This window comes from Paenibacillus sp. NRS-1782 (assembly GCF_050467685.1).
Classification (GTDB): domain Bacteria; phylum Bacillota; class Bacilli; order Paenibacillales; family Paenibacillaceae; genus Paenibacillus; species Paenibacillus terrae_A.
Genome location: NZ_JBITPH010000023.1, coordinates 1 through 57,671, shown reverse-complemented (window position 1 = coordinate 57,671; position 57,671 = coordinate 1). Strand labels below are relative to the sequence as shown.

The 57,671-nt window shown below is 45.4% G+C and carries 57 protein-coding genes and 2 pseudogenes (1 of these 59 running past the window's edge); 20 read left to right on the top strand and 39 right to left on the bottom strand.

Going from position 1 to position 57,671, the window contains the following annotated elements:
• Positions 1 to 578 carry the 3' portion of a BclA C-terminal domain-containing protein gene (locus tag ACIFQM_RS10425; protein ID WP_430043168.1) on the top strand. It extends 499 nt beyond the left edge of the window, so only the last 578 of its 1,077 coding nucleotides appear in the window; its start codon lies off the left edge, out of view; the stop codon is at positions 576 to 578.
• 230 nt (positions 579 to 808) lie between these two features.
• On the opposite strand, the gene ACIFQM_RS10420 is transcribed toward ACIFQM_RS10425, so the two are convergent.
• From ACIFQM_RS10420 to ACIFQM_RS10390, 7 genes are all read right to left on the bottom strand, one after another.
• Positions 809 to 1,378, bottom strand: a complete 570-nt coding sequence (locus ACIFQM_RS10420) for a manganese catalase family protein (RefSeq protein ID WP_137062409.1) — start codon at positions 1,376 to 1,378, stop codon at positions 809 to 811.
• A gap of 33 nt (positions 1,379 to 1,411) precedes the next feature.
• Positions 1,412 to 1,846, bottom strand: a complete 435-nt coding sequence (locus tag ACIFQM_RS10415) for a spore coat protein CotJB (protein ID WP_430043170.1) — start codon at positions 1,844 to 1,846, stop codon at positions 1,412 to 1,414.
• A gap of 1 nt (position 1,847) precedes the next feature.
• On the bottom strand, positions 1,848 to 2,072 hold the full coding sequence (locus tag ACIFQM_RS10410) for a spore coat associated protein CotJA (protein ID WP_430043172.1): 225 nt from the start codon (positions 2,070 to 2,072) through the stop codon (positions 1,848 to 1,850).
• 190 nt (positions 2,073 to 2,262) lie between these two features.
• Positions 2,263 to 3,618, bottom strand: coding sequence for a hemolysin family protein (locus ACIFQM_RS10405; protein ID WP_430043221.1), 1,356 nt, complete (start codon positions 3,616 to 3,618; stop codon positions 2,263 to 2,265).
• A 98-nt stretch (positions 3,619 to 3,716) separates the two neighbouring features.
• Entirely contained in the window at positions 3,717 to 4,847 is a 1,131-nt protein-coding gene (gene yfkAB, locus ACIFQM_RS10400) for a radical SAM/CxCxxxxC motif protein YfkAB (RefSeq protein ID WP_430043174.1), read from the bottom strand.
• Positions 4,848 to 4,943: 96 nt separating this feature from the next.
• On the bottom strand, positions 4,944 to 6,104 hold the full coding sequence (locus tag ACIFQM_RS10395) for an HD-GYP domain-containing protein (RefSeq protein ID WP_430043176.1): 1,161 nt from the start codon (positions 6,102 to 6,104) through the stop codon (positions 4,944 to 4,946).
• Positions 6,058 to 7,512, bottom strand: a complete 1,455-nt coding sequence (locus ACIFQM_RS10390; protein WP_430043179.1) for a bifunctional metallophosphatase/5'-nucleotidase — start codon at positions 7,510 to 7,512, stop codon at positions 6,058 to 6,060. Before ACIFQM_RS10390 ends, ACIFQM_RS10395 begins: the two co-directional genes overlap by 47 nt.
• A gap of 317 nt (positions 7,513 to 7,829) precedes the next feature.
• Here ACIFQM_RS10390 and ACIFQM_RS10385 point away from each other — a divergent pair, with 317 nt between their 5' ends.
• Positions 7,830 to 8,894: an HD-GYP domain-containing protein gene (locus tag ACIFQM_RS10385; protein ID WP_430043181.1), complete on the top strand. Its 1,065-nt coding sequence runs from the start codon at positions 7,830 to 7,832 to the stop codon at positions 8,892 to 8,894.
• Positions 8,895 to 9,064: 170 nt separating this feature from the next.
• Here the strand turns inward: ACIFQM_RS10385 and sufB are convergent, their stop codons facing one another.
• The 6 genes from sufB to ACIFQM_RS10355 form a co-directional block, all read right to left on the bottom strand.
• On the bottom strand, positions 9,065 to 10,462 hold the full coding sequence (gene sufB / locus ACIFQM_RS10380) for a Fe-S cluster assembly protein SufB (RefSeq protein ID WP_430043182.1): 1,398 nt from the start codon (positions 10,460 to 10,462) through the stop codon (positions 9,065 to 9,067).
• 33 nt (positions 10,463 to 10,495) lie between these two features.
• A complete protein-coding gene (gene sufU / locus ACIFQM_RS10375; RefSeq protein WP_342417271.1) occupies positions 10,496 to 10,915 on the bottom strand; it encodes a Fe-S cluster assembly sulfur transfer protein SufU in 420 nt (139 codons plus the stop codon).
• Positions 10,905 to 12,128 (bottom strand): cysteine desulfurase, encoded by a 1,224-nt coding sequence (locus tag ACIFQM_RS10370; RefSeq protein ID WP_137062400.1) that lies wholly within the window; start codon positions 12,126 to 12,128, stop codon positions 10,905 to 10,907. Before ACIFQM_RS10370 ends, sufU begins: the two co-directional genes overlap by 11 nt.
• Positions 12,125 to 13,429, bottom strand: coding sequence for a Fe-S cluster assembly protein SufD (gene sufD / locus ACIFQM_RS10365; RefSeq protein ID WP_137062399.1), 1,305 nt, complete (start codon positions 13,427 to 13,429; stop codon positions 12,125 to 12,127). Before sufD ends, ACIFQM_RS10370 begins: the two co-directional genes overlap by 4 nt.
• Positions 13,430 to 13,452: 23 nt before the next feature.
• Positions 13,453 to 14,235 carry a Fe-S cluster assembly ATPase SufC gene (sufC, locus tag ACIFQM_RS10360; protein WP_014280665.1) on the bottom strand — a complete coding sequence of 261 codons (783 nt, stop codon included), beginning with the start codon at positions 14,233 to 14,235 and terminating at the stop codon, positions 13,453 to 13,455.
• A gap of 508 nt (positions 14,236 to 14,743) precedes the next feature.
• Entirely contained in the window at positions 14,744 to 15,214 is a 471-nt protein-coding gene (locus ACIFQM_RS10355; RefSeq protein WP_283655328.1) for a Dps family protein, read from the bottom strand.
• Positions 15,215 to 15,526: 312 nt separating this feature from the next.
• On the opposite strand from ACIFQM_RS10355, the gene mtnK reads away from it, so the two are divergent.
• Complete coding sequence (gene mtnK, locus ACIFQM_RS10350; RefSeq protein WP_430065419.1) at positions 15,527 to 16,759, top strand: S-methyl-5-thioribose kinase; 1,233 nt, start codon at positions 15,527 to 15,529, stop codon at positions 16,757 to 16,759.
• The gene (gene mtnA / locus ACIFQM_RS10345) at positions 16,756 to 17,865 is read left to right on the top strand and encodes an S-methyl-5-thioribose-1-phosphate isomerase (protein ID WP_430065417.1); all 1,110 of its coding nucleotides are present in this window, start codon (positions 16,756 to 16,758) and stop codon (positions 17,863 to 17,865) included. Before mtnK ends, mtnA begins: the two co-directional genes overlap by 4 nt.
• 140 nt (positions 17,866 to 18,005) lie before the next feature.
• On the opposite strand, the gene ACIFQM_RS10340 is transcribed toward mtnA, so the two are convergent.
• Positions 18,006 to 18,308: a YunC family protein gene (locus ACIFQM_RS10340; protein WP_134914362.1), complete on the bottom strand. Its 303-nt coding sequence runs from the start codon at positions 18,306 to 18,308 to the stop codon at positions 18,006 to 18,008.
• A 170-nt stretch (positions 18,309 to 18,478) separates the two neighbouring features.
• Between ACIFQM_RS10340 and ACIFQM_RS10335 the strand changes: the two genes are divergently transcribed.
• The 4 genes from ACIFQM_RS10335 (at position 18,479) to ACIFQM_RS10320 (ending at position 21,522) form a co-directional block, all read left to right on the top strand.
• A complete protein-coding gene (locus tag ACIFQM_RS10335) occupies positions 18,479 to 18,883 on the top strand; it encodes an Rrf2 family transcriptional regulator (RefSeq protein WP_430043191.1) in 405 nt (134 codons plus the stop codon).
• A 291-nt stretch (positions 18,884 to 19,174) separates the two neighbouring features.
• The gene (locus tag ACIFQM_RS10330; RefSeq protein WP_430043193.1) at positions 19,175 to 19,297 is read left to right on the top strand and encodes a hypothetical protein; all 123 of its coding nucleotides are present in this window, start codon (positions 19,175 to 19,177) and stop codon (positions 19,295 to 19,297) included.
• 596 nt (positions 19,298 to 19,893) lie between these two features.
• Complete coding sequence (locus ACIFQM_RS10325; RefSeq protein ID WP_430043195.1) at positions 19,894 to 20,259, top strand: hypothetical protein; 366 nt, start codon at positions 19,894 to 19,896, stop codon at positions 20,257 to 20,259.
• Between the two features lie 45 nt (positions 20,260 to 20,304).
• Positions 20,305 to 21,522, top strand: a complete 1,218-nt coding sequence (locus tag ACIFQM_RS10320) for a sialidase family protein (protein ID WP_430043197.1) — start codon at positions 20,305 to 20,307, stop codon at positions 21,520 to 21,522.
• A gap of 162 nt (positions 21,523 to 21,684) precedes the next feature.
• Here ACIFQM_RS10320 and ACIFQM_RS10315 read toward each other — a convergent pair whose 3' ends face one another.
• The 6 genes from ACIFQM_RS10315 to ACIFQM_RS10290 all read right to left on the bottom strand — a co-directional run bounded on the left by ACIFQM_RS10315 (position 21,685) and on the right by ACIFQM_RS10290 (position 26,535).
• Positions 21,685 to 22,359, bottom strand: coding sequence for a VOC family protein (locus ACIFQM_RS10315; RefSeq protein ID WP_430043199.1), 675 nt, complete (start codon positions 22,357 to 22,359; stop codon positions 21,685 to 21,687).
• Positions 22,360 to 22,396: 37 nt separating this feature from the next.
• Positions 22,397 to 23,503, bottom strand: coding sequence for a hypothetical protein (locus ACIFQM_RS10310; protein ID WP_430043201.1), 1,107 nt, complete (start codon positions 23,501 to 23,503; stop codon positions 22,397 to 22,399).
• A 154-nt stretch (positions 23,504 to 23,657) separates the two neighbouring features.
• Complete coding sequence (locus ACIFQM_RS10305) at positions 23,658 to 25,124, bottom strand: sensor histidine kinase (protein ID WP_430043203.1); 1,467 nt, start codon at positions 25,122 to 25,124, stop codon at positions 23,658 to 23,660.
• A gap of 6 nt (positions 25,125 to 25,130) precedes the next feature.
• Complete coding sequence (locus tag ACIFQM_RS10300; protein WP_430043205.1) at positions 25,131 to 25,631, bottom strand: hypothetical protein; 501 nt, start codon at positions 25,629 to 25,631, stop codon at positions 25,131 to 25,133.
• A gap of 61 nt (positions 25,632 to 25,692) precedes the next feature.
• A complete protein-coding gene (locus ACIFQM_RS10295) occupies positions 25,693 to 25,806 on the bottom strand; it encodes a putative holin-like toxin (RefSeq protein WP_235332350.1) in 114 nt (37 codons plus the stop codon).
• Between the two features lie 81 nt (positions 25,807 to 25,887).
• On the bottom strand, positions 25,888 to 26,535 hold the full coding sequence (locus tag ACIFQM_RS10290) for a hypothetical protein (protein ID WP_430043223.1): 648 nt from the start codon (positions 26,533 to 26,535) through the stop codon (positions 25,888 to 25,890).
• Between the two features lie 191 nt (positions 26,536 to 26,726).
• Between ACIFQM_RS10290 and ACIFQM_RS10285 the strand changes: the two genes are divergently transcribed.
• Positions 26,727 to 26,966, top strand: a complete 240-nt coding sequence (locus ACIFQM_RS10285) for a helix-turn-helix domain-containing protein (RefSeq protein WP_430043208.1) — start codon at positions 26,727 to 26,729, stop codon at positions 26,964 to 26,966.
• 45 nt (positions 26,967 to 27,011) lie between these two features.
• Positions 27,012 to 27,242, top strand: coding sequence for a helix-turn-helix domain-containing protein (locus ACIFQM_RS10280; RefSeq protein WP_430043210.1), 231 nt, complete (start codon positions 27,012 to 27,014; stop codon positions 27,240 to 27,242).
• A 191-nt stretch (positions 27,243 to 27,433) separates the two neighbouring features.
• Here the strand turns inward: ACIFQM_RS10280 and ACIFQM_RS10275 are convergent, their stop codons facing one another.
• The 7 genes and pseudogenes from ACIFQM_RS10275 to ACIFQM_RS10245 all read right to left on the bottom strand — a co-directional run bounded on the left by ACIFQM_RS10275 (position 27,434) and on the right by ACIFQM_RS10245 (position 34,488).
• A complete protein-coding gene (locus ACIFQM_RS10275) occupies positions 27,434 to 28,093 on the bottom strand; it encodes an RloB domain-containing protein (RefSeq protein WP_430043211.1) in 660 nt (219 codons plus the stop codon).
• 3 nt (positions 28,094 to 28,096) lie between these two features.
• A complete protein-coding gene (locus ACIFQM_RS10270; RefSeq protein ID WP_430043214.1) occupies positions 28,097 to 29,410 on the bottom strand; it encodes an AAA family ATPase in 1,314 nt (437 codons plus the stop codon).
• Between the two features lie 326 nt (positions 29,411 to 29,736).
• Positions 29,737 to 30,078, bottom strand: a pseudogene (locus ACIFQM_RS10265) (MFS transporter); the annotation flags it as partial.
• A 200-nt stretch (positions 30,079 to 30,278) separates the two neighbouring features.
• A complete protein-coding gene (locus ACIFQM_RS10260; RefSeq protein WP_283655318.1) occupies positions 30,279 to 30,809 on the bottom strand; it encodes an NAD(P)H-dependent oxidoreductase in 531 nt (176 codons plus the stop codon).
• Between the two features lie 261 nt (positions 30,810 to 31,070).
• A complete protein-coding gene (locus ACIFQM_RS10255; RefSeq protein ID WP_283655317.1) occupies positions 31,071 to 31,382 on the bottom strand; it encodes an ArsR/SmtB family transcription factor in 312 nt (103 codons plus the stop codon).
• 65 nt (positions 31,383 to 31,447) lie between these two features.
• Positions 31,448 to 33,496: an iron ABC transporter permease gene (locus ACIFQM_RS10250; RefSeq protein ID WP_430043217.1), complete on the bottom strand. Its 2,049-nt coding sequence runs from the start codon at positions 33,494 to 33,496 to the stop codon at positions 31,448 to 31,450.
• Positions 33,493 to 34,488: an ABC transporter substrate-binding protein gene (locus ACIFQM_RS10245; protein WP_430043218.1), complete on the bottom strand. Its 996-nt coding sequence runs from the start codon at positions 34,486 to 34,488 to the stop codon at positions 33,493 to 33,495. Before ACIFQM_RS10245 ends, ACIFQM_RS10250 begins: the two co-directional genes overlap by 4 nt.
• Positions 34,489 to 34,715: 227 nt before the next feature.
• Here ACIFQM_RS10245 and infC point away from each other — a divergent pair, with 227 nt between their 5' ends.
• Both infC and ACIFQM_RS10235 read left to right on the top strand, forming a co-directional pair.
• Positions 34,716 to 35,231 (top strand): translation initiation factor IF-3, encoded by a 516-nt coding sequence (infC, locus tag ACIFQM_RS10240; protein WP_430043219.1) that lies wholly within the window; start codon positions 34,716 to 34,718, stop codon positions 35,229 to 35,231.
• Positions 35,232 to 35,984: 753 nt separating this feature from the next.
• Entirely contained in the window at positions 35,985 to 36,536 is a 552-nt protein-coding gene (locus ACIFQM_RS10235) for a hypothetical protein (protein ID WP_430044039.1), read from the top strand.
• 109 nt (positions 36,537 to 36,645) lie between these two features.
• Here the strand turns inward: ACIFQM_RS10235 and ACIFQM_RS10230 are convergent, their stop codons facing one another.
• On the bottom strand, positions 36,646 to 37,029 hold the full coding sequence (locus tag ACIFQM_RS10230; RefSeq protein ID WP_430044041.1) for a DUF423 domain-containing protein: 384 nt from the start codon (positions 37,027 to 37,029) through the stop codon (positions 36,646 to 36,648).
• 219 nt (positions 37,030 to 37,248) lie between these two features.
• Between ACIFQM_RS10230 and ACIFQM_RS10225 the strand changes: the two genes are divergently transcribed.
• From ACIFQM_RS10225 to ACIFQM_RS10215, 3 genes are all read left to right on the top strand, one after another.
• Positions 37,249 to 37,722: a hypothetical protein gene (locus ACIFQM_RS10225; protein ID WP_430044042.1), complete on the top strand. Its 474-nt coding sequence runs from the start codon at positions 37,249 to 37,251 to the stop codon at positions 37,720 to 37,722.
• 32 nt (positions 37,723 to 37,754) lie between these two features.
• Positions 37,755 to 38,606 carry a DegV family protein gene (locus ACIFQM_RS10220; protein WP_430044044.1) on the top strand — a complete coding sequence of 284 codons (852 nt, stop codon included), beginning with the start codon at positions 37,755 to 37,757 and terminating at the stop codon, positions 38,604 to 38,606.
• A gap of 155 nt (positions 38,607 to 38,761) precedes the next feature.
• Positions 38,762 to 40,384 carry an S-layer homology domain-containing protein gene (locus tag ACIFQM_RS10215; protein WP_430044046.1) on the top strand — a complete coding sequence of 541 codons (1,623 nt, stop codon included), beginning with the start codon at positions 38,762 to 38,764 and terminating at the stop codon, positions 40,382 to 40,384.
• Positions 40,385 to 40,456: 72 nt separating this feature from the next.
• On the opposite strand, the gene ACIFQM_RS10210 is transcribed toward ACIFQM_RS10215, so the two are convergent.
• Together ACIFQM_RS10210 and ACIFQM_RS10205 are read right to left on the bottom strand one after the other, a co-directional pair.
• Complete coding sequence (locus tag ACIFQM_RS10210; RefSeq protein WP_430044048.1) at positions 40,457 to 42,046, bottom strand: amidohydrolase; 1,590 nt, start codon at positions 42,044 to 42,046, stop codon at positions 40,457 to 40,459.
• Positions 42,047 to 42,130: 84 nt separating this feature from the next.
• Positions 42,131 to 42,829 carry a 4'-phosphopantetheinyl transferase family protein gene (locus ACIFQM_RS10205; protein ID WP_430044050.1) on the bottom strand — a complete coding sequence of 233 codons (699 nt, stop codon included), beginning with the start codon at positions 42,827 to 42,829 and terminating at the stop codon, positions 42,131 to 42,133.
• A 211-nt stretch (positions 42,830 to 43,040) separates the two neighbouring features.
• Between ACIFQM_RS10205 and ACIFQM_RS10200 the strand changes: the two genes are divergently transcribed.
• On the top strand, positions 43,041 to 44,507 hold the full coding sequence (locus ACIFQM_RS10200; protein ID WP_430044052.1) for an RICIN domain-containing protein: 1,467 nt from the start codon (positions 43,041 to 43,043) through the stop codon (positions 44,505 to 44,507).
• 196 nt (positions 44,508 to 44,703) lie between these two features.
• Here the strand turns inward: ACIFQM_RS10200 and ACIFQM_RS10195 are convergent, their stop codons facing one another.
• The 8 genes from ACIFQM_RS10195 to ACIFQM_RS10160 form a co-directional block, all read right to left on the bottom strand.
• Positions 44,704 to 45,219, bottom strand: coding sequence for an acyl-CoA thioesterase (locus ACIFQM_RS10195; protein ID WP_014280639.1), 516 nt, complete (start codon positions 45,217 to 45,219; stop codon positions 44,704 to 44,706).
• A gap of 75 nt (positions 45,220 to 45,294) precedes the next feature.
• The gene (locus tag ACIFQM_RS10190; protein WP_430044054.1) at positions 45,295 to 45,471 is read right to left on the bottom strand and encodes a hypothetical protein; all 177 of its coding nucleotides are present in this window, start codon (positions 45,469 to 45,471) and stop codon (positions 45,295 to 45,297) included.
• A 129-nt stretch (positions 45,472 to 45,600) separates the two neighbouring features.
• A complete protein-coding gene (gene csaA, locus ACIFQM_RS10185) occupies positions 45,601 to 45,933 on the bottom strand; it encodes a chaperone CsaA (protein ID WP_430044056.1) in 333 nt (110 codons plus the stop codon).
• Positions 45,934 to 45,989: 56 nt separating this feature from the next.
• Positions 45,990 to 46,883 (bottom strand): DMT family transporter, encoded by an 894-nt coding sequence (locus tag ACIFQM_RS10180; RefSeq protein ID WP_430044058.1) that lies wholly within the window; start codon positions 46,881 to 46,883, stop codon positions 45,990 to 45,992.
• A 371-nt stretch (positions 46,884 to 47,254) separates the two neighbouring features.
• Positions 47,255 to 48,823 (bottom strand): glycoside hydrolase family 32 protein, encoded by a 1,569-nt coding sequence (locus ACIFQM_RS10175; RefSeq protein ID WP_430065423.1) that lies wholly within the window; start codon positions 48,821 to 48,823, stop codon positions 47,255 to 47,257.
• A gap of 72 nt (positions 48,824 to 48,895) precedes the next feature.
• Positions 48,896 to 50,515, bottom strand: a complete 1,620-nt coding sequence (locus ACIFQM_RS10170) for an ABC transporter substrate-binding protein (protein WP_430065415.1) — start codon at positions 50,513 to 50,515, stop codon at positions 48,896 to 48,898.
• An 18-nt stretch (positions 50,516 to 50,533) separates the two neighbouring features.
• Positions 50,534 to 51,415, bottom strand: a complete 882-nt coding sequence (locus tag ACIFQM_RS10165; RefSeq protein WP_430040630.1) for a carbohydrate ABC transporter permease — start codon at positions 51,413 to 51,415, stop codon at positions 50,534 to 50,536.
• 14 nt (positions 51,416 to 51,429) lie between these two features.
• Complete coding sequence (locus ACIFQM_RS10160; protein WP_430040631.1) at positions 51,430 to 52,314, bottom strand: ABC transporter permease; 885 nt, start codon at positions 52,312 to 52,314, stop codon at positions 51,430 to 51,432.
• 506 nt (positions 52,315 to 52,820) lie between these two features.
• Here ACIFQM_RS10160 and ACIFQM_RS10155 point away from each other — a divergent pair.
• Together ACIFQM_RS10155 and ACIFQM_RS10150 are read left to right on the top strand one after the other, a co-directional pair.
• Positions 52,821 to 53,855 (top strand): LacI family DNA-binding transcriptional regulator, encoded by a 1,035-nt coding sequence (locus tag ACIFQM_RS10155; protein WP_430040632.1) that lies wholly within the window; start codon positions 52,821 to 52,823, stop codon positions 53,853 to 53,855.
• A 22-nt stretch (positions 53,856 to 53,877) separates the two neighbouring features.
• A complete protein-coding gene (locus tag ACIFQM_RS10150) occupies positions 53,878 to 54,870 on the top strand; it encodes a carbohydrate kinase family protein (RefSeq protein ID WP_430040633.1) in 993 nt (330 codons plus the stop codon).
• A gap of 152 nt (positions 54,871 to 55,022) precedes the next feature.
• On the opposite strand, the gene ACIFQM_RS10145 is transcribed toward ACIFQM_RS10150, so the two are convergent.
• Positions 55,023 to 56,735, bottom strand: coding sequence for a CocE/NonD family hydrolase (locus ACIFQM_RS10145; RefSeq protein WP_430040634.1), 1,713 nt, complete (start codon positions 56,733 to 56,735; stop codon positions 55,023 to 55,025).
• Positions 56,736 to 56,886: 151 nt separating this feature from the next.
• Between ACIFQM_RS10145 and ACIFQM_RS10140 the strand changes: the two genes are divergently transcribed.
• Together ACIFQM_RS10140 and ACIFQM_RS10135 are read left to right on the top strand one after the other, a co-directional pair.
• The gene (locus ACIFQM_RS10140; RefSeq protein WP_430040635.1) at positions 56,887 to 57,456 is read left to right on the top strand and encodes a TetR/AcrR family transcriptional regulator C-terminal domain-containing protein; all 570 of its coding nucleotides are present in this window, start codon (positions 56,887 to 56,889) and stop codon (positions 57,454 to 57,456) included.
• Between the two features lie 15 nt (positions 57,457 to 57,471).
• A pseudogene (locus ACIFQM_RS10135) lies at positions 57,472 to 57,671 on the top strand (hypothetical protein); the annotation flags it as partial.

Sequence of the window (57,671 nt, the reverse complement as noted above, 5' to 3'; positions counted from 1 at the left end):
TGATCGGAGCCACAGGACCTGCGGGTTCAGCGGGTGCGGTCGGACCAGTAGGTCCTGCCGGAGGTACGGGAGCCACCGGGGTGACAGGGGCCACAGGGGCCGGAGTAACAGGGGCTACTGGTGTTTCTGGTACTACGGGCGTAACCGGAGCCACAGGTATCAACATCACCTCTACGAATGCTTTTGTAGCGAATACAACGGGCGGACTGATCGCTGTTTTGCTCGGCGGAACGAATGTGACTTTTCCAGGTCCACCTCAGACGCTAAGCGGAGGCATTACCATTAACGGAACGAATGATGTAGTGACCCTGACGAACGCCGGAACCTACTACATCGCTTATGAGTTGAACACAACAGTCGGTCTTCTTCTGAGCAGCCGTTTGCTTATTAATGGCGTGCAAGCTCCAGGCTCCGTCCTTTCGCCTGTGATCTCCCTTTCTTCTTACAACAATGACGTTATCGTTAACGTAGCCGCCGCAACGACCGTCAGCGTACAATTTTTCGGGGCCATAGGTGCCGCTACACTGATCGGAGGAGGCGCGACAGGGGCATCATTGACCATCATTCGACTTAATTAAGATGCGCCATCTTCTGCCAGTACATCATCTCTCGATGAGTTACTTATAACCATGCTTGCTCATCTGTATAAACGCTGCGAAAGGCGCTTCCAACTGGAGCGCCTTTCATTTTACCGATTCATTTTCTTAAAATCTGAAGCCATAAATGCTGAAGCACTATAATTACAGTAATACACACCATGAAACTGTTCTAACGGAAAATGTACTTAGGGTATCCATTTCCCATTTCCTCAAAATACTTTCTTCCGGTCTCGTTCCCCCTTCAAAATTTCCACAGACTCGTGGAAACGGAGTGAGTGGATTATTTCGCGTTCACGCAGAAACTTCAGACTATCCTGCAAATCCACATCATCTGTCAAATCAATCAGCCACTGATATGTAGCTCTCGCCTTTTCCTCCGCCGCAATATCCTCATACAAATCCGCGATTGGATCGCCCTTGGCTTGAAAATAGGTCGCTGAAAAAGGAACTCCGCCTGCGCTCTGGTAATACAGCGCATGATCATGTGCCGCATAATATTCCCCTAGCCCCGCTGCCTTCATTTGTTCTACACTCGCATCCTTGGTCAGCTTGTAAATCATTGTGGCGATCATTTCGAGATGTGCAAATTCTTCTGTACCTATATCATTAAGTACGCCGATCACCTTATCCGGAATCGTATACCGCTGATTCAGATACCGCAAAGCCGCCGCCAGCTCGCCATCCGCTCCGCCATACTGCTCCATGAGCAATTTGGCCATATGAGGATCACATTTGCTGACACGTACGGGATATTGCAGCTTTTTCTCATATACCCACATTCGTGTTCCTCCTTTATAAAAGGTTGTACCTACCTATACCTGCCACGGCCAAGGGGATTGGCTCCATTCCCAAGGATACTTGGAATAGGCACGGCCAAAATTTTGCAGAGGTCCGTACAGGATCTGGTACTCATTGGCAATCCCCGTCCTTTCCTGCGTCAGCTTATTGAACTGTTCGATAGCCTGTAAATCATCCGGGTGCGTATTGAGATACAAATTCAGTTCCACCAATACAAAATCCACCGTTTGCAGCTTCTCCAGCAGCGCATAAAACTGTGCATCACCCGGCTTGGTCTGGGGCGCATAGCCTTGGTATGAGTTTCTGTCGTTCTGATTGTAGTCCTCAGTAGAGTCTTGCTGTTGATACGAGTTGGCATAGGGGCTTTGATACGGATTCTGCTGCTGGTTCTCTACCTGGTTTCGATGCTGAGGCTGGTTTGGGGCCTGACCTTGATTTGGATCATCCATTTTACTCGCCTCCCCCCTGGTTTCTCCTAGACTCATAAGGGCTGTATAACAAGGGCCATAGCGTTCCCTTCCTCAGTGCCTCCTCCGGACTGAATTGAGGCAGACCTGGGGGCTGAAATTGTACAAACAGGTTCGGTGGAAGCACATAGGTTTTGCACAATACGGGCGGGCACGGATCGAACGGACCGACAAACGGGGCAAACTCACCTTGCTGTGGAAATTTCACGGGCCGGGACCTCCTTTAGTTGATCCATCTGCTTTACTATTCATCATATGCTGCATGGCCCAAGTCTCGAACACAAAATTACAGATAAAAAAAGAACCTTCAAAACCACGATAACGTGGAAATAAAGGCTCTTGCTTTTACACTCTATAATAGCTTTCATACCGGAACCGACCCTAACCATAGCTATGGATCAGGACTCATCGGCAGAAAGTTCATCTTCGATCACAGGGTCGGGCTTGCGGTGAATCCTCACTCTCGTAATACGAAGCCTTGTCGCTTCCTCCACCTCAAAGGTCAGGTTATAAAACACAATTTTTTTTCCCTTCACCGGGCTGCCCTCCAGTTCTTTAAACAGCCAGCCCCCGATGGAATCCACTTCGTCGTCTTCAATGTTCACCCCGGTCAGATCGTTAACATCCTCAATGAGCATACGACCATCCACCGAAATGAGATTATCCTTAATCTCCACGCTTGGACGTTCATCCTCAAATTCATCGTAAAGATCCCCGACGATTTCCTCCAATATTTCCTCCGCTGTCAGCAGCCCGGCTGTTCCACCGTACTCATCGACCACGAGAGTCATCTGGGAATGCTTTTTCTGCATAAGACGCAGTACGTGACTCACTTCCATAGATTCTGGCACATTCAAAATAGGACGCACCACCGAGGCCAGATCCAATTGCTCGCCCTGCTCTGCCAACAGAAAATCTGTAATATGAACAAAGCCGATAATCTGGTCCTTATCCTCAACCGCTACCGGGTAGCGAGAATGCTTGGTATCACTGATGATTTTCAGATTTTCCTTAAACGATACATTCGTATACAAGCAGTCCATATCCGTACGCGGAAGCATAATTTCACGGGCCAGCAAATCGGAAAAATCAAAAATATTGTCCATCAGCTTGATTTCGTCCTTATCAATAACACCGCTTTTGGCGCTCTGATTCATCAAGATACGGATCTCTTCCTCCGAATGCGCCGCTTCCGCTTCACTCGCAGGCTGGATGCCGAACGCCCGCAATAACAAATTCGCCGCGGCGTTCAGCACCCAGATGACAGGCAAAAAGGCCCTGTAAAAAAGCAGCAAAGGAGCGGATAAAAACAAGGCCACACCTTCGGTTTTCTGGATCGCCAAAGACTTTGGAGCCAGTTCACCCAATACAATATGCAAAAAGGTAATCACGCAAAATCCGACGACAACGGAAACCGTTGTAATCAGTGTACCGTCAGTAACACCGAGTTTGTGCATGAGTGGCTCGATCAGGTAGCCGGATATTGCTGGTTCACCAATCCAGCCCAAGCCCAATGAAGCCAGCGTAATGCCCAATTGGGTCGCGGACAGGTAAGCATCCAGTTTCTGGTTCACCTTTAGCGCATAGCCTGCCATGCGATGCCCCTCACTTTGGAGCTGCGTCAATCGGGATTGGCGCATTTTGACCAGCGAAAATTCCGCTGCCACAAATACACCGTTCAGAAAGACGAGCAGCAGTACCAAAAGAAGATTCACCGTTAGCAATCCCCAATGAAACTCGGTATGACCTTCCAATACGAACTCCCCATTTCTATAGTTTGCATTTTGCATCATTTGACTTGCAACGCTCCATGGTATAATTGAAAGTCGCTAATTGGATGTATGCCAAATGCTCATAGTTGTAATGCTTTTCTGGATTTAAAATCGACTCCCTTGTAATACATATCCGCTACGAGCAGATTCGGTCCGCAGCAGGCAGCGGCATCACAATGACAGTTCACGGTCTGATTCAACGGATGTTCATTCAACCATTCACCGAAAATATCTTCCAGACCGCGCTCCTGAATATTTCCAAAAGCCGGAATGTCTGCGAAATCCGTCACATACACGCTGCCCGTGAACATATTCACATTTACGCGGTTTCTTCCGTCTGGATCATTACGCACCGTAATATTCGGTTCCTGGCGCAATCGGCGAAGCAGCTTGCGGTCTTCCTCTCGATCTGAACAAGCAAAGAACGGCAGCGTGCCAAATAGCATCCACATATCCTGATTGCGCACATCCAGCAGCTTATGAATGGAGTTGCGCATATCGTCGAGAGAAAGGACAGGCAAGGCAGAGGCAAAATTCGATGCATACATCGGATGAACCTCATGCCGTCGGCATCCCATTTCGTTAATTAACTGATGAATACCGTTCAGCTTCGTGTGTGTGCGGTAATTAATCATGGATTCGGCAGAAATGAACATCCCCATTTCGCTCAACCTGCGGGCGTTTTCCACCATTTTCTCATAAAGGCGAACAGCCCCCACGCGTGGGGTCGGACGTCCGGTATTTGCAAAGCCCACTTCGTAAAAATCGTCGGCATTCAAATAATTAAACGATATATGCATGACATCCAGATAAGGAAGCATCTTCTCATATCTGCGGATATCCAATGTCAGGTTGGAGTTGATTTGCGAGCGAATGCCACGCTTTTTGGCATATTTCAGCAGCGGAACGATTACTTCGTCCACCGTTTTATCGAGCAAAGCGGGTTCTCCGCCTGTCATACTGATCGTCTCCAGATGCTCGACTTCATCCAGTCGTTTCAGCATCAGATCTAATGGAAGAAAGGGAGCCTCCTTCATAACAAGCATGTCGCCCACAGCGCAGTGCTCACAGCGCATATTGCACAGATGCGTCACGGTCATTTCCACACTTGTCAGCAAATGACGGCCATGTGTGCGCAGCGAGACAATCGGGTCCCACGGATCATACGCTGGTGATATTTGTGGAAGGGTGTTGTTTTGTAGAACTGTCATTATTTTTCACCTTATTTCTGTTATTAACCTCAAAAGACGTATGAATATCATATCATGATGTGTAAAGTAGCTGCATCTTTTCTGCCACTTCATGTGCTAATCCACGTGCATTGCTCCAAAAGGGGAAGCTGTAGCACCCCGTGTGTTGGTAATCATCACCGAAAGAGATACGGACAGATCCACATCGTAAGGCGCTTTCAGTTCCTGTCCGTCCCGATCCCTCACAATGCGAATAACGGGCCTTTGTGGGATTTTGGAGTGTATACGCACCACAACCCCTTCTTCCCCCGTATTGAGCATCACGGAGAGCCCCAGCGGGTATATAGCTACACAATCGCGGAATGCCTCCAGCATCCGTTGCTCATACAACGTGCCCGCACCGGCATACAGCACCTCCATTGCTTCATAGGGCAACAATGGCTGCTTGTATATTCGACTTGCTGTCATCGCATCGTATGAGTCTGCCAGCCCGATCCATTTGGCATATTCGTGGATTTGGTCCTTCCTCCAGCCGTTCGGATATCCGCTGCCGTCGATACGTTCATGATGCTGTAATGCACAGTGAGCCGACAGCAGGGGAATTCCCGGTTCGTCTTTAAGCAGCTTATAGCCGATCACCGTGTGCGTTTTCATGTGCTCGTATTCCTCGTCCGTCAATTTGCCCGGCTTATAGAGCACTTGAGGTGAAATTTTCATTTTACCAATATCGTGCAATAGTGAACCTATGCCCAGTTCCATAAGCTGGTTGTTATTGTATCCGTTGGATATTCCTAGTACAAGTGAATATAGACATACGTTCAATGAATGATGATACAGATCCTGATCTGCCGCCCCGATATCCATCAGCATAATGACGGCATCCTGACGGCCTCCGATATCGTCCAGAATGGACTCCATCACCTTATAAAATGACTTGCCAAAGTATTGGTGCTTATGATCTACGGAGTAGGATGACTGACCCTGAAACTGCTTCTTGATCTCCTGTAGCGCCATCTTCCTCGTCTGATCATGGATCATTTCGGGAATTACGATATCTTCTGTCACCGCATCCTCAATGTATACATATCCAATTCCGACTTGGCCTAGACGTTCAATCAATCGCGAAGTCAGCTCAACACCCTCCGAGAGCAGCACCATTCCATTTTCATTGTATATTTTTTTGCCCAGCTTCATGCCGGCTCTTAATAATGTAACAGGTACCAGTCGCAACTTAATCCTCTCCCGATTGTTGTGATACCTGAAGCCACCTAGCTGCAAAACACTCTTCCATCGCGCCCGGACGCTTCAACTCCATTTCAATCAAATCCCGCAAAAATTCTGGAAGCATAAATCGGAGTTCCGCTCCGTTCGCAAGCACTTCATAACCTGCTCTGAAAGTGAACATATCCAACGTGCCTACCGTATATTGCTCATCTTCTTCCAATGAACGACCCGCTACACGTATATCCGTCACTTTATCATAAGGAGCGCGAGTCATGTCATATTGAATCTCCAGACCTTCCACACACATCGTACCAAGCACTTTACCTCTAAAGCCAAATCCCGTTATTTTCTTGTCCGCAAATTCCGGTAGCAAGGACTGCTCCAGCGCCAGCCGGATGTCTCTTCCCCACAGCTTCATGATACAGGCATTAATTGGCGAAGGGCATAAGGAATGTAGCATTCCTTTGCTGATATCACCTTGAGGTAAAGGACCCAGCAGTTGGCCCGCATTCACAAGAGAAATCGCGGTTCCCGTAAAATGTGACACCGATTGTGCCAGTAAATTTCCGAGAGGAGACTCCCGATCATATGCAATCTCCAGCTTCCGATTCGCCACTGCCACCGTACTCTCCATGGCACGCTCTGCCTGTCTTCGATGCGATACAATGGAGGATGCCACCTTTTCGTCCAGCAGTGTGTGGTCTACAGGAACTACGCGGCCTGACGTAACCCGAAACGGTTCATGGCTACTGTTGCGGCTTAGTGCCACTTCACCCAGCAGCGTTCCATACTTGCCAGCCCCACATAGAGCTGTGCTCCCGATCCACAGCGGCTCCTCCAGCACATGATGGGTATGACCTCCAAGAATCACATCAATCTCTGAAAACCGCGATGCCAGTTTCTTATCCGAAGGTAAACCCAAATGCGACATCACAACCAGAACATCGACCTGCTTTCTCAGGGACTGAATTTGTTCTCCCAATACCTCAAACGGATCGAGTGCATCCCATCCCAGCAATTGATAGAACTCGCCAAAAGGAGCCGTCACGCCGAGCAAACCGACCTTGATCCCTGCTTTGTCCAAAATCAGAGATTCCTTCAGCCACGAAGGTCTTGCCCCCGTGGCACTCTCCATCATATTGCCGCATACGACCGGACAGTGAATTCCAGCATAGGCTTGTTCAAGAATATCCGGGGTAAACGTCAGTCCTTCGTTGTTACCGATCGTAATCGCATCATATCCTGTTAGATTGATCACATCCACATTTGCCCTACCCAGCGTTCCTTCCGTTTCGGGGGCCATCCGGTCCATGTGGTCTCCCATATCCAGCGCAAGCAGCGCATCTCCTGATGTGGCTCTTCGTTCATTAATCATCGCGGCTATCGAAGGCATACTGCCAAAATGACTATGTATATCATTGGTATGCAAAATGGTTAACGTTTGCTGGGTCGTCATCTCCATAACCGCCCTCCTCTATAGTTTATATATCGACTCTGTTGCTTCTAATGTTTAAGCATACCATGTTATTTCCCATTATGGTACATGTCGGTGGGGGCGCTACAACTGACAATTTAGCTACTGTGTTGACTCAAGAAACAGTCACGGGGAGAAGCAAAGTCACAATGCCCTCGTATGCCTCTGAGAAGAGACGGGTTCCTGGGACCTATTTTACAGCTAGGAATAATAGTGAATTAGTCGTTGTCATCCCATATTATTCTTGATATATTAGGTTTGCTTCGTATTTTCGACAAATTTACGACAATAAGGAGGTTAAGCGCATGAGAGTTCACGTTACCGATGCCAAGCCAGGAGATCTTCTCAGATCCGATACATACAATGAACACGGTGTACCCGTCATGATTCGGGGTACCCAGCTTCAGCACGACGATATCTCCAAGCTCATCATGCATGGTGTCGATTATATCGACATTGATGCCGGTTCAGCGAGCATTCCGGTTGACTTTGCCCCCGATGTTCCCGCTTCTCCCGAATCCCTTAAACGTGCCGTTCCCCTCATGGAGCAGACTATTCATGGCTTTGAAAGCATGTTTCTCAAAGCTGCCTCAACCGGCAAATTGGATGAATCTCGAGTCGATGAGTTGCTCAGCCCCCTCGTTTCAGAGCTGACTCATCAAAAAGATGTCGTATCTCTGCTGCTGCTCATGGAACGGGGAGATCACTATACGTACAATCATTCTCTCCAAGTGGGTGTACTGTCATATTACATTGCCACATGGCTTGGATATACAGAAGAAGAAGCCTATACCGCTGGTAAAGCCGGATATTTACACGATATAGGCAAGTCCATGATACCGGATGAGATTTTGAATAAACCTGGTAAGCTGACGCCTGAAGAATTTAAGGAAATGAAAAAACATTCCCTCTACGGCTATGATATCATTCGCAACTCAACAAGTGATGAGATTTCGGCAATCGTCGCCCTGCAGCATCACGAAAGAGAAGATGGAAGCGGATACCCGAATGGACTGTTCAAGAAGGATATTCATCCTTTCGCCAGTATTACGGCAATTGCAGACGTATATAGCGCTATGATCTCCAACCGTGTGTACCAGACGAAGCAGGAGCTGCTCACCGTACTGCGCGAGCTGCACAGCATGAGCTTCGGACATCTGGACCCGGAAGCCACCCAAGTCTTCATCCAGCATATGCTTCCGAACTTTATAAACAAGCAGGTCCTTCTGACTTCGGGTCAGACAGGAACGATTATTTTGAACAATCCTGCCGATTATTTCAGACCTTTAGTGAAAATTAATGAAAATGAGTATATAGACTTGTCCAGAGAGCGACATGTATCCGTTGACGAAATTTATCTGGAATCCTGATCTGCGAACTCGTTCTGCTCATACACAGACTACGCGAATAAAAAAGAGACTGTCCTTGATCCGCAGGTTTCCCTACGAAGGACAGTCTCTTTTTTATGTTACGGACCAAACGCCTGATAGACACCATCGCATCATGGTTCAGCCCCAACATAACCCTCGTAAAGCGAGAATTATCCTATGGAACCTTCCATTTCAAACTTGATCAAACGGTTCATCTCGACCGCGTACTCCATCGGCAGTTCTTTGGTGAACGGCTCGATAAAGCCCATAACGATCATTTGTGTCGCTTCTGCTTCGGTCAGGCCACGACTCATCAGATAGAACAACTGATCCTCCGATACCTTGGAAACCGTTGCTTCGTGCTCCAGCGTAATATCGTCGTTCATGATTTCATTATAAGGAATTGTATCCGAGGTGGACTGATTATCCAAAATTAACGTATCACACTTGATATTCGATTTTGCCCCTTGGGCCTGACGACCGAATGAAGCCAGTCCGCGATACGTTACTTTACCGCCATGCTTACTGATGGACTTGGATACAATCGTCGATGTCGTATCTGGTGCCAAGTGGATCATTTTTGCCCCTGCATCCTGATGCTGGCCTTTGCCTGCAACTGCAATGGACAAGACCATACCTTTAGCTCCACGGCCTTTCAGTACAACCGCCGGATATTTCATCGTCAGCTTGGAACCGATGTTACCATCGACCCATTCCATCGTTGCATTTTCTTCTGCAACCGCACGTTTGGTCACCAGGTTGTAGATGTTTGGCGCCCAGTTTTGGATCGTTGTGTAACGAACACGCGCGTTTTTCTTACAAATGATTTCCACCACGGCGCTATGCAGCGAGTTCGTGCTATAAATCGGAGCTGTACAGCCTTCAACATAATGCACGAAGCTGTCTTCGTCGGCAATAATGAGCGTACGCTCGAATTGTCCCATATTTTCCGAGTTAATACGGAAGTAAGCCTGCAATGGAACTTCACATTTTACACCCTTCGGTACATAGATAAAGCTTCCGCCTGACCATACCGCACTGTTCAGTGCTGCAAACTTGTTGTCCGTTGGAGGCACAACTGTCGCAAAATACTCTCTCAGAATTTCAGGATGCTCACGCAGCGCCGTATCGGTGTCCATGAAAATAACGCCCTGATCTTCCAGTTCCTTTTGCATACTATGGTAAACAACCTCGGATTCATACTGTGCGGATACACCAGCCAAAAACTTTTGCTCCGCTTCAGGAATTCCCAGCTTATCAAAGGTTTCCTTAATTTCCGTAGGAACCTCTTCCCACGTTTTCCCTTGTTTCTCGGAAGGTCTTACATAATACTGGATATCGTTGAAATCCAGCTCATTCATGTCCCCGCCCCAGTTTGGCATAGGCATTTTTTCAAACTGCTTTAATGCTTTCAGACGGAATTCCAGCATCCATTCTGGCTCATCCTTAATTTTGGAGATTTCCTTTACGATTTCCGGAGTGAGACCCTTACCTGTTTGGAAAATGGATTTGTGCTCGTCACGAAAGCCATATTTATACTCTTCCATTTCCGGTGCTTTCTTGGCCATGTTTCTCAAACCTCCTCTATTCTAGTAAATTTATTATTCTTCATCTATTCCTTTGCGCAGCGCGTTCCAGGCCAAAGTCGCACATTTGATACGGGCCGGGAACTTATTGACACCTGACAAAGCTTCCAGCTCTTCATAATCGTCGAATTCGGCGGCTTCACCCTTCATCAGAGAAGAGAAGCGATTCGCCATATCCAGCGCCTGATCAATTGTTTTTCCCTTAACCGCCTCTGTCATCATCGAAGCCGAGGACATACTGATTGAACAGCCTTCCCCTGTAAAACGGGCATCCTCGACGACGCCGTCCTTCGTCTTGAGCTGAAGAGAAATTCGGTCGCCACATGTAGGATTGTTCAAATCCACCGTGACCGCGTCATCCTCAAAACGTCCGCGATTCCGCGGATTTTTATAATGATCCATAATTACACGTCGGTACAAGTCATCAAGTTGCATCGCCAAAATACTCCTTCGTTTGGATTAAGGCGCTGATCAAAACATCGACTTCCTCTTCCGTGTTATAGAGATAAAAGCTGGCTCGTGCCGTTGCACTGGCTTTCAACCAACGCATCAATGGCTGGCAGCAATGGTGGCCTGCACGTACAGCTACCCCTTTACTATCCAGCACGGTCGCTACATCATGCGGATGTACATCATCCAGATTGAATGTTACGAGTCCCACATGACGTTCAGCAGGACCGTAAATCGTCAAGCCATCCACTTCACGGAGACGTTTGAGAGCATAGTTGGCCAGACGGCTTTCATGCTGTGCAATCGCGTCCAGTCCGATGCTTTCGAGAAAATCAATGGCAGCTCCCAAACCGACAGCTCCGGCAATGATCGGGGTTCCGCCTTCGAATTTCCAAGGCAGCTCCTTCCATGTGGATTCATACAATCCCACATCGTCGATCATTTCCCCGCCGAACTCAATCGGCTCCATGTTTTCCAGCAGCGCCTTTTTGCCGTACAATGCTCCGATCCCTGTAGGACCACACATTTTGTGACCCGAAAAGGCATAGAAATCAGCATCTATGTCTTGTACATCTACTTTCATATGTGGCGTGCTTTGCGCACCATCTACGACGATGATCGCACCTTTGCGATGGGCAATAGCGGCAATCTCTTTGACCGGGTTCACAACACCGAGCACATTGGAGACATGCGTGATCGCTACAATTTTAGTGTTTTCAGTGATGGTATTCTCCACGTCAGCAAGATCAACGCTACCGTCCTCTTGAAGCGGGATATATTTTAAAGTTGCGCCTGTGGCTTTGGCTACCTGTTGCCACGGAATCAGATTGCTGTGATGCTCCATCGGTGTGATGACAATCTCATCACCTTCCTGACAGTTGGCTCTGCCATAGGAAGAAGCAACTAGATTCAGCGCCGTTGTCGTCCCTCTTGTGAAAATAATTTCCTGACTGCGCTTCGCATTCAGAAAGCGGGCTACCTTCTCCCGCGCACCTTCATAAGCATCCGTAGCACGACTACCCAAGGTATGCACTCCACGATGAACGTTCGAATTATCATATTCGTAGTAATGCTTGATCGCCTCGATGACCGCCAGCGGTTTTTGCGAAGTGGCCGCATTATCCAAATAAACCAGCGGATGACCGTTAATCTCCTGATGTAAAATCGGGAATTGTTCACGGATCAATGCAGTATTCATTGGCCTAACTTCCTTTCAACAAGGCTTTGCAGCTGCTGTTGAAGTCCTTCGAGCGGAATTTCAGAAACGACAGGTGCCAGGAAGCCATAAATAATCAAGCGTTCAGCTTCTGCACGGCTAATCCCGCGGGACATCAAGTAATACACTTGTTCACGATTCACCTGACCGACCGAAGCTGCGTGACCTGCGGTCACATCATCCTCATCAATCAGCAGGATTGGGTTAGCGTCACCACGCGCTTTCGGACTAAGCATGAGAACACGTTCTGTTTGCTGGCCGTCTGCTTTGGTAGCACCTTTTTCAATTTTCGTAATACCGTTAATAATGGAAGATGCATTTTCACGCATAACTGCGCGTGTAATCATCTGACTGGCTGAATTTTTGCCAAAATGCTGTGCTTGTGTCGTATAGTTCAGCTTTTGCGAGCCAGAGCCTACAGCAATAATCTTGGCATCCGAGTTGGAGCCATTGCCTTTCAGCACGGACATCGTGTTGCTCGCTGTATTGCCATAGTTCATTTCTCCGACAATCCATTCAATAGCTGCGTCATTACCCAACGTAGCACGGCGGATCGAAATATCCGTAACTTGCTCTCCAAGCTGATGCACCGATGCATAACGCACCTTGGCTCCTGCATTCGCTACCACCTCTACTGCGCCATTATGAATGACAGGTGCTGCCAAATCCGCAGATACATAGTTGTCTACGTACGTTACGGAGCTATGGCTTTCAGCAATGAGCAGTACGTGAGGGGCAAAGGTTGCTGTCGCATCATCTGTCAGGAAAACAGCCTGAAGCGGAACATTTAACTCCACATTCTTCGGCACGTAAGCAAATACTCCACCGTTCCAAAGTGCTGCATGCAGCGCGGACAATGAATTTTCATCCGTCTTAATAACCGTATTCAGATGAGCTTTAACTAGATCACCATGCTCCTTAACCGCCGTTTGCAGATCCGTGAAAATAACGCCTTGCGCTGCCAATTCCTCGCTCAGCTTCACATATACCGCGCCGGAGTTGCGCTGGATAATCAGGCCACCCTCCTGCTGCTCTTTGACCAGATCGGCAATCGCTGCGGGAACCTGCCCCACCGATGCAATCGCCTCGCTGTTTTTATGTTGACCGTAATCGTTGAGATTCCAACGTTCGATTTTGGTTTTTTCAAATACCGGAAGCTCCAGTTTGCCTGCAAGCTCAAGTGCTTTTTGTCTGTCTGCGGTCAGCCATGACGGCTCGCCGTTACGTTCGGACAGAACGCGCAGTTGCTCGGAATCTACCGGAAGGATTGTTTGTGTACTCATTAGTTTTCCTCCTCGCTTCCGGCTTACGCCTCTTGTCCTACAGTTTCATCAACGATACCCAGCTCTTCCTTGATCCAGTCGTAACCGTCCGCTTCCAGACGCTCAGCCAGCTCAGGTCCACCGGATTTAACGATGCGTCCTTGCATCATGACATGTACGAAATCTGGCTTAACGTAATTCAACAGACGCTGGTAGTGAGTAATGATGAGAAAACCGCGCTCTTCGGAACGCATAGCATTGACACCGCTAGCTACGATTCTCAAAGCGTCAATATCCAGACCGGAGTCGATTTCGTCCAGAATGACGATTTTCGGATCAATCATCATCATTTGCAAAATTTCATTCCGTTTTTTCTCTCCACCGGAGAAACCCTCATTCAGGTAACGGTGAGCAAACTCAGGATTCATTTCGAGCTCCTTCATTTTGCTTTCCATTTGGCGGATAAATTTAATCAGGGAAATTTCCTGTCCTTCTTCACGGCGTGCGTTAATTGCACTACGCAAAAAGTCGGAGTTGGTTACCCCTGCAATTTCACTCGGATACTGCATAGCCAGGAACAATCCCGCACGTGCACGCTCATCCACTTCCATGTCCAGAACGTCTTCTCCGTCCAAAGTGACTTGGCCATCTGTGACTTCATATTTGGGATGCCCCATCAAAGCAGAAGCCAAAGTACTTTTACCCGTTCCGTTAGGACCCATGATGGCATGGATTTCTCCGCCCTTCATTTCGAGGTTAATGCCTTTCAGAATTTCCTTGCCTTCAATGGTCGCTTTGAGACCTTCAATCTTAAAGTTTGTAGCCATATTCGGAATACCCTCCAAAATTTGTAGTGTGGTGTCGAAATCAGAAAGTATATCTAAACAGGGGAGCCCCCTGATTTCAAGCAAACGGAATATTTAAAAATTTATTTATAATCATTCTAAACTGATTCTCAATGATTCTCAAGCTATTTTATAATAAATATCTTTAAGGGTGCAACCAACAGACACACGTTAAGCAACTTTCTTCATAAAATATTCATACTAACTCAGCTCACAAATGGCAAAATAGCATGCGGACCTGCCTAAATGATGCAGTGTTCAAAAGCCAGCGTGATGAACCATGAAGAAGAAAGATGAAACCTTACCGTGATTGTCTGCTTCCTCATTATATTATAGCGTAGAATTTTACAAAATCATGATCTATAAAAAAGCATTAAATGCTGTAAATTGTCTTTTTCATCCATAAAAACGCTACCGACAATATGACGTCAGTAGCGTTTTTACATGTAGCGCTTATTTCAGAACAAAGCCTCCAGCATTATTTTTCCGGTTAACCCAGATAAGAGCGAAGCATCCACATATGCTTCTCCAGATCCGCTTTATAACCAATCAGCAAATCTGCGGTAGGCTGGTCAGATGCGCTTTCAGCCAGCTCGATTCCTTCCTGAAATTCCTCGCAGACAGTGGCAAAGTCCTCAATCAGCGTTTGCACCATTTTCGGCGCATCCTCATTGCCACTTGCCTCATGAATGGAGGACAGCTCCAGATATTCTTTTAACGTTGCGGAAGGAGAGCCTTTCAGTGCCAACAGGCGTTCGGCGATCTCGTCCATTTTTAGCGTAATTTCATTATATAGCTCTTCAAATTTAACATGGAGTGTGAAAAAGTTGGAGCCTTTCACATACCAGTGATAGTTATGAATCTTTACATATAACACATTCAGGTTAGCGACCTGGCGGTTTAACAGCTCTTCCACCGATTTCGTTTGCGTATTTTTCGAGTTGCTTGTTGTTTTAGCCATACTAAATCCCTTCCTTTTTCATCAAATTGATCATTCAGGAACGTTTAAGCATTCATCCACCGTACTTCTGACGGGAAGACGCCAGCGGGCACGGTATTTCGCCTGCCGGACGTCTGTTTATGATTTACCCTTCTCATAGGAGAACGAAACAAAATCTAACGTTCCTCCCCCCCTATTCTGCCTCCCCACAAAAAAAATGTACAAAACTCAAACGATTTTCGTTATACTTGGCTCTATCCAAGCGAAATGGTTGGTTTAATATTGTAGTATTTCTCATCATAGATGTATGCACAATTTATGGAGGTGACTTCGTTGTCCCAATATCATGCTTTAACGACAGAAGAAGCAATAGAATTTGTGAAGAACATCCCCGGATTTTTTAGTCAGGATGCTCGTCTGGAATGCCGCGAAATCGGTGATGGCAACCTGAATCTGGTTTTTCATATTACGGATTCTGAATCTGACAAGAGTATCATTGCCAAACAGGCGCTTCCCTATGTGAAAATCGTAGGTGAATCCTGGCCGCTGTCACTGGATCGTGCCCGTATTGAGCGCGAGGCGCTTCAGAAGGAGCACCACATTTGCCCTGAGCTGGTTCCTGCGGTGCTCGGCTATGACGATGAGCTCGCCTTGACTGTGATGGAGGATCTAAGCTCGTACACAATCATGCGCAAAGGATTAATCGAAGGAAACACATATCCGCATTTTGCTGACCATATTGGAGAGTTTCTGGCACGTACGCTCTTTTTCACCTCGGATCTGGGCATGAATCAGCAGGACAAAAAAGAACTGGTCAAGCGCTTTATCAACCCGGATCTTTGTAAAATCACCGAGGATCTTATTTTGGACGAGCCTTATCGGTTTTCAGACAATAACAACTACGGTTCCTATATCGAAGACGAGGCAGAGGCGCTTCGTACAGATCAGGCCATTCATCTGGAAGTAGCTTTGCTGCGAGAGAAGTTTCTGACACGGACAGAAGCGCTGCTGCACGGCGATCTTCATACAGGCAGTATTTTTGTAACAGCGGAGTCCACTAAAGTCATTGATCCCGAGTTTGCCTACTACGGACCGATGGGCTTTGATATCGGAGCGGTGATTGCCAATCTGCTGTTGAACTATGTAGCACAACCTGGATGGACTTCTGGCGAGACAGCTGTACAGGAACGCCGTGACTGGCTTTTAGAGACTGCCATTCAGGTATGGGAGCAGTTTGAGAGCGGGTTCCGCAAACTGTGGGACCAGCATGTTACTGACCACATGGCCCGCACGCCGGGATATCAGGACTTGTACCTCCAGAAAGTACTGCAAGATACGATTGGCTTTGCAGGCTGCAAGGTCATCCGCCGGATCATCAGCTTGTCGCATGTGGCCGATATAGATACAATTGCCGATCCTGCGATCAAGGAAGCAGCGGAAAGACTGGCGTTATCTATAGGAAAAGCCTTGGTTCTCCGCAATCGTGAGGTGCATTCGATCCGTGAAATGGGAGACATTATTCAGACAGCAACGGCTGCCCAAACTAAAGGAGCTTCATGGACATGAGTGAAAATAAAGAATCTACGACTAAAGCTTCCAATGAACCAATCATGCCTGGTCAGGCTCTCTCGTCGCTGGTGTGGAAAGGTGACCACTTGTCCATGCTGGACCAGCGCCTGCTGCCCGAATCCATCGTGATGCTGGATTTGTTCACAGCCGAGGAAGTGTGGGATGGCATCCATACCATGAAGGTACGCGGTGCGCCAGCCATCGGAATGGCTGCGGCCTACGGCGTCGTGCTGGGTGCTTCCGCTTATGGCGGAACCGATGCTGCTGGATGGCTGGAGCATGTACACAGCGTTTGCGGGCATTTGGCTACATCACGACCGACCGCGGTGAACCTGTTCTGGGCGCTGGACCGCATGAAGAAGCGGGCCAAAGAACTTACCGCCGAAGCGACCGAAGGACGGGTCGAGGATTGGAATGCCGGATTGGAGCGTGAAGCTATATCCATTCAGGCAGAGGATGAGGAGGTATGCCGCCTGATCGGCGTCCATGCTTTACCTCTATTCGAAGACGGTATGGGCGTGCTCACTCACTGCAATGCAGGCGGACTGGCGACAGCGAAATACGGGACGGCACTCGCCCCTATGTACCTTGCACACGAAAATGGCATACGTCTGAAAGTGTTTGCCGACGAAACACGTCCCGTGCTCCAAGGCGCTCGCCTGACCGCGTTTGAGCTTCAGCAGGCTGGCATTGATGTAACCCTGCTGTGTGACAACATGGCGGGTATGGTCATGGCCAAAGGCTGGGTCCAGGCCGTCATCGTCGGCACGGACAGAGTGGCGGCTAATGGCGATGTCGCCAACAAAATCGGCACCTACAGCTTAGCTGTGCTGGCCAAGGCACATGGTATTCCTTTTTATGTAGCTTCACCGCTATCTACAATTGATTTGCACACAGCAACAGGCGCAGACATTCCCATCGAGGAGCGTCCTGCGGAGGAAGTCACCGAAAGCTTCGGCAAAAGGACAGCCCCACAAGGCATCAAGGTCTATAATCCGGCTTTTGACATTACGCCTCATGAATACATTACCGCCATCATTACCGAAAAAGGGATCGTCCAAGCTCCCTTTAGCGACAGCCTGCCCGCTTTATTTGCGAATTAATTCGTCTGCCAGACCATGCAGCTCGTATGAAAGCGAAATCGTTTTACTCGATAAAATGTAACTTTTCTATCTGAAAAAACCGGAGCGAAGCAGCCCCGGTTTTTTCGCGTTTTTTTACCTTCGTGCAGCAAAAGCTCCACTTAGACCAGCTTCAAAAGTGCCTCATACCCCGGCATACCCGGCTTAATCCCAAGCTGCTCCGCTTCCGTCGTCACCGACTCCATGGGCGCTTCCAACAATTCACGCAGCGTTTTTACACCCACAGCTCGTGCGGCAAGAATTTTCCGATCTCCCAGCCGTTCATTCAGCAATCCGACATCCAGTGCGCCGCACATGATGTAACCACGGGAGTTGGAGATAGTCAACAGCGTTGTTTTAGGCAGTTTGACCTCGACTCCGATAAATGTATGCTCACCCACTTGTACGGGTTCCATGTGTATCATTGTTCTCACTACACCTCCTCTTTGTTCATTCGGGATATTTTATGCAGTATTTGCGGGTGAGTGTGGACACCTGTGGATGCATATTGAATAAGAGCATTCGAAATTTGACGATGGCGCAATATAAAGGATATTATATATTGATTAAATCCTGAATTGAGGTGATCACGAGCATGAAGTATTCTAAAGCGACAAACTATGCCCTTCACACCATGCTTTTTCTGGTAGCATCAACCCCTAATCATAAGCCTGTTGGTGTACAACAGTTGGCGGATCGACAAGGGGTATCGCCTACTTACTTGTCCAAAATACTGACCAAGCTGGTCAAGGCGGGAATGATTGAATCTACTTCGGGTGCCAATGGCGGTTATAGATTGAAGCGGAACTGGGAGGATATTTCGTTCCTGGATGTTATTCATGCCATTGAAGGCACAACTTCTTTGTTCGACTGTTGTATGAACCATGAAGCAGAATGCTTAATTCAAAAAGTAATGGTTACAGCGGAGACCAAAATGGATGAGCATCTTAGATATCAAAAGTTATCCGAACTTGCCAAAGAAATAAAAATGGTTCTCTGAGCCATATTTATTTTGAGATAATTATAGATATAACAAACCTTTTATATATTTTATGTGAACGGTATGAAGAAACGGCTTGGAGCGTACGCAGAGTACAGAAACGAATAGCGAAACATGAATCTAATTATAAATTCAGAGGAGTATTCAAATATAAAAATTTTCATCTTGCATTGGAAAAAGCACCTTCGGCTTCCTATTTCTACTCTGAAAATGGGGAAGAAACCTTTAGAGAAATTACCAAATTCGTAAGCAAAGATCTGGGATAAGGAGAGACAATTGTGAGATGGCCCATTGACGAAGCCGTTGCAGAATTTGGAGGTGGCGCTCGCTACTAACAGCCAGGTTCGCGCTGTCCATGCAACGGAATCTGCTTGGCTGGAATCCGATGGGGGAATCGATTCATTCTTGGATTGACCACAACGTGAAATAGCTAACGATTAAATAAAGAAGAATCATAAACCGTATATAATAGATGCCAGTGGCTGATTTAGGGCCACTCTTTTTTGTTTCAAAAAACATGTTTTTTGGGGGTTGAATCTGTCACTTTCGATTCATCGCTCACCGCATCTGAAGATAGAATTTCCCCATTGATATCGTTATTGGCAGCCTGAATTTGTTCATTTTTTTTAGCTTTAAACTGTCGGAATCACGCCCGCTGTCTCCTTCACTTTTAAAGCTGTCTTGCATAGAATCATCGCTTACTTGTGGAGTATCAGAGACTGGTTTTTCTTCCGGGTTTGCTGTACTTATAATTTCATTCGCTTCAAGTATACTCCCATTGCTTGATGAAGTTATATGATAATTGCTATAAGAACTGGAGCCCTGTGCGATACATGAGATGATGATTTATCATCAAATATATTAAGAGTCAGCTAATGAACGATTTGTATTAGAATGAGCATCAAAATGATGCCTTGAACAGATTGGATTCGGAATATAGGTGATTTTGTCCACACAACATGGAACAGGATTTCATATGGTAATAGAAACGAATGAGAGGTTGTGATTTCATGGCATTAACAACTGGCATCATCACGAATACGGGAACTACCCCTGCATCAAACCTTGTAATCAACATTAGTAATGATAATCTTAGTTTTTCATCTAACGTTGTTTATCACATCTACGTATGGAATAGCTTGGTGAGTAAATCACTGGTTTATTCCAATTCCCTGACGATCAATGCGAATACTAATCAAATTCTTAGTTTTAACATCGCAGGTAATACTTCTTACGAGGTTCAATTTCTTGTTACAGGCACTGTTCCAACAGATACTGTCATCAATGTATTCGGAACGGATTCATCCGGAAACGTAATTCCTCATCAAAAAGTGCTGCAAGAAGAACTCACTCAAATTGCCCAACTTAACCCATAAATTAAAGTAACCGCAGTTTCATTAATATAAAAGGGGATAGTAACTATGGCAAACATACAAATCTCGCCAAGTACTAGTGCTCAGTTTGAGCCAACCATCGCGGTAAACTGGCTTAATCCCTCCGTTATGGTGGCAGTGGCTGTAGATCTCAGTGCAGGACCGCCGAATATTGGCTTATACAAGTCAATCGATGCAGGCGCAACATGGAGCACGACGTTACTCCCTTTACCGACCGGGTTTGCTGGCATAGAGGCGCCTCATATTGATTATTTTTTCCCCGATTCGTTCGTTGTGGCAGCTCACGCCTTCGATTCGGACGGTCTCAGCGGGACAATCGTGTCTTATATCTCTAACGACAATGCATCTTCGTTCGGACCGCCAGTCATTGTGAACCAAGGATTTGGACAGTTTGTCAATGACGATCAGGTGGTTGTTATCGCCGATAAGGCAGGGTCCAGCCCGTTTTTTGGAAACATTTATACGGGTTATACTCACGATTACAACACGCAATTTATACCAGGAAATACAATATTCTTCAATCGTTCCCAAGATGGGGGAAACACTTACTCTAGCCCGAACCTCCTATCTTCAATTACCGAGTTTGAAGAATTCCCGGGAATTGCAATCACATTAAATGGAATTCTTATCGTGGGTTGGATTACCCAACCTCCAGGTAGTTCCGAATTCAACACGCGTACATCACTAGACGGAGGAACAACATTCGAAACTGAAACCATGGTTGCCCCGGTCGTTGTTCCACCTTCGCCACTACCGGGATACCAATTCAGGTGCTTAACGTATCCCTCCATGTCAGCAGACATTTCAAACGCACCAGCTACGCAAGGAAATGTCTATGCAGTGTGGCAAGACTTTCGGCAAGGGTATTCCGATATTTTTCTGGCAATTTCCACAAACTTTGGCGTAGATTGGGGCACGTCGATGCCCATTACAAACAGTCCGGTGGGATCCCAGAACTTTTTCCCGGCTATCACCGTTTCCCCAACGGATGGAGCGGTGTTTGTTTCCTATTATACCAATCGATTAAATCCGCCTGATATTGATGTTTTTCTTGCTACATCGAGGGATGGCGGAGTAACATTTACAAACACTCGTATTACGACAACTTCGTTTAGTGTCGCAGGCCTTCCTCTAATTGGAGACTACATTGGAAATGCCATTGTTCCTCAAACAGGCCGCCTCGTAACCGTTTGGACGGACACTCGGACAGGAACTGAAAACATTTGGTTTGGCGATAACCAATAAACGATGACGAGAACCGATGCTGCAGTTGTCCCAGATTGATCAGCTAGTGACGCTCAGTGCCCAACGGCAACCATTGCTGCGCCAACCTTTATTCACATTTTCATCCATTTACATGCGGTGGTATCAGCTACTCTGGTACTACCCCTACATGAGTAAGTCTAATCAGATTGATCTCAATTCGTACAAGCCATTTTGAAGCGAAAGACTGGCAGAACCTGCACCTTTAATCACGATCTTGGTATTGAACCCACACGGCATCCTATCGTCTGGGAACCAAGGCCGCTGCTTGTCTATGACAATCAATAATCCTTCCGCGTCCCCTAGAGGAGTAAATTGCTGCCCGGCCTCACCCCATGAATCAATTTGGAACATTGCTGTGATTGTTTTGCAACATTCCGGAACATTATCGACTGGAAGGCCAATCTCACTTATACGAAGTAGATGCTTTGGCCCGAAAGCTTCATCTACTGCGTTGTCGAGCGAATGGTGAGCAATGAACTCGATGAGGTTATGATCAGGATCATAGAAGTAAAGTGCTGTTGCATTCCAGCTTTCGAAAAGAAACTCATCCTCTCCGGTTCTTGAAATCAATGAGATGCCCCGGTCGATTACCCATTGTTTTGCCTCTATGAACTTATTGGTTGGAATCGCAAACGCAACGTGATAAAACTCATTCTCCATGAGGGAATTTTCCTGAAGAGCAAGAACCGATTCGCCAGCTCCAAATGATAACCGTGAAGCGGTTTCCTCCATAACCTCCAGACCCAAGAGAGAGCCGTAAAAAGCTTTCATGGCATCAAATCTGTGTGTATTTAAGAGCACTTCTGTTATTTTCATCGCGTTCGTCATCCTCCTTAAAATAAATGATTTTTGCTCAAGATAACTTGATTACATAAGCCGTAGATTGATATCCAGTGTCCTTCATGACCCCTGTTGGAATCAGCAGCTTTTTACCGGAAGGGCTCCAGCGTAGCTGGTCACTTATGCTATTATCGCCCAAGACCGGAGTTTGCTCCCCTGTTTCTGCTTCTGTAATGAAAAAACGGTATTTATCTCCATCCTCAGAAACCGCATAGGCCAGCTTGCTGCCATCCGGCGACCAGCTTGTACCGAACAGTTGCATACCCGTAGCCAATGTGGACAGCTCTTTCCCTTTGGTATCGCAGAGAACCAATGCGTTTTCCCCGGATTTGGTGTGTTTAACAACCGCCAGCGTGCTGCCATCCGGGGAAGGAAGGACCGCCCAGATGTCTTTTTTAAGGATTTCGGATTGCTTGGTTTCGATATCATAGGCGATCCATTCCCCCATGGCGACATAGTAGATCGTATTTCCCGACGGAGCCACGCTAGAAACACTTCTCTGTCCAGTCTTGACTGCGACCTCACTTTTTCCGTTCACATCAGCCCTGATAATGTCCCCTTCCATATTGGGAAAAATAACGTGACCTGTATCCTCCCATGCGCCTTCCCCGGCCATAAACTCTGCATCGACCATTTTCACGGAAACGCCGGTTTCAAGATTCATGATGTAGCCTATTCCTGTGGATTCATACAATTGCTGATAAAGCATATGCTTCCTGTCAGGGGACAGCTTTGCAAATCCGTAGCTCTTCTCCTCCTCCAGCAGCGGCGTCTCCCCACTGGAAGCAAGATCATATTGATAGAGGTTATGTGGATAACGTTTTTCTCCCTCAGTTATCACGGGGGAAAGCTTCCTGTTCTCTTTATCAACCGCAAGCGTGCCTTCACTCACCCAATCCATCCCGCGCACACCCTCGATCTTAGCAATGCCCTCCAGCTTCAACTTGGTGTATACGGATTCAGTGGTGTTATCCATCACGGTAATCTTTTTGCCGGACTTCTCTACGAATTGTCGCGCCTCCGTGTTCCCAGTAGTACAAGCAGTCATGGACATAAGAGTCGCCGTGGCGAGCAGCATGAGTCCTGTCTTGCCCAGCTTGCTGTGGATATTTGTGTTCATTGCATGATTCCCCCTACTCGCTGTGGAAGCCTAATCTTGAGTCCTGTGTAACCTTAGCCTGCTCTAAGCATACCGAAGGAGTATTTCCAAACCACGGCTGCTTGTTTCCAAGTTGTAAACTTTTTGAGTAGCTTTGATGCAGAGTACAGACCTATTAAGTAGCTGGAAAAGACAGCTCGAAGACCGAACCTTCACCTTCTGTCTCCAGCAGCGTAATGCTTCCATTCTGCTTCTCAACCAGATTGCACACCAGTGACAGTCCCAGTCCCGTGCCGCCCGATTGTCTGGATCGGTCGCGGTTGACCGTGTAGAAGGGCTCGAAAATCCTCTCTCTGGCTTCCTCAGGAATGCCTATGCCGGAATCACGGATCGTGATCCTTACCCGGTTGTCCCTAAGCTCGCTGTGAACATGAATCGTTCCTTGAGGAACATTGTATTTAATCGCATTATCCAGCAAATTAATAAAAATATGCATAAAGCTCTCTTTATCAATCCAGATGTGGGCTGGCTCCGCATCGCAGGAAATAGTGATACCGAAGCGCTCTGCCTTGCCACTCATACGTGCACAAACATCCCGCAGCCCCTCTGCAACCTCCAACAGCTCGGTCTGTGACTCAAAATCATATGTTTCCAGCGCCGATACCTGTAGCACCTTCTCCACCATTTCATATAGCCGCTGAGTTTCCTTGGCGATGCTGGCCTTGGCTTCCAGCAGCAGCTTGGGATCATCGTCGTACATATTCAGCAAATCCACGTAAGCTTTAATGGAGGTCAGCGGTGTCTTGAATTCATGGCTAATGTTGCCGATATATTGCTTCTGTTGCTGCTCCAGCGCCTGGAGCTTGTGGATAGCCAGTTGCAGCTTCCGTTGCTCCTCATCCTTGGCAGCAATACTCTGCTCAATCTCCTTGCTCATAAAGTAGATGCCCTCGGCCAACTCGCCCAATTCATCCTTTCGCCTAAGTGGAGGAGCCTGAATATATTCGGCGCGGCGGATATCCTCTGCCGCCTTTTTCAACCGTCCAATAGCTGTGGCTGCCCGGTTAAAATACAAATATCCGATGATGAAGCTTAGCAAAAGCACCGCGATCCCTGTAGTCAGGAACAAATTCTGGAGGGTTCGCAGAAAACTCTGCGAGCTTTTGAGTGAATATTGCAACTGAACTACCCCCATTTGTTCCTCCGGCCCTTGGAGCGGCGCCAGATACAGGAGTGTGTCCCCCACAGCCTCATATGCTATTTTATTGTGCAACGCATAGGCCAGGGCAGCATTCACTTCACTTTGCTGGTCTACCACTGGAGGGTCTTGAATAGAGGTGCCTACCTGGAGTCCCTGCGCATCATAAAGCGTGACGCCCAGTCCGGTAAATCCGGCCAGTTCCGTAGCCAGTCCCCGGCCCCGCTGCCTCATAAATATCTGCGGCTCCATCCGCGTTCCTGTATAGTAAGTCTGCTTCACCCGTAGATTAACCGTTTTGGCGTGCTGGGCCAGATAAACCTCGGTTTGAGTCAGCTGATTCTTTTCCACCCCTTGAAGAACAAAATAGCTTAGCACGCCTAGAGCAAGAATAAGCAGTACAGCCAGAAACAAGCTGAATTTCAACTTGATGCTAATTCTCATGGATAATCACCGCCCGGCATTTACATTCAACGCTGAAAATTGAAATAGCACTTCCTTTTCATCCAAAGCCTTACTTTTCGCTACTTCCAAATAGAGCTTGGGCTGGTCTCGAAATGCTCTCGCACCTCCAATAGAGTATGCCTTCTTGAGATAATCATGCGCCTCTAACGTTTTGCCTTGAAGAAGGAGCGATTCAGCCATCAAAATATAAGGATTGGCATCCACAATTCGATAACCAGTGATTTCCAAATCAACAATCTCTTCATTTAAAAGCTCTGCGGATCGCTGAGTTTGACCGTTATAGTTGAGAATTTGAACGTATTGATGCAAGGTCAAGCTTGTAATTCCCCATTTATGCTTAGGTTCAGGTATCAGGTCCCAAGCCTTTTGTGCTTTTTCCTCAGCCATTTTACTGTCTAATGGGAGTATACCAGCGGCTTCCTCTCCAAGCTCCCAAATAGCCTCCTCCAACTGCAAAGCCAAGTCATGATACATCCGAATATTCATTGGCTTACCTCCAATAGATCATTTCAATCTCAACATAAATCAATACCCCATCCGTTTTCATCTACTTCTTTTGGTTATGGTTCAATGCAACGACAATTGTGATGACTAATCCGATCAGCGTCACCAGCAATGTACCAAACATTATCATTAATGTCAGCGCCTCTTTGACCTCCACAGGCATCACCTCCTTGGCAGGAGACTAGCCGACCGCCCATCTAAGCCAATAGAATGGTTAAAAACATGATAGCACACGATATTAGTAGCCTGCTCTGGCTTCATCTTCTGCCTTTTCAATAGCTTCAGCTAAAGTCATTCCAGGCTGCATTTGCTTGTACTGAATGGCTTTACTATATGTACCCCCTGCCTCGCTCCACTCCCAATATGTATGAACATCCACAGACTCCAGAAAGTAGACCGATAACGCCTCTACAGGGTTTACAGCATATAAATCCATGAATTTCTGGTTTGAAAGCTGATCGCGCTTAAGAAATTCATTTTTCATATTGTATAATAGATTCAATACATCTTCGTCATTCACATTCACGATGCGATTCACAAATGCATTGCGTCTTTCCACGTTATTCAATATGATTTGGATAGCGTTGCGTATATGCCAAGCCTCCGGGCCAATACTGAGCATATGAATTAAATCGTGAGTAGTCAGGTCAGGGTAAAATGGGGCTGGTTGAATTATTCGTGTCCACACTCCATCGTTCCCATTCTCAAACACTTGAATTGCATCAGTAACATTCACCCCAATGGTCTGCCATTGGCGGTTGAGGGCATCTGTAATGTGATAGTAGTGCAGCCCGGCTTCTTCGTTTTCTTCTGTTTGCTCCCAAACCTGTTCCATACGAACAATGGTTTTAATGGCTTGTTTGTTGGCTTTAGTATTTGGCATCATGGTATCATCCCCAATTCTATTTTTGGAAAAAATGGCAATAGCAAAGCCAAGGGTATGTTGTACATCCCTTTGATAAAATGATAATATGTTACGAACTAATTGCACTTTCATGATGCAACTTTATATAAACACAATATATCACATGCACTTTCATAGTGCAATATTTTATTCTAAGTCATCTGGAGGCCTCTATGGATCAACAAAGCTACATTTTACATTGCAAGTTGGATGAGATTTTAAAACAGCACGATAACATGTCTGTTTTAAAATTATCTGAGGAAATTGGACATCGCAGAACTACAATTATGGAGCTGGTGCACAATAGCAATATGGAAAAAAAGAAAATATCAGCTACCTTAATCACTAAATTGTGTGTTTATTTCGATATCACTCCTAATGATTTATTTGAAATTCGCAAACTTAATGAATAACATTTAGTGTCATACAGTTTGGACGGAACCTCTGGAGGTTTTTTAATGGATAATAAGGATTGGGTCTTATATTGTAAACTGGGAGAAATAATTGAAAAGCACAATGTGTCTGTATTGAAGCTATCTGAGGATATTAACCATAGAAGAACAACGATTATGGATTTAATGCATAATAAGGATATGGAGAATAAGCGTATTCCTGCCTCTCTTATCACTAAATTGTGTGTCTATTTCAATATTACTCCTAACGATTTATTTGAAATTCGTAAGCTCTAAATAAAACGGGGACCCGTAAAATATAGACTCTGAAAAGAGTTATTTTTACGGGTCCCACGTTTAATACATTACTAATAATCGGACAAGATTACTGCCGCAAAGGCGCCACTTCCTTGAACACATTTCTAACTGCTACTATACAGTTTTATGAATATTACAATAATTTCAAAATCCTTTTAATACCGAAACTATCATAGTAAATCACAGTCTTTTAGTATTTTCTCAATAGACTCCCAAACAGAGAGGCAAGGATTACTCATATAATATTGATAACCTTTATATTCATTCATAGTAAATCCATTCTCCTTGTTTCTCTGCATAATCCCCTTGGATCGTGCAATTGCTGCTCTTACCTCAACTAATGATATTTTACTAAGCACTCTTCTAAAATTAACTTTCTGTTTATATTGATCTAGTTCTGAAGAATTCTCCCCAAATGCCTTATTTATTGGTTTAAGATATTGCCGCCTATGTGTAAGAATTGTATTAAAATCTATTTTGTGCAAAACCATCCATAACTCAAAGGTAAAATTACTGTATCCTAAATTATATTTAATCTGCTTCCCTAATTTCGAAGTATCTTTAAGTAAATTTAATGTTGCGATAAATTGTTTAGTATGCACAGCATCATTGCTCTCACAATCAAAAAAATGTGTAATCTCAGTTTTTTGAGTTATGGGAATCGACTTTGCTCGTTTTAAAGGATTCTTTTCAATCTTGCTGTCTAAAGAAACCTTAAACCTAGCTGAAGGCTCGCTATTTATTATTTTTTGGAGCCACTCTAAATACCAATCTTCTGTTTCGCCCTCCACAGAAAAATAATACTTTCGAGTATTTTTCATTTTAGACATCTGTCATACCTCTTCATTGTTATTTAACAGATTTTCAAATATAGTTGAAAAATCAACATCTTTAATTGCACCATATCGGCTAACGAAATAATTTTTCATGTAGTCTTCATGTCTCCGCACAGCATTTACTCCAGAAGTACCAAAGTCAGATAAAGAATAGTGGGTACTAAAGTGTGTAACTTCATCACGCTCAACAAACTTGATTTCATCACGTCTGAATAGATTGGAATTTAGGAATATAGGGTTATGGGTATTAAATATAAGCTGTGCATTTTTCGTATTAATATCATCGTTATGGAAAACATTAATGATACTCATTAAGGCCATAGGGTGAAGTGAAGCATCGAATTCATCAACAATTAAGGTTCCCCCACTAATCAGTGCCCTTTCAATTAGAGGGAATATATTTAAAAATCGAATCGTACCATATGACTCGAATACCTCTGATAATACTGCTCTTTCTCCGTCTAAAATAGAAATGCGCGTAGGCTTAGAATCCTCTTCATTCACTATAAGTCCAAGTCTATTTGAACTAACACCAAACATTCGAGCAGCTTCATTGAAACTTTTCTGAATGTAGACTGTCTTCTCTTTGGGATTTGGAAGAACGCTAATGGTTTGAACAGCATCTGCTCTATAAATGACAGTAAGTTTGTTTTCAAGCCAGCTACTTATAATGTTGACAAGTTTTGAACTGAACATCACCTTAAAGCCATTCATCAAAAATAATTCTTCATCATTTAAGTTATTCTTAGCCAAATTAGCAACACCAGCTTCACTATCCCTAAATCCATTGACCCAATAATTCTCAATTATTTTCAAGTTCCCCAAGTTTAATGTATCATTCCGTGAAAAAATCATCGTATCATCGATGAATAAAGATTCAGAAAGAATTTTCCGTTTATAATCCTTTTCTAGAAATTTACCAAAATCAAGTAATAGCTTATATTCTAGTAGAAGTCCACTTTCAATAAATTTAATAGAAAAAAAGGTCGGTTCCCTTTCCTTGTTTTCTGCATTAGGAATTAACTCTAATTTATTAAGAGCAACATTGGGCTCGTTTCTCCCGTCACTGTTACGAATGTCTCCTCGTAAAACAACTGATTTAAAAACTTCCATTGCCCCAATAAGATTCGTTTTCCCAGATGCATTTGGGCCATAAACCACTGCACTACATAATCCTTTATACACCTTTGAGCCTATTTGTTCACTTAAGACACTATAATCAAGTCCTTTTTGCTTGGGTGCCGGTAGCATGGAAAAAACAAGTTCACTCTTAAACGATTTGTAGTTTTTTGTTTTAAACTCAAGTAACATACGAATACCTCCCATTTTGCAATAATCCTACAAAATATAAAACCAATATATGCTTTATACTTCACAATAGTCAAATATTCTATGCAATTTCACAATATATTTCAAAATAATTAATGCATACTAATTGGGAGTTAATCAACACATATTTTAACTCATGTTTACTTCCTCTGCATTCGATTTGAACATTTTTACTTTTATGATGATTGTTAAAAAAGCCAGAAGCGTAAACATCATTCCGCTCCAGATAAGCTGGTGTATTCCCAAGTGTGAAATAAACAAGCTGTTTCCAAATTCGGGAGCTTCTTTCGTCTCCGTCGTTAACCATGCTTGGCTGCGACCACTAGGGCAACCGAAAAAAAGACAGGATTAAAAATAGCAGGGAAAATGCGGAAAATGAGCATCAAATTGAATTCGGTTGTAAAAGCATAAACCAAATTTGAAATCACAAAACTGAGTACAACGGTTAAGAGAATGACTTTGCGATTTATACCGGAAACGAGTAAGGTCAGGAATGGACCTGAAATAGCAACGACTAAAGAAAATACACTTACAAGCCAGCCAGCCTGTGAAGTCGATATATTAAAATTTTGAGTGACCTGGGGTAAAACACCTATAATCCCCATTTCCGTTGTAATAATGCCGAATACGCCTAAATGTTCGGTAAAAATATAGTTTTAGACTGATCCATTAAAAGAAGCAGCGGCAGACCAAGACTTGATAAATAAAGTCTTAGACTGCCGCTGTTGTCATTCAACTAACGTCCCCCGATAGCTTAACATCGGTATCAGTCGTGGTGAGTTCACAAACTAATTCTTCAAATGAATCAATTTTTTTGATGGGTAACTTCCAAACGAAATATAGATGCATATTATAGGTTGTCAACAAAATTCAAATAATTTTCAGTGCTTTTTTCCACAGTTTCTTCAGATCGATCATATTCCTCACCATAAAATGCAAAGAACGAACGATAATCTGCATCGCAATATAGGAATGTCATTTTAAATGGAACCAGTATTTGTTCAAGCGTATATTGATATCTTCCGTTTTCGTGATAATCCAGCTTTTCGATTCCTGCAGATACACCTAAAGCAACTTTACGATTCTTGAATTTATCTCCTCCATTTGAACCAAAAGCCCATCCATAAGTTAAAACATCATCAAACCATTTTTTTAGGAGAGGCGGACAATTAAACCAATATATAGGGAACTGCAAAACAAGATTACCATGAGATTCAACCAATTTTTGTTCCTTTTCCACGTCAATGTTTCCATCAGGGTAAACTTTAGACAACTCGTGAACAGTATACTTTTCTGGATATTTTTTCAGTTCTTCTACCCACCGCTTATTAATGACGGATGTTTCCATGCTGGGATGCGCTACAATAACAAGAGTTTTCAAAGATTTGTCCTCCTTAAGTATTATTTATATCTTGATAATAAAATGAACGCTCGTTAGCTTAACGCAGTACCGGCAGTCTAACACTTTATTTTCTCAGTCTACATCTTTATTTTCCGAGTCTAATACTTAATTTACTTTGAACACTAAAGCCAAAATAATAATAAGCAAAGAGTTATCCTGTTTCATAATTAAAAGTAAGCTCCAATCATATTTATATATACAGATTTATAGATGTATTTTACGAAAAAAACCTCCTTTCTGTTATAGTTCCTTTTGGATGTACTCGGCAAATTCCTGTATTGTCTTTTCGTTCCGACGATAGTACGTCCACTTCCCAATTCGCTCAGACTCCAACAAACCAGCTTTTTGCATCGTTAATAAATAACTTGAGATAACAGACTGTGCAAGTTCTGCTTTAGCCTGAATATCCCCCACACATACACCAATTCGAAGATTAAGCCCTTGCTTTAAATAAGCCTGTTCATCAAAAAATTCCTCTGGATTTTTTAACCACAGCATAATTAGTCGGCGTGTCTCATTAGACAAAGCTTTATAAATCAATGACGGTTCCATACAGTACATTATATCTACTTTATTAGATTTGTAAATATAAAATCCAGATTTGTGTACCACTTCAACTACACTGATTTACTACGATTGGAGCGATACATCAAGTACAGGAAATACGGCGCACCGATCAGAGCGATCAGCAGCCCGGAAGGAATCTCCGTCGGCGCAAGCACCGTCCGTCCAATCGTATCTGCCAACACCAGCATCACCGCTCCCAAGATGCTCGACAAGACAATGGAACGGCGCACATGGTGCCCGATCAATGTGCGTACGATATGCGGAGCAATCAGCCCGATGAAGCCAATCGTACCCACGCAGGCTACGGCTCCTCCCGCCAGCAACACACCCACTGCCATCGCCAGCAGCCGGGTGCGACGCACCGGAAGCCCCAGTCCCATGGCGCTGCTATCGTCAAACACCAGAAGATCGAAGCGACGAGCTAGCCACCAGGCTACTGGCAACAACACGAGCAGAAAGGCCAGAATCGTCGTCACCTGCGCCCAGCTTCGAGCGTAGGTACTACCGGTCAGCCAAATATAACCGGCGCTGCCCCACAGCGAGCCTTGGATAATGAGCACCTGAATTCCGGCTGCTCCGATCGCTGATACGGCGATGCCGAGTAATATGACAACAGACGGATTCAGATGTTTTTTCCAGGATAGAAAAAAAATCACTGCCGCTGAAACTGCTGCTCCAGCGATCGCCGCGATTGGCAGCACATAAACAGGCAGCCCAGGCCAGACGATAATCACTACAAGCGCGCCGAATCCCGCTCCAGAAGAAACCCCGATGATCGAGGCATCCGCCAAGGGATTGCGAACAGCTAGTTGGATCAAGACACCACTGACCGCAAGCGCGATACCAGCCCCGGCCGCCACCAGCGTGCGTGGAATTCTAAATTGCAGCAAAGCCGAATTCGCGCTCTCACCGCCGAACAGGCCAGACAGCAGATCGCCCACCGGAATGCGCATTCCTCCAAACATCAGGCTGAGGACGGTTAACAGCACGGCCCCACAAGCAAACAATGTGACCAGCCTGCCATACGGTAATTTCCGAGAGCGCACACCTATGTTCATTGAAGACTGTCCGCCGATGCCAGAAGGCAGTTTCATCCTCCACAGGATAAGCCAAATTAACCAAGGGGCCCCGATCAATGCCATTACCGCTCCAGTCGGCAGATCCATGCTTGATTGGTGGACCATTTTCGCCAGCACGTCAGCGCCCGTCAACAACAGTGCCCCCCACAGGAAGGAACCAGGCAGCACCCAACGGTGCATTTTCAGGCCGCTTAAGCGCACCAAATGCGGAGCCACTAAGCCTACAAACCCGATGGGCCCAATGACGCTGACCGTAATGGTCGACAGCAGGACTGCCAATACAATTCCCGCCGCCCGGGTCAAGCCCACCTTTTGCCCAAGGGACGTGGATGTGGACTCATCCAGATCCAACACATCGAATTGCCTCGACAGCAAAACCGCGATAACCGAGAGCCCTACAACCCAGGGCCAAGCATAAATAGTGCCACTCCAATCGTTTTGCACAAGCGAACCGGAACCCCAGAGAAACAATCCCTGCGTTTCAAAGGAGTAAAAAATATGTAATGCTCCGGTAAACGAACCGAGCACCATAGACACAATGAGGCCAGCAAGCGCCAGCCGGATCGGACTGCCAGCTCGCCCACCGCCCATAAAGTAAGCAAGCACCGCTGCCAGCAGGCCGCCGAAGGCGGCAAACAGAAACGGAGCCTGATGCAGCAATCCGGGGAACATCACCGCGCCAAGCACGACCACAAAATAGGCACCCGCGTTGATTCCAAGTGTATCAGAAGCCGCCAACGGATTTTTGGTGATGGCCTGTAGCAAGGCACCGGCGATCGCAAGCGCACCGCCAGCCAAGATTCCAATGACCGTACGCGGCATCCGCAGATCCCAAACCATATTATGCTCAAGCGTATTCTGACGCTGGGTCAACGCCTCGATGACCGTATGCAGCGGGATCGGCGCCTCTCCATAGCACAAGCTTACCAAAAAAAGCGTAATAAGGACGGCCAAGCCGCCCCCAAAAATGCTTCCTACACGCCAGGCCTTCGATAAAACCGCTGTACCTGTTTGGGTCATTTCGTCAGAACACCCACCACCTGGTCAACCAGCACTTTAGATGAGATTGGGCCCCCGAACGTCCACGTTGTTCCGTCCAGTGGATAGGTCCGTTTTTCTTTGACGAAATTCAGTTCTTTCCAGACTGAATTGTTCTTCATCGCGGCTCCGAATACATCGTCCGTCTTCTGCGTAATGTAGATAAAATGGCTGTCCTGTACCGCAGGAAGAGCCTCGATGCCCACAGTGCTGAATCCATCTTTTTCGGTTTTGTCCGACTTCCAGTCATTCACCATACCGATTTTCGCAAGCGTTTCTACTACAAGCGAATTATCCTCGAACATTCGTAGGGTGGCAGCATTTTGAACTGTAAAAGCCTGAGTCAGCACATAGTGCAAGTCTGCTTTATCCGCTTTTTCCAATGTAGCCTTTGCTTCAATATAATGCTGGTCAAGGTCACTTAGGACTTTATCAGCCTGCTCCGTTTTTCCAGTAGCCACAGCGATCTGCTTAAAGATTTCAACCATACGATCATAATCATAACCTTTTCCCTTGAAAAAATCGTATTCTATCGTTGGTGCGATTCCCTTAAGCTGTTCGTAGATCGCTGCATTACTGCCTGTGGTTGAGATAATAAGGTCCGGCTTGAGCGCCGCGATCGCTTCCAAATTCGGTTCGCCCCGTGTACCGATATCAGTGACCGAGTCAGCCAGTTTCGCCTCCGGCGTTATCCACAGCCTGTAGTTTTCGTTGTCCGCATTACCAACAGGCTGCACGCCTAGCGCGATCAGCTCTTCGGTAAACGCCCATTCCAGGACAACGACACGTTCCGCTGGCTTGTCCAGCTTGACTTCCCCGTGATCGTCTTTAACCGTAACCGGCCCAGCCGCTTTGCTGGTCTGCTCAGACCCGGAAGTGGCTCCTAGCTTCGAGCTATCCCCTACTGATCCGCAACCCGCCAATACAATAGCAAAAACCGTAAACAATAATAGGCCATTCAACATCTTTTTCATTTCTCTCATTCACCTCTGCATGTATATGTCTCATTAGAAAATGATAATCATTATCAGTAAAAGAGTATAGGGGTTGATGGTTTTTGTCAACCAAGATTGTACTAAAGAAACGTACTATGTCGCATTGGAAAGCACCATCTGCCCGTTACTCGGAATTCCAAATTGAATCGCAAACGGGTTCCGTATATGATAGCTTTATCATTGTTTTTAAGGGAGGCTTCATTTACGTGGCAGTATTAATCAACGAGCAAATAAAGGCTTCCGAGGTCATGCTCACTGGACTCAACGGTGAGAAGATCGGTATCGTCTCGAGAGAGGAAGCCTTGGCTATGGCCCGATCCAAAGGAATGGATCTGGTCTGTACATCACTGATGAGCAGTCCTCCGCCATGTAGCCTAGTAGCTAAGGGCAAGGGAAAAACGCTCGCGCAGAAGGAAACCGGAACACGCAAAGCGAGCGGTGGCAACATGGCTGGAAAGAGCAGTAAGGAAAAGGTCAAGGAGCTTCGCTTCACTGCTCATATCGAGGAACATGACTACGACACGAAGCTGCGCCAAGCAGACAAACATCTGCGCTCCGGCAAGCCCGTGCAGTTGGTTGTAAAATCGTCCGTCGCAAAGGAAGCGGCTGCCGCCAAAGCGGTGTTAGAGCGGCTATTGGTCGATCTGAAAGAAGCTGGAATGAAAGAAACCGGAATCCAGACAGGCGGCAAGGGCTCACAGGTGAAATTAAATCCGCGTTGAGTAAATCAGTATCATTTCTTTATCCGGCGAACCCCATCTCAAAGCAAAAACAGGCTGTTTATACAGAATGAAAAAGGGGGCCGTTTCGGCCCCCTTCTACCTTCCTCATCAAAATCATAGTGATAACCATACAGCAGGGTCCCTGTTTTCCACACACTCAATTATCGAAAAATTTAACTTGCTGGTGACGTTACGTCACCAAGTATACTAACCTAGTGGGCTATACTGGAAAATCAATGCATGGGAAGGAGGGAGAACCTATTGAGCAAAGGAGATTATTTATCGACTGGGCAGCTTGCCAAAAATACAGGTATGACACTCCGAACACTTTACATGCTCCAACACTTACCATTCAAACGAGCTTGCCGTTATTTATGCTAGGGTTCCAACATGCTATCTATAAACAGCAAGTGAAAAAAATAAAAAGGAAATATTTAAAATTCAAACTGCTTGATTTCACCCTCACTCTCGTTTATTCTCTGTATATGTATAGTATAAGTTGGTATTTTCATCAATTGGTGATCACTTGCAGGACTTCACAAAACTTTATCCGACGGGGTTCTTGTGTATACAGTATTTTCGCGTTTGTGTAGGTGAATGAATGTGAACACACCATTGATATACAGTTTATACAGGACCTATTTTTGTTAATCTCCATAACAGAGCCTAAGGTACTATGACAGATTACGTTTTAATGATATATTGATAGGTACTATAAAAGACTAATTACCCAGGGCTTGGGCTGGAGGATGTATGAAAAAAGAATCAAATCAAGATGAAACCAGTTATTTATTTAATGTAGATGTATTAGTTAAAGGTCGTTCTAATGTAGAGGCCCTTCAGTTCCTGCTTAACCTCTTGACTCAACATGAACAAATTGCAGATAGTCGGATTCAGTCCGGTATTGAGCTTGGTAATTTAATTGAGGCTGCATTACACTTAAAAAAACAATCAGCCGCTAACGGCTCGTCTGATGCTGCTACTGCGCTAGCAGAGAAGTTTTCCAAAAAGAAATCTAATGTCGCTCCTACGAACAAGCCACCTGTCGTTCAAGAGATCAAACAATCCCACATACAGCCGAAGCCTGCACCACAACAAGAACTTAGCACCTATGATTGGATCAAACGCTATATACATGATAATACACTTGTACGGCTAATCGTAAATCGCTATGGCGGACAACGAAGCATCCCATGTCGCATCCTTAATTTGGATCATGAGAATAGCTTACTGAGTGTGTACCATGTAGATGAGAAGCAAGTATACTCCTTTAAAATGAATGAAATTGATGAAATCACATCGTAAAAGTAAAGCCCTTACAGCATGAAATAAACACGACAAAAAGAGAACCGCCGGAAAAACGTTATGTCTTTCCAAGCGATTCTCTTTTTTGGATATTACCTGGGAAGTTAAATTAATCCTCTTTCTTCAAACCCCAGGCAGCTAATGCCAGCAAAAGCCAACCTGCGATAAAACACACGCCCCCCAGCGGGGTAATGGTACCTAGCACACGAATCCCGGTCAAGCTCAGCACATACAAGCTGCCGGAAAACAAAATGATTCCCGTAAACAGCAGTCGCGCTGCCCATTTTAAACGAGTCGACGCTCCCCACTGTCCCGCAGCCAATGCAATGATCAGCAAACCGACAGCGTGAATCATATGATATTTCACACCCGTTTCATACACTGCCAATGCATCTGCGTCGATCCGTGTTTTCACAATATGAGCCCCAAACGCTCCAATAGCTACCGCCAGCAGCATCATTATAGATCCTACAATTATCCATTTGCGTTGCATGTTTGTGTACTCCTTTTCATCTTATGCTCTCATCCAAGCTATCTCCTTATTTTATCGAATCCATATGAAGTTTGCCAGCCATTCCATTTTAATTTAAACCCTACAGAATTCCATGATTAAACCCTGCCTTTTGAAGGGTAATGTGTAAGGTCCCTTGCTTTTTTGTTCATTTTGTGGAAAATTAGTACCTGTTCGGATAATGTTAAAGGAGTTGAAAAGATGAGTAACCAAGATCCTAATCTGCAAAAGCCTGTTGCGTCTGAGGAGCATCCTGTTTTTTCAGAAGCTCCTGTCTTCCAGCCTCCAGTCAAGCTCAAGCATTCCGGTCCCGGTCTTGCTTCTTTTATTATGTCGCTCGTCAGCCTGATCGGGTATATCATTCTGGCTGTTATGGTCATTAATCTGTTGGCTCATTTCAGCCAATACCAAACTCTGGACCCGGAAGTTGTTTTGCAACAAACCGGAACCGTCCTGCTTCCTTTTGTATTTTTAGGCAGTCTGTTATTGAATTGCGCCGGGCTTGTGGTCGGCATTATTGGAATTGCGTTGAAGAACCGTAAGAAAGCCTTTGCCATTGCAGGGCTAATCATTAATGCGTTCATTATTCTGGGCTTCATTGCACTTCTGGCCATGGGTCTTGCCGTTCCGAATAACACAGCGGATATGTATCCTTCCTCTGTGCAATCCTTATAATTTCTCCGCATCACACAGAGAGGATTCAATGTATGAACAAAATCAAAATTTTTGCAGACAGTACCAGTGATATTCCAGTCCAATGGCGCGAACAGTACGAGATTGGCATTGTACCCTTGTACACGGTGTTTGGGGATGAATCATTAAGGGATGGTGTAGATATCCAGCCAGAGCAGTTATTTCAGCGCGTAAGTCGTAAGGGGCATTTGCCGCGAACCGCTGCACCTTCTCCATCGGACTTTATTCAAGCCTTTGCTCCCTACATAGAACAAGGGGACGACATTTTATATCTCAGTCTGTCTTCCGAGCTGTCCTCAACCTATCAAAATGCGCTGCTTGCTGCTTCCGAGTTCCCAAAAGGCCGTGTTACCGTCTTCGATTCCCTGAATCTGTCGTGCGGCTTTGGCATACTCGTGATGAAGGCCGCACGCGCCGCAGCCAACGACAGTACAATGGAACAGATCGTGGACATGTTGACGAGAACCCGCCCCCTGATCGAAACGGAATTCGTGATAGATACGCTTGAGTATCTATACAAGGGCGGAAGATGCTCAGGCATGCAAAATCTAATCGGCAGCCTGCTCAAAATTCGTCCGGTGATCAAAGTAATAGACGGAAAAATGACACCTGCGTACAAAGTCCGCGGCAAACGTGAAAAGGCGCTGGAGCAGATGCTGCAAAATGCCCTGAACCAGCGGGAACATATGGATAACGACATCATTATTGTCGTACATGCCTTGGCTGAGGAAGATGCGCTGATGCTGCAAGCCCGTTTACAGGAAGAGACGGGAGCGCAAGAGGTGCTGCTGACAACAGCCGGTTGTGTGGTTTCCAGTCATTGTGGTCCACAGACGATTGGTATAATGTATGCCAAAAAAGAATAGTTTCGATTGTGAAGCTCCTTGCCTCTACAGGTAAGGTCTTTTTTGTGTTTTCCAACAATTTAGCAATGAATAACTTTACTATTTTTGATAGTATTAGTCGTCATGTGACGAACGATTCGTCTGACAATCTATCATAAAAAAGAAGGTTATAGTGTATGAGCCCCATACGATCACGCTTGCTAACCAAACTGACCCTGCTGGCGACTGCCGCCTTGACGATAATAACTACATCCGCTTCATGTTTAACCGTTCCCGCAGCCGCAGTCGGTGTGGCTTTTCAGGATATTTCAGACAGCTATGCTTATCAATCCATCACCTCACTGCACGCCAAAGGAATTTTGGCAGGTACACAGCCCGGCTACTTTTCTCCCAAAAAGGCGGTTACGAGAGCCGAATGGGTTACCGCGCTGGATCGCACACTCGGTCTGGAGCCTGTACAAGCATCGGTCTCCTCCTATCGGGATGTATCCAAACAAGCCTGGTACTACGGATGGATTGAAGCAGCCTCCCAGCTTGATGTGGTGCAGGGCGGATCATCCGCCACGTTTCAACCCAACAGCCCTGTAACCCGGCAAGAAGCAGCCTTGATGATCGCACGCCTTATACGCTCGACGAGATCAGGAGAAGCGGTTTCCACTTTTACAGACGGCAACAAAATTGCAGATTGGGCTCTTGAGGCTGTAACCACCGTGAATCGTTACGGCTTTATGAAGGGGGAAAACAACCAATTTCGCCCGACAGCTTCCCTGACCCGCGAAGAAACAGCAGCACTTCTGGAGCGGCTGCTGTCGTATTCAACACAGCATGTCTCCAAAACAGCGTCCACGGCATCTTCCATCCGACTAGGCTGGCAATATGACCAGAGCGTTCAACAGTTTGAAAGCTCAGTGCTTCAATCTAACATCAACACCCTGTCACCGCGCTGGTTTTTTCTAAATGAAACGGGTGATATTAGCGATCTTACAAACACCTCGCTCCTCACCTGGTCCAAGCAGCATCAAAAAAAAGTCTGGGCGATGGTAGGGAACCGTTCGAATCTAACGATGACGCACCAAATCCTGTCCAGTGAGGTTTTACGGAACAAAGCCATAACTCAGCTTGCGAATGCCGTATCTACTCATCATCTGGATGGGCTTGTGATTGATTTTGAAAATGTAGATGGGCAGGATCGTACCCAGCTCACGCTGTTCATCCAACAATTAAAAGCCAAGCTAAAAAGCCTGAATGCTGTGCTGGCGATCTGTGTATCTCCTGATTACGGTACAGACTGGACAGCCGCCTTTGACTATAAGCAGCTTGGCGCTGCGGCAGACTATTTGATTCTGATGGGGTATGACGAACATTGGGGAGGCGGCTCAACTCCCGGCTCCGTATCCTCATTACCGTGGCTCCGTGAAAGCGTACGGCGCTTTCTACTAACCACCGACCCGGATAAAGCGATATTGGCATTGCCTTTATTCACACGAAACTGGACCCTCAATGCGAGTGGTCAATCGGTCACTTCGTCTGATATTTCACTGATTGAGCAAAATCAGCTTGTATCCCGTTCCACCTCCAAACCGGTCTGGCATGAGGATATTCAGCAGTACACCGTTTCCTACAAGGATACTCAGCTTCATAAGCTATGGCTGGAGGAAGGGCGATCCTTCACCCGTAAATACCGTTTGGGACAGGATAAAGGAGTCGCAGGCTTCGCCTACTGGTATGTGGGTGGGGCAAGCTCTGATCTATGGTCCAGTGTGAAAAATGCAGACCGCTTCGCACAGCGTGGTTTGTAAAAGCCAAGAAACCTTCAACTCCACTTTTAGCGTGAGGTTGAAGGTTTTTTTGCATACTTCCCTTTCGCTCGCCTATGCCCGGTACGCAACGATTCCGTTCACAACCGTCATACGTGCTTTAACGTCAAGCAAAACCTGAGGGCGTTCCGATAAATCCCGGTCAATAACCGTAAAATCAGCGGCTTTCCCTACTGCTATCGAACCCCGTTCATTCGCTTCTCCCGCAGCCACTGCACTTCCGAGGGTAAACAGATGAATCGCTTCGTGAATGTCCAGCTTTTCATCGGGAAGATAACCCTCATGCGTCTCTCCCGGCTTGGACCGGGTCACAGCGGCATGCATACCCAGAAAAGGGTCCAACGGCTCAATCGGCGCGTCACTGCCGCCAGCACATGGAATATCGGCGTCCAGCAGCTTCTTCCAGGCATACAAATATTCGGTACGTCCCTCGCCAACCCGATCCAGCACCCACGGGAAATCACTTGCTACAAAACGCGGCTGGATGTCTGCAATCAGTGGCAGCTTGGCCATTCTCTTGACCAAATCGGCAGTCAGCACCTGTCCGTGGATCAGACGATCCGGCAAGCCGCTTTCCTCCGTTAGCGCATGGGCTTCCATCGCGGTCAAAATCATATGCGCCGCCCCATCTCCTATCGCATGTACAGCGACCGGAAAACCTGCGGCTCTGACAGCCGCCACCATCTGGTTCAGCTCCAGCTGCGGTTGAATCGCCATGCCACTGGTATGTGGAGCATCGCTATAGGGCGCAGACAATAGCGCAGTTCTTCCACCAATCGCGCCATCGGCAAACATTTTTACCGCACCGATTTTAAACCACTCATTTCCGCCACCAGCACGCAGCCCTTTCCCTTTCGCTTCCTCCATGAACGGATGATAGATGAGCTGATGCGTGCGAAAAGCAATGCCTTCCTCCCTTAGCTCCCTGTAAATCCGCTGCATGGTGTCCACGCTGCCCAGAAAACGCAAATCCTCCGTGTGCGCAGCCGTCAGACCAAGTCGTAGCGCATCCAGACAGGCTCGACGGATCGCATCTTTTTTAACCGAATAATCCGGCTCTGGCTGCACACTTGTAAAGGCAGTGGACGCTTCCTCATAAATCAATCCGTTCAACTGTCCATCCGCATTTCTTCCGTAGGCTCCCGAAGCAGGATCAGGAGTGTTCTCGCCAATACCTGCACGCCGATACGCTTCTGAATTCGCCAGAAAGGTATGAAAGCATGTACGAGTCAAATATACCGGGTGCTGATCCGTAATGGCATCCAGCTCTGAGATGGTCGGAATCTCAACAGGAATAAACGCATTTTCGTTCCAGTTCAGCCCTAAAATCCATTCTCCCGACGGTGTGAGCGCAACCCGTTTGCGCAGCATATCAAGCATCTCCTCCTTCGAGGTAGCCGACGTAAAATCCAGCATCGCCAGCTTCATGCCATGCATGGACAAATGCATATGTGAATCGGCCAAGCCCGGCAACACATAGGCGTTATCCCAATCCACCGTGTCATATTCCTTACCCGACAATTGCAATTCAAGCTCCCGCGCTTGTCCAATGGCCTGTATGCTGCCGTTTCGTACAATGATTGAATCCCCCTTGGCAGCCCAGTCCCCATACAGCTTGCCATGCTTGAACAGTGTTAGCGTCAACGCGGCTCATCTCCCTTTTTCAAATATATATACCGAACTAAAAAGTTACTATAGCGCCACTGTGCAGTCGGATGTTGCTTCATATCACGCCTGTGCTGCCGATTCCAGGCATAGTGTATGTATATCTACCTGCTGCACCAGATGCGCAAAGCGGTCATGCATTGCACAGACAGCCATTTTATAATGTTCATCGATCTCATACTGTTTAAAATGACAATACTCGGTAGTAAAGCCTTCCGTCGTAAAACTGATCAACGGGCGCTCACTTAATTCGAATGAAAATGATTTTAGCGGCAGCGTTAATCCCTGCCCTTCGGCCTTCACAAAGCTTTCCTTGAGCGTCCACAAATCGTAAAAATAGGATAAGCGACTCTCCGCCTCTTGACGCATCAACGCATCATACTCCGTGTCCGAAAAGCACACCCTTCCCACCTCAAAATCAATAGGACGAAGCTGTTCAATGTCGATGCCGAGCGAATGATCATCCACGGCGCATACCACCCATTTTCCTGAGTGAGAAACATTAAAATGGAATGCGGGTGCATTCAACAAGAAAGGCTTGCCGAAAGCATTATATGTAAATTGAAGACTGGCGTTGGAAACCTTCAATTGCCTACAGGCCACCCACCTTAACAACACATCGGCGTATAAGCCTCTTAAAGCATCTTCCCGATGTAAAAAACGATCCAGCTTCTGCCGCTTCTCATTCGAAACCCGGTTCAGCAGTGACTCGTAATGACCGTCTGCCTCCGGCTTGCTCGTGTCAATCGCATATATTTCCATGGTTGGCCCCCTATACCGTAATAAATGTGCGGTGTACACCTGGTCAATATACTACTCTAGCACTTTCAATTCAATATGGATACAATTGGGATAGAACCCTCTTGTTGCTCACATCGCATCATCAGACAGGTGATAGGCACCAGCATGAAGAGCTATTCAGTACAAATCATTTTTGTAAGCGCTTTAAAAACATGCAGAGGAGGACGAAACAATGAAATATGATTTTGCCGTCTTACTGTGTATTATGCTCGCTGCTTTGCTGTCGTTGAGCATTTTCCAGATGTTTTCACCGAAGATTGCTTCAGCGGCCCCAGCGAATGTTGTGAATGGCATTCAGTTTAAAGATACAGCTGGAAGCGTGGTTCATGCTCATGGAGGCGGTATGATTAAGATAGACGGTTACTACTACTGGTTTGGTGAAAATCGCAACCCCAACGGCACGTTCAAGGCTGTATCCGCCTACCGTTCCTCTGATTTAAAAAACTGGGAGTTCCGCAAAAACGTGCTGACCAGCAGTTCCTCAGTAGAGCTGAATGTTTCGAATATTGAACGTCCAAAAGTCATTTATAATGAGAAAACACGCAAATACGTATTGTGGATGCACAAGGAAAATGGGGTTAATTACAACGAAGCCCGGGTGGCAGTTGCCTCTTCCGATACTGTGGACGGCGATTACACCTATCAGGGCAGCTTCCGTCCTCTGGATTACGATTCACGGGATATGACTGTGTACAACGACAATGGTACGGCTTACCTGATTTCTGCTACCCGTGTGAATGCCGATTTGAACATTTATCGTCTGACACCGGATTTTCTGCAAGTTGAAGCGCTGGTGACTACGCTCTGGTCGGGACAATATCGTGAAGCTCCGGCAATGTTCAAAAAAGGAGACGTCTACTTCCTGATCACATCCGGGGCAACAGGCTGGAATCCCAACCAAGCCAAGTATGCTACGGCATCCAGCATTGAAGGTACGTGGAGTAACACGATTAACTTCGGAGACAGTACGACCTACGGTTCACAGTCGGCCTACGTAATTCCGGTAGAAGGTACTCAGACGACCTCGTACCTGTATTTGGGCGACCGTTGGGCCGGAGCGTGGAGCGGTCCTGTGCAGGATTCACAATATGTATGGCTGCCGCTGCGTTTTCCAACCGGGACTTCTTTGGCTATGGAATGGTTTGACAGTATGAACATCGACACCGCCAGCGGGGTGGTTCAAGGCGTAACCACGCCAATCGCCATTGATCCGGACGGATACTATCAGCTGGTAAGCCGCAAGAGCAACAAGCCACTGAATGTAATGGACGGTGCAACCACAGATGGAGCGGATCTGGAACAGCGTGCGGATTCGGGAGCATCCAGCCAGCAATGGCAGCTCAAGGACGCAGGCGGCGGATATTACAAAATCGTCAACCGCAACAGTGGCAAGCTGATCGGCGTTGAAAACGGAGCTACTGCGGACGGCGCAGTCATTGAGCAATGGAGCGACGGAGGCTGGTCCAGCCAGCAATGGCAACTGGTATCTGTAACCGGAGGTTATTACAAGCTGAAAAATCGGGCAACGGGCAAGCTGATCGACATTTCCGAAGGCACTACCGCCGATGGTGCCAAAGCGATTCAATGGGGGGATAACGGCGGAACGAATCAGCATTTTCGTGTAGTGAGGGTAAATTAGTTCGTTCAACGTCGAACGTACATCATCATCGTCATTGAAGCAGTAGCTTCCTTCAAGTGATTCAGTTATTTCCAAAAAGCCGTCTTCCCAGCAGATCCCTGCTAACGGAAGAACGGCTTCTTTTTGCGGGAAAATGATGGTTGAACCTGTATCTGGGCTATCCCTTGTCCAGATCGGCTTGAAGCGCGTCAGGACGTTACAGCTCCCACGGATAATCTGTCGTGAGGAAGCTCGCCAGTTGCTTGCTTTCCTCCCTGCGCTGACGCCGTATCGCTGCACGAGATGGCGCAGTCTGGTGCAATTGTAATTCCTCTTCTGTCTCTGGAATGACCTGCGGCACGATCACTTTACGGTTGTTCTCGTCCAGCGCCACAAAGGTCAGAAAGGCGGTGGCTGCGATTTTCCGGTCGCCAGTCATCAGTCCTTCACGAATGACCTTGACGAAAACCTCCATAGAGCTACGGCCTGTCCAGGTAACGAACGCCTCCAGCGTGACAGAATCGCTCGGATGGATGGGCAGCAAAAAATCCACTGAATCCGTAGACGCCGTGACTGTATTCGTGCGGCATAGCTTGGAGGCTGCGATAGACGCAATATCGTCGATATACGACATCAATCGGCCTCCGAAGAGTGTGTTATGATTGTTGATATCGTTGGGAAATACACGGGACGTCTTGAAGCAGTAGGTTTCTCGGATGTACTTGCTTTCCATGGGTTCTCTTTCCTCTCTTTTCCTCATAGCTATCTTTTTATATAGTGGAAACCTGTGTTAGACTGACTGTGCTAATCATCCCACTAATCCGCATAATAAATCAAGACATAAAAATCCTGAGAAATGTGGAAAAGGATACATGCAAGCCGTTGGAAATTTTCCAAACAGTTCAGCCACTTTATCCAGACTAAGTTCTCTAGTCTTCCTGATTTGAGCCAAATTTGAGCCGATAGTATACTGCATTGAATCCACAGACCCTGCCTCCTCGTAATATAAAAAAGTGTCAAATTGAAAATTCAATTTGACACTTTTTCTACACGTCGTGAATTACCAGAGTAATCCCTGTTGTATTTTTCACACTGATTAAACAGGAACGATGTATCACCCAATTGGTGTTCCATCAGGTAGTTTAATATCTGGTTTCAATAGAACCACATCCCCCTTTTCGGGTATTCCTCCAAGCACTAATACCTCTGAATTAAAGCCTGCTATCCGTCGAGGAGGAAAGTTAACTACACCTATGATTTGTTTTCCTACAATATCTTCAGCCACATATCTTTTTGTAATTTGTGCACTTGATTTTTTTATTCCAATATCTTGTCCAAAATCAATCTCAAGTTTAATAGCAGGTATTTTGGCTTCTGCAAAAAACTCAGCTTTAATAATGGTTCCAACTCGAATATCAAGTTCCAAAAAATCATCAATCGTTGCCATTTAATCATTCTCCTCATCTATTGTTTTCTCAAATTTCGCGATATTCAGCTACAATTTTAATATTTTGCAACTGTATACTTTAAAGATTTTGCCCAAAAATACATCCCCATACCGAATAGTGTCATCATTCCACCTATGAATTGAGATGCAGAGATTATTTCTCCCAAGAAAAAGTAGGCGAGAATTATGGCGAGAACAGGCTCTCCAATAATACCTACAGAAACAGTAGTTGCACCCATTGATTTCAACAACAGATTAAAAATATATTGTCCAAAAATAGTTGGGATTAGTGCAAGTAAAAAGAAATACATCCAATCTGACGAGTCATATTCGATCAAGGAATAATTATTCAACATATTGTAGACTAGCATAACGCTGCCACCCAGAAAAAAAACAATAACACTATATAAATTTGCATCTATTTTATGACTTACTTTCTGTCCTGCCAACATATATGCTGAAACCAAGATAGTTCCTAACAAAGATAACCCATCTCCGATTAATGCCTCTTTGGAAACCCCTATGTCTCCCCAAGCTATAATGATTGAACCGAAAAGAGCAGCGATCAAACAAAGAATGGTTAATATGTTTGATCGTTCTCTGAACATAAAGAATGAACCCATCATTACAAATAAAGGCTGTAATGATAAGATGACCATGGAGCTTGCAACGGAGGTATATACTAAGGATTCCATCCAAAATAAGAAATATAATCCGAGAAAAAGACCCGCTAAGAAAACGGTACTCCAATCTTTTTTGTTCATCTTTAAGGATCGAAGCATTTTCCAGGGTACAAAAGGAAGCATTATTATTACTGATATATACAGTCTGTACATTCCAGCCACAGAGGTTGGCGTATCTGAGGATTTTATCATGATGGAAGAAATAGAAACAGCTAGTATGGCAATGAAAAGCAAAATATACGGATGAAACGGTTTATTTATTTTCATACTGACCCCTCTAAGATGTTATTGCCAATTGTCTGTGCACAGAATAATTGTATGATAACCTGAACTGAATATAATAATATCACCACTTCTGTTTATTTTGTGTAACTATATCTTTTATTTATATAGAAATATCATCATAAGTAAGGATCTTCTCTTAAATAAAAAAAAGGATACGAAAACACCCGATACGGTTGTGAACCGATCGGGTGTTACGTTTCCAGGCAGAAAAATGTTACTTTAATTCGTTTTGGGGACCATGTTCAGATGTGGATGCACGCAACCGGGCTGTAACCACTTCGTCGAATCAATCCGCTGCTCAACGAGTTCTGTCGTGAGATAATTTTAATTTGAATGATAACGATAACTAAAGTCTAAACAGTCTCATTTCCCCAAATGCTTACTAGATCATTGATTTGAAGCGATACGACCCTTAGGTCTCCATCAATGGTATAGAGCTCTATCCCTCTACTTTCCGAATCAGGGAAAATCATGTCTGAAATGATTGTTTTTCCATTATTTCCGAAGACCTCGACACTTGACCAATCCACATAAATGCTCAACTGTATCCGTTCATACTCTGGCTTCATAGGGGCCTTGTGTATTGCTGTGAAATCGGAATGAAAATCAATGGCGCTCGACTTCGTCCGATCGACGAACAACTCCCCATTCGAGATATTGTATCCGATGATCGTCTCCTGATTGGAAGACTTCCGCACTTTGAACCCGAATTCCACGGCCGTACTGATTTCAAATTCTGCAATAATTTCTGCCTTTGCAGCAGAAATATCAGACAACACGTTCATACCTGGCTTAATCGTCAAGTCTTGCAGAGACAAAATCGGTTTTCTTAGCTGACCTAATTCACTTACGGGTGCTTGGATTAGGCGAAGTCCCTCCGGATAAGTCCTAAGCTGTAGCTCACGAGGAATTGACATCTTGCCACGCCATTCCTCTGAAGGTAGCGTGGTACCATAACGCCAATTGTTCATCCAGCCTATCCAAATCTTTCGTCCGTCCTCGTTTGGATTGCCATTCCAGGTCACGGCCGCGTAAAAGTCTGATCCGTAGTCTACCCATTTGATAGCATCGAAAGATTCTAGCGTTTCATCCAGAGTAAATGCTTTACCGTCAAAGTTGCCTATGAAATACATCATCCCAGAACCGCCTGCTGGTGGTTCGGGATCGTCTGGATTCACACCATTTCTATCCCCCACGCTTAGCATTAGAATCCACTTCTTGGTATTAGGTTCCTCATCCACTTGGATTCGAAATACATCAGGACATTCAAATATCCCCCGGTGGATACCCGGAATGTCGGAACCGAACTCGCTTGCAAAGGACCATTCTTTAAGGTTTGGAGATGTGTAAAATTCTACACGATCTCTTACGGCAAGGACCATGATCCACATCGACGATTCATCATGCCAAAACACCTTCGGATCACGAAAGTCTAGCGTTTCCGTTGGGAATAAAACCGGATTACCTTCATATTTTGTCCAGGTTCGACCCTTGTCCTTGCTGTAAGCAATGCTTTGCACCTGTGGCTTGCCGGGCTGAGCCCTGTTGCCCTCATTCGTATAAATGGCAACCAAACCTGTTCCTTCTTCGTTGAAAAATCCGCTTGTATTGTTCTTATCCACCACTGCACTTCCCGAGAAGATCGCTCCGTCCTCTCCAGGCGGAATTGCCGGTGGGAGTTCCTCCCAATGCACTAGATCCTGGCTTACCGCATGCCCCCAATGCATGCGGCCAAAGTCAGGCTGCGTATCATGGGGAGTATGCTGGTAGAACAGGTGGTACTCTCCTTCGTAGTAAACCAAGCCGTTGGGATCGTTCATCCAGTTATTCTCCGGTGAATAATGAAATTGAGGCCTGTAGGGCTCCCTATAATTACTGTTTCGTGATCCTTGTCTGCTGTTGTTCTCATTCGTTAGGCGCATGTCTTTAATGGTATCCACTCTCCTATAAATTGGTGATAAGGTGTTAACAGCCCCAACCACCTTTTATCTGTTTCAGCCTTGATCTTTAAGATATCTGTCATAGCCTTTCTGTTTGATTTCCAGCCATTTGTCCAGTCCAAGTCTGGAAAGCTCGGCCTTATAATCCGCCCATTCTTCTTCCACTTTGCCTGTTTTGATCCATTCCGCCCGTTTGCGGTTAACGTAGGCAAATAAGTCTGTTTCCAAGGTTGAGATCTGCTTCTGATCCTCCAGCGAGAAGAAGACTTTCGGGAAATTGTGGTCAGCCTTCATAAAAGGAACGAGTTTTTCCTTTATGAGCTTGAGTCGGCCTATTGCATCGTCGGGCTTCGTCGTCACGGTTCCATAATACTCGTCAAGAATTGCCAATGGACCACTGATATTCGTTTTTTGCCGCAGCTCGACAGGGGCCGTTCCCTTAAGCGGAAGATGCTTCAGCTTATGACTCGCTTCATCGTATTCAAAGATGTTCTGCTGAGTTTTGTCGCCGTAGGTGCCCCAGTTGTCCTGTACGGACTGGATGGGATCATACAGCTGGTCAATCCATTTTGCCGTAAGCTCAAGATTTTTGTTGGCACTGGTAATCACCATTCTCCCCCGGTCAAAGCCGAGATTGTTCGTGCGGGTCACATTGACCTCACCGCTTGGCCCCGCGAGCGGGTTCATCAATTCATATTTATCGTTGTCTCCTGAAATATTCGCCTTATCCCATTGAAAGTAGAGACCATATTTTTCATTCTGGCCTTTGGCCAGATACGTGTTATAATCCTGCTCGAATGACTCCTCGTCGATCAGGTTCAATTTATATAGCTCATTAAGGTATTTAATCCCGTCTTTATAACCGTCCTGATCGGCGGTGAAGACCACTTTCCCCTCATTGGTCACTACAGTATGATCGCTGTTGTCCCCAAGACCAAATGATCCAAACAGAAAATTCAGGTCCTCATTGCCGTTATTGAGCATAAAGGACAGCGGGATTTCATCTGCTTGGCCATTTCCGTTAGGGTCGCCATTTTTAAATGCGAGCAGAACATTTTTTAAGTCCTCCGTCGTTTTTGGCATTTTAAGTCCCAGCTTTTTCAGCCACTCCACATTGATCCATGGCATGTCGTTTACAGAATGAATGCTCTCCTTCCCGGCCCCTAGCTCCTCAATCCAGGGAAAAGCATAAATATGCCCGTCCTGTGCGGTTATCATGGATTTGTACTCAGGTGCTTCCTTCAATACCTTCTGTAGATTCGGCATATATTTTTGAATCAAATCCTCCAGAGGGATAATGGTTCCATCCTGTCCGAGGTTCAACAAATCATAGTCGGAATAGCCGGCATCTAGCATGGCATCTGGAAGATCCCCGCTGGCAACAGCCAGGTTTCTTTTTTCCGTAAAGGAATCCGAGGTGAAGTTGGTAAAATCAATATGCACACCTGTTTTTTCTTCCAGTCTTTTATAAATCAGCTTTTCATTTGGATCAGAAGGTGCCAACGGCGAGCTTTGAGTCATAAAATGCAAGGTAACTTTCTCTTTAAGCGGCAGAGTGACATTTTCCAGCTTGTAATCTTCGGATGCCGCAGAATTATTGCCTGAGCCGCCGCATCCGGCTAGCAGTGAAGTAGAAAGCACCAGCACGGACAAGGTTAGTAATGTTTTTTTCATCTCTATTCCCCCGATTTGTTATTTGATCGAGCCTACCATGACACCCTTTTCGAAATACTTCTGGAAGAATGGATACATGACAATCAAAGGCAAACTTGATATGACAATGGCAGAGTATTTAATCATTTCGGACAATTTCTTAAGCTCCGCTTGCGCCAGCGCATCGGCAATCATACCAGGCTGAACCTGATTCTGTATCAAAATGGAGCGCAGCACCAGTTGAAGCGGAAACAGCTTGGGATCATCCAGATAAATCATGGCGTCGAAATAAGAATTCCATTGTCCGACAAAAGCGTATAAAGCTAGAACAAAAATAATAGGCTTCGACAATGGCAGGACGATTTTAAAGAAAATACTGAGCTCCGAAGCTCCATCTATGCTCGCCGCCTGAAACAGCTCTTTGGGAAGCCCCTGGAAATAAGTCTTTGCCAGAATAATATTGAATACGCTGATCGAGCCGGGCAGAATAATGGCCCACACCGTATTCAACATGCCTAAATCCTTAATCACCAGATAGGTTGGAATCAGACCACCACCGAAAAACATCGTTATCAGGAAAAAGATCATAATGGACCGTTTCCCTACCAGCCCTTCAATCGCAAGCGGGTAAGCCGCGAAGACGGAAAACAATACGGTTGCGAACGCAAAGGCTGCTGAATAAAAAATGGCATTAAAAAAACCGCGAATCATGGCACCATTGCTTAGGATTTTGGCATATCCCGTGAGTGTCCAATCGGATGATGTAATGGCAAACCCTTTGCTAATCAGGGTATTGGGAGTCAAAAAGGACGAAAGCACCACATAAACCAGCGGTAACAGAATAGCGAGAACAAACAAACCAAGCAGAATATAATTGATGATGATCAGAATCCGGTCCTTCCCGGTGTATTGAATATCCATAAATACCTCCTTCTTTAGTACAGCCCTTCCCCTTCGTTCAGCTTCTTGACGACGGTATTTACGAAAATCAGCAGGACCACGTTAATCACGGAATTGAATAACCCGATTGCCGTAGAATAAGCATAATCGCCGGATTGCAGCCCCACCTTGTATACATAAGTCGCGATGATTTCCGAGGTTGGCGTGTTCAGAGCCGTCTGCATCAGGTAAGCCTTTTCATAGCCGATCGACATGATGCCTCCTGCAGCGAGAATGAATAGGACAGCCATGACGGGTTTGAGAGCTGGCAGGTCAATGTGAAGGATTCTCTTCAACAAAGATGCGCCATCAATTGTTGCAGCGTCATGCAACTGCGGGTCCACATTGGCTAAGGTGGCTACATAAATGATTGAGGACCAGCCGGCTGTTTGCCATATACCGGACAATATATATACTGTTCGGAAATAGGCGGGATCAGTCATAAAAGAAATAGGCTTGCCGGTGAAGGCTGTTACCATGGCGTTCACTACTCCAGTCGGCGAAAGAAAAACAAACAGCATGCCGGCAACAACAACCACTGAGATGAAGTTAGGTGCGTATACAATAAGCTGAATATTCTTCTTGAGCTTCGCTCCTCTGATCAGATTTAGCATTAAGGCCAGAATGATGGGTACTGGGAAACCGAGAATAAGACCGTAAGCGCTTAGTTTAAGCGTATTCATTAAAATGTCATAAAAATTTGGTGATGAAAGAAAGCGTTGAAAATGTTCAAATCCAACCCATTCGCTGCCCATGATTCCTTTTCTTGGACTGAAATTTTTAAACGCAATGATCGAACCGTACATGGGAACATACTTGAAAATAACGGTAAGAATTATGGACGGAACCAGAAACAAATACAATATATAATTTCGAACCATGTAACTTAGCCAATGGTTTCTTTTTTTTGGTTCTGAATCCTTAACTCCCCTTTTTTGAGCGATCGAGTTTGCCAATCTTTTCCCCCCTACTGTTCACGGCTTGTTTTTAAAGACAGTAATAAGCCATGTTATGTCATCTCTCTGACATAAATACAAGATGTTTTGCAAATGCCTTACTGGTAATCCCCCCACCTCCAACATGATTAGAAATCTACATTTCCCCAAGATGAATGGGTTTACATTTTACATTTGAACATTTTTTCTCTTACAATTTAACAGGTGCACATTGAATAAGTCAATACATTTTGGCAACAAAATTCATTAAAAACACACAATTCAAGAGTAATATAATATTTAAAGCACAAAGTACCTTAAAAATGCATCTAATAAATAAACAAATGTAAACTAATTTTGTTCATTTGAATAATTTCATTGTTAAAAGCACGAAAATACTATATATTTAGAAATATGAAGAATCTTAATTCGGGAGAATAAGGTGGAACAATATGAAAAGGAAGTCAAAGGTTACTATTCAAGACATCGCCGATGCCCTGGGAATTTCCAGAAACACTGCATCCAAGGCGCTTAATGGAATAGAGAATATTCCTGCCGTAACGAGGGACAAGGTAATCAAAAAAGCAGTGGAGCTTAAATACAAACAATTTTCTTATATGGAAACAGCCTCTGAAAAACAGGGCAATATCGCACTTTTGACCTGTAATCTTCCCAATAGCTCACACTTTGGATCGCTGCTGATCAACGGGCTGGAGAAGGAAATCAGCAACCAGGGCTATACTTTATCCATTTATTTTGTCCGCGAGAACGATATCAATACGATGACCCTACCCGGTAATTTCGAGCCTTCGAATGTGGCTGGCATCTTCTGCATCGAGATGTTCAGCAAGGAATACAGCAAGCTGATCACGGAACTTGACATCCCAACCATTTTTATTGATTGCGCTGCAGATATGGTGTATCCGGAATTGAAGGCAGATCTGGTATTGATGGAAAATGAGCACAGCACATACTGTGTTACCCGGAAATTAATAGATCATGGCTATGAAAGCTTCGGTTTTGTAGGCGATTACAATCACTGCAAAAGCTTCAATGAACGCTGGACGGGATTCAATAAGGCCCTGGCAGAAGCCGGAATCACCTTGGACCCTGCCCATAGCATTATAGCGCCGGACCGCAATTTCTTTATAGAGGAGAACTGGATGGAGCAGCAATTGGATGCTCTGAGGGAGTGCCCCTCCGTCTTTATTTGCGCCAATGATTTCATTGCCATCAGCGTGATAAAATCTTTGAAAAACAAAGGGATTAAAGTCCCGGAAGATGTTGCTGTCTGCGGGTTCGATGATGCTTCAGAATCCCGGGTAGTCGAGCCCCATCTGACTACCGTACATATTTACAGTAGTCAGATGGGTATTATTTCAGCCGAAATGTTATTGTCCAGAATCAAAGATAATACCATGCCGTACCGAGTGACCCATGTTGCAACGGATATCTTATACCGGGACTCGACGCCTGTTTTAAACTAAATCTGCCAAGAGGTGAATCAAAGTGAAAAATGTTGGAACGGTTCTATGTGTGGGCGAGCTGCTCATTGATTTTTTCTGCACGGATATTGATGTCAATCTTGCCAAGGGTCAGCATTTCTCCAAGCAGGCCGGCGGTGCTCCAGCAAATGTGAGCGCAGCCGTAGCCAAGCTCGGAGGAAAAGCGTCATTCTTGGGAAAAGTCGGAGCCGATCCGTTCGGCATGTACCTGAAGCAAACTCTGGATGAGCAGCACGTGGATACGTCCATGCTCCTTTTTGATCCGGCAACACCGACTACACTGGCCTTTGTTTCCCTTGCCGCTAACGGCGAACGGGATTTCGTGTTCAACCGCGGAGCTGACCGTCAGCTGTCTCTGCAGGACATTGATAGGGAATGGACCCGGCAGGCTGCCATTCTGCATTTTGGCTCGGCAACGGCCCTGCTCGCCGATCCTTTCCGGGAAGCGTATTTATCTTTATTGGACGAGGCGAAGGCCAATGGGCAATTCACCTCCTTTGACCCCAATTACCGGGGGGACCTCTGGAAAGACAGGCTGGAGGAATTTATCGCACTGTCCAGAAGAGGAATACACAATGCGGATTTAGTAAAGGTAAGCGAAGAGGAATTAAGCATCATTACAGGGCTGACTGACCGCAATGCTTCATTGGATCTTTTGCATGGGTTGGGAGCCAAGACGGTGGCAGTTACCTTGGGGAAAGAAGGAACCCTCATCTCAAGTAGTGTCTCTCGTTCGCTAATCGGCAGTATTGCTGTCAAATCGATCGACTCTACTGGTGCTGGGGATGCCTTCGTCGGAGCTATGCTGTATCAAATCAGTCAGCTGAGTCAGGCTAAGGCATTTACCACCAACGGGAAGCAGCAGCAGGAATTTGTAACACTTGCCAATCAAGTCGGCGCCATCGTGTGCACCAAAGTTGGAGCGATTGCAGCCTTGCCGTCGCTGGAAGAAGTTAAGCGTTTCGTAGAGCAGGGTGAATCAAGGATTGAAGCGTAAGAACATAAAAAGGTGTCCGACGATCCTAAGGTCGCTGGACACCTTTTTTTGTAGAGATTCATCATTCTGGATCTTACGATTCAATCGCTCATAACAGCAGATACTGAGTGGTGTTATGGGATGGGGACTCGTAAGAATCAATCATGGAGCTTTCAACTGAAGCACTTGTGGTTTCCAGAAGGAATAACGGGAATCATTAAGTAAGAGTCGTATTCTTCCCCAGTATATATGGTGTGCGTTCCCTGATTAATATAGGGACTACTTGACATTTCAGGAAATTCGGGGCGCTTTAAAAGTTCGACTCCGGTGATAAGCAATTCTAGTTGTTCCCCGGCATGCCATTTCATCCCCATTGGCCAGAATCCAATTTCGACAGGAATAATCTCTTCGGGTTTAATTTTTTCTTGCGTTTTAAAGCTTTGTACTGGCTTTTCCAGTGTTGATTTCGTTGTATCAAGTTGGCGAAGAGATACTCTCATCCGTCCGCTAGCCCCGGCATAATAACGGTCATTAATAACTTTGATTGGGAGCTCCTTACCACTAGCATCTAGCTTCCTTACAAAAGCGAATACATCCATATCATTAAAATCTTCTGTGGATACCCATAAATGCAGCCTCATGTACCCAACAATTTCCATATCCTGTTCAAAGGATACCTTAAACGATACCCCTTTATCATCAGCAGTATATTTTATTTTGGCCTTTTTTCCTACAGTATCCTGGCTTAATGTATTGGAACTGGCATCCAGGTATAGTTTCATTAATTGTTGTCGTTCTAGTGGGAAGTCCTCCTCCTCCCGATTCAAAATATCTTGGTGACCTGGATCGAGCACAGCTAAACGGACCTTGGGGGTGTTGTTCCAGCCATTTTGCTCACTCTTGAGATAATAATCAAAGAATTTTCTTAAATCTTCAACATGCTGTGGATTGTAGTAATCGGGCCATTCGAAAGTGTTATGAATCCGAAGCCACTTTTCCTTAGATGATATTCGTTGCCAGCCCTCGAAGGTACCATAAGTGTGTAGAAGGTTCGTATAGCTAGCAACAATATAAGCAGGCACCTCTATGTTTTCTAAGGTTGGCGCTTTTTCTTCCCAGTATTCATTCATTAGCGGATATTTCCGCATCATGGCAGGCATATCTTCATAACTTGTATTTCCAATAAAGGAGCTAAAAATCATTTCAGTAAAAGAGAAGTCGGGTACCCCGCCTTTGAAGCAGGTCTCTCTAAATATATCACAAGCGCCTTCCCAAGGGGCAATAGCCGAAAGATGAGGCGGACGGTAAGAAGCAACATTCCATTGTGAAATGGCTAACCACGAATTTCCCGTTAATCCTACCTTACCATTGCTCCACTCACGTTCTGCAACCCACTCTATTAAATCGTATTCATCTTCAGCCTCCTGTTTTCCCCAAGCATGAATGTTCCCATCTGAGTTAAATACGCCACGTGGATCAGGATGAACGATGGCATATCCATGGTTTACCCAATATCCCGGATTAGGGCCTTCAAATTTATTAAGACCGTCTTCCTCTTTGGGAGCAACATCCATACGTCCCGGAAAAATATCGAGGGATAAGACACTGCCTCTCTTGCCATAAGGGCTCCATGCAACAAGTGTCGGTACATTCTTTTCATCTAGGGGACGAAATATATCAGTGTAAATGGTTGTACCATCCCTTAATTTCACTGCAACATCACGTTCACAGAGAATATCACATGGAATAGGCTGTCCATCTGTACGATGCACGGTTCCTTTCTTTATAATACTTGCGCTTGGTTCAAACCCAGGATATTCTGACTGTGAAATTGGTTTCGATTGCCGATATGTAATTTCGACATTGCCATTATCTTTGTATGACATTTCATGAACCTCCATTTATTTATGTAATATATTTCTACATTACTAATTTTAATCTAGCAAGTAGATATATAATATGACTAATAGAGTTTGAAATGTTGGATAACTGGCAAATGAATGCGCTTTGTCGATTAAAAAGACAGGAGGCAAAAAATTGTCTATTAAACAAGACTTGCGTGCACTACGAACGAAAAAATCTATCGAATGTGGGTTTACAGAATTGCTAAACATGAGTTCCTTCTCCTCTATTACTGTTCAAGACATAGCGAATAAGGCAATGATTAATCGGTCGACCTTTTATTTACATTTCCAAGATAAGTATGATCTTCTAGACAAGCTCGGGAATCGCATTATAGATGAGTTTTCCAGTTGCATTGAATTTGACGATATCAAACAATACAACAGCATTTTAAGAGTGGTGAGGCACATTCAAGCTAATGCAACGACTTACAGGGCCTTAATTTCAATAAATACGGAAACATTGAATTTTGCTGTTGAGATACAACGAATTTTTGAAAACTTATGCAATAATTGGATTTATCGCTATGAAATCAAAGAAAAATCTAAGGGGGCAGGTGATTACTTTTTGCGTTTATTTGCTTCATCCTGTTTAACAACGATTAAATGGTGGATTGAAGTAAACAATAATCTAACCGTAGATGAAGTGTCTGACTTGATCAATCAGTGTTTTGAACAGGGAATGAATAATTCATTTCGAATATAGAAATGGTTTACTGCTCATCGACAGGGGCTAAGCCACACGAAACCAACGTATACCTTGGCAGCGGCGGACGAAGAAAAACAACGAATCTATACAGAATCCACATTTCCAGACTTAAAAAAAGAGTGATGAAGGACGAAATTCAGCACATCCTTTTTGAAGACGAATCCATGATTCGCGATTACCAAGCGATTCAAAAATCGAGTAGGAGGCTACCC

Bases quoted from the DNA above. Each gene is read 5' to 3' on its own strand.
- ACIFQM_RS10420 (WP_137062409.1), bottom strand. From the start codon at position 1,378: ATGTGGGTATATGAGAAAAAGCTGCAATATCCCGTACGTGTCAGCAAA.
- ACIFQM_RS10415 (WP_430043170.1), bottom strand. From the start codon at position 1,846: ATGGATGATCCAAATCAAGGTCAGGCCCCAAACCAGCCTCAGCATCGA.
- yfkAB (WP_430043174.1), bottom strand. From the start codon at position 4,847: ATGACAGTTCTACAAAACAACACCCTTCCACAAATATCACCAGCGTAT.
- ACIFQM_RS10390 (WP_430043179.1), bottom strand. From the start codon at position 7,512: ATGGAGATGACGACCCAGCAAACGTTAACCATTTTGCATACCAATGAT.
- ACIFQM_RS10385 (WP_430043181.1), top strand. From the start codon at position 7,830: ATGAGAGTTCACGTTACCGATGCCAAGCCAGGAGATCTTCTCAGATCC.
- sufB (WP_430043182.1), bottom strand. From the start codon at position 10,462: ATGGCCAAGAAAGCACCGGAAATGGAAGAGTATAAATATGGCTTTCGT.
- sufU (WP_342417271.1), bottom strand. From the start codon at position 10,915: ATGCAACTTGATGACTTGTACCGACGTGTAATTATGGATCATTATAAA.
- ACIFQM_RS10370 (WP_137062400.1), bottom strand. From the start codon at position 12,128: ATGAATACTGCATTGATCCGTGAACAATTCCCGATTTTACATCAGGAG.
- sufD (WP_137062399.1), bottom strand. From the start codon at position 13,429: ATGAGTACACAAACAATCCTTCCGGTAGATTCCGAGCAACTGCGCGTT.
- sufC (WP_014280665.1), bottom strand. From the start codon at position 14,235: ATGGCTACAAACTTTAAGATTGAAGGTCTCAAAGCGACCATTGAAGGC.
- ACIFQM_RS10355 (WP_283655328.1), bottom strand. From the start codon at position 15,214: ATGGCTAAAACAACAAGCAACTCGAAAAATACGCAAACGAAATCGGTG.
- mtnA (WP_430065417.1), top strand. From the start codon at position 16,756: ATGAGTGAAAATAAAGAATCTACGACTAAAGCTTCCAATGAACCAATC.
- ACIFQM_RS10340 (WP_134914362.1), bottom strand. From the start codon at position 18,308: ATGATACACATGGAACCCGTACAAGTGGGTGAGCATACATTTATCGGA.
- ACIFQM_RS10335 (WP_430043191.1), top strand. From the start codon at position 18,479: ATGAAGTATTCTAAAGCGACAAACTATGCCCTTCACACCATGCTTTTT.
- ACIFQM_RS10325 (WP_430043195.1), top strand. From the start codon at position 19,894: ATGGCATTAACAACTGGCATCATCACGAATACGGGAACTACCCCTGCA.
- ACIFQM_RS10320 (WP_430043197.1), top strand. From the start codon at position 20,305: ATGGCAAACATACAAATCTCGCCAAGTACTAGTGCTCAGTTTGAGCCA.
- ACIFQM_RS10315 (WP_430043199.1), bottom strand. From the start codon at position 22,359: ATGAAAATAACAGAAGTGCTCTTAAATACACACAGATTTGATGCCATG.
- ACIFQM_RS10310 (WP_430043201.1), bottom strand. From the start codon at position 23,503: ATGAACACAAATATCCACAGCAAGCTGGGCAAGACAGGACTCATGCTG.
- ACIFQM_RS10305 (WP_430043203.1), bottom strand. From the start codon at position 25,124: ATGAGAATTAGCATCAAGTTGAAATTCAGCTTGTTTCTGGCTGTACTG.
- ACIFQM_RS10300 (WP_430043205.1), bottom strand. From the start codon at position 25,631: ATGAATATTCGGATGTATCATGACTTGGCTTTGCAGTTGGAGGAGGCT.
- ACIFQM_RS10290 (WP_430043223.1), bottom strand. From the start codon at position 26,535: ATGATGCCAAATACTAAAGCCAACAAACAAGCCATTAAAACCATTGTT.
- ACIFQM_RS10285 (WP_430043208.1), top strand. From the start codon at position 26,727: ATGGATCAACAAAGCTACATTTTACATTGCAAGTTGGATGAGATTTTA.
- ACIFQM_RS10280 (WP_430043210.1), top strand. From the start codon at position 27,012: ATGGATAATAAGGATTGGGTCTTATATTGTAAACTGGGAGAAATAATT.
- ACIFQM_RS10275 (WP_430043211.1), bottom strand. From the start codon at position 28,093: ATGTCTAAAATGAAAAATACTCGAAAGTATTATTTTTCTGTGGAGGGC.
- ACIFQM_RS10270 (WP_430043214.1), bottom strand. From the start codon at position 29,410: ATGTTACTTGAGTTTAAAACAAAAAACTACAAATCGTTTAAGAGTGAA.
- ACIFQM_RS10255 (WP_283655317.1), bottom strand. From the start codon at position 31,382: ATGGAACCGTCATTGATTTATAAAGCTTTGTCTAATGAGACACGCCGA.
- ACIFQM_RS10250 (WP_430043217.1), bottom strand. From the start codon at position 33,496: ATGACCCAAACAGGTACAGCGGTTTTATCGAAGGCCTGGCGTGTAGGA.
- ACIFQM_RS10245 (WP_430043218.1), bottom strand. From the start codon at position 34,488: ATGAAAAAGATGTTGAATGGCCTATTATTGTTTACGGTTTTTGCTATT.
- ACIFQM_RS10235 (WP_430044039.1), top strand. From the start codon at position 35,985: ATGAAAAAAGAATCAAATCAAGATGAAACCAGTTATTTATTTAATGTA.
- ACIFQM_RS10230 (WP_430044041.1), bottom strand. From the start codon at position 37,029: ATGCAACGCAAATGGATAATTGTAGGATCTATAATGATGCTGCTGGCG.
- ACIFQM_RS10225 (WP_430044042.1), top strand. From the start codon at position 37,249: ATGAGTAACCAAGATCCTAATCTGCAAAAGCCTGTTGCGTCTGAGGAG.
- ACIFQM_RS10220 (WP_430044044.1), top strand. From the start codon at position 37,755: ATGAACAAAATCAAAATTTTTGCAGACAGTACCAGTGATATTCCAGTC.
- ACIFQM_RS10215 (WP_430044046.1), top strand. From the start codon at position 38,762: ATGAGCCCCATACGATCACGCTTGCTAACCAAACTGACCCTGCTGGCG.
- ACIFQM_RS10205 (WP_430044050.1), bottom strand. From the start codon at position 42,829: ATGGAAATATATGCGATTGACACGAGCAAGCCGGAGGCAGACGGTCAT.
- ACIFQM_RS10200 (WP_430044052.1), top strand. From the start codon at position 43,041: ATGAAATATGATTTTGCCGTCTTACTGTGTATTATGCTCGCTGCTTTG.
- ACIFQM_RS10195 (WP_014280639.1), bottom strand. From the start codon at position 45,219: ATGGAAAGCAAGTACATCCGAGAAACCTACTGCTTCAAGACGTCCCGT.
- csaA (WP_430044056.1), bottom strand. From the start codon at position 45,933: ATGGCAACGATTGATGATTTTTTGGAACTTGATATTCGAGTTGGAACC.
- ACIFQM_RS10180 (WP_430044058.1), bottom strand. From the start codon at position 46,883: ATGAAAATAAATAAACCGTTTCATCCGTATATTTTGCTTTTCATTGCC.
- ACIFQM_RS10175 (WP_430065423.1), bottom strand. From the start codon at position 48,823: ATGCGCCTAACGAATGAGAACAACAGCAGACAAGGATCACGAAACAGT.
- ACIFQM_RS10170 (WP_430065415.1), bottom strand. From the start codon at position 50,515: ATGAAAAAAACATTACTAACCTTGTCCGTGCTGGTGCTTTCTACTTCA.
- ACIFQM_RS10165 (WP_430040630.1), bottom strand. From the start codon at position 51,415: ATGGATATTCAATACACCGGGAAGGACCGGATTCTGATCATCATCAAT.
- ACIFQM_RS10160 (WP_430040631.1), bottom strand. From the start codon at position 52,314: ATGGTTCGAAATTATATATTGTATTTGTTTCTGGTTCCGTCCATAATT.
- ACIFQM_RS10155 (WP_430040632.1), top strand. From the start codon at position 52,821: ATGAAAAGGAAGTCAAAGGTTACTATTCAAGACATCGCCGATGCCCTG.
- ACIFQM_RS10145 (WP_430040634.1), bottom strand. From the start codon at position 56,735: ATGTCATACAAAGATAATGGCAATGTCGAAATTACATATCGGCAATCG.